Source organism: Acidaminobacter hydrogenoformans DSM 2784 (genome assembly GCF_900103005.1).
GTDB classification, from domain to species: domain Bacteria; phylum Bacillota; class Clostridia; order Peptostreptococcales; family Acidaminobacteraceae; genus Acidaminobacter; species Acidaminobacter hydrogenoformans.
Genome location: NZ_FMWL01000022.1, coordinates 1 through 44,978 on the forward strand (window position 1 = coordinate 1; position 44,978 = coordinate 44,978).

45 protein-coding genes are annotated in these 44,978 nt (G+C 48.5%); 7 read left to right on the plus strand and 38 right to left on the minus strand.

The window, feature by feature from the left end:
• Window positions 1-830: IS66 family transposase (tnpC, locus tag BLP63_RS14565; RefSeq protein ID WP_139159846.1), on the plus strand; the 830-nt coding region annotated here is incomplete at its 5' end.
• Window positions 831-1,136: 306 nt separating this feature from the next.
• On the opposite strand, the gene BLP63_RS14570 is transcribed toward tnpC, so the two are convergent.
• From BLP63_RS14570 to BLP63_RS14690, 25 genes are all read right to left on the minus strand, one after another.
• Window positions 1,137-2,072 (minus strand): PilW family protein, encoded by a 936-nt coding sequence (locus tag BLP63_RS14570; RefSeq protein WP_092592839.1) that lies wholly within the window; start codon window positions 2,070-2,072, stop codon window positions 1,137-1,139.
• Between the two features lie 13 nt (window positions 2,073-2,085).
• On the minus strand, window positions 2,086-2,457 hold the full coding sequence (locus BLP63_RS14575) for a type II secretion system protein (RefSeq protein WP_170829483.1): 372 nt from the start codon (window positions 2,455-2,457) through the stop codon (window positions 2,086-2,088).
• A 79-nt stretch (window positions 2,458-2,536) separates the two neighbouring features.
• Complete coding sequence (locus tag BLP63_RS14580) at window positions 2,537-3,850, minus strand: hypothetical protein (protein WP_092592843.1); 1,314 nt, start codon at window positions 3,848-3,850, stop codon at window positions 2,537-2,539.
• Between the two features lie 422 nt (window positions 3,851-4,272).
• Complete coding sequence (locus BLP63_RS17235) at window positions 4,273-4,695, minus strand: competence type IV pilus major pilin ComGC (protein WP_092592845.1); 423 nt, start codon at window positions 4,693-4,695, stop codon at window positions 4,273-4,275.
• Between the two features lie 834 nt (window positions 4,696-5,529).
• Window positions 5,530-6,297 carry a sigma-70 family RNA polymerase sigma factor gene (locus BLP63_RS14590; protein ID WP_092592847.1) on the minus strand — a complete coding sequence of 256 codons (768 nt, stop codon included), beginning with the start codon at window positions 6,295-6,297 and terminating at the stop codon, window positions 5,530-5,532.
• 16 nt (window positions 6,298-6,313) lie between these two features.
• Complete coding sequence (locus BLP63_RS14595; RefSeq protein WP_092592849.1) at window positions 6,314-7,519, minus strand: type II secretion system F family protein; 1,206 nt, start codon at window positions 7,517-7,519, stop codon at window positions 6,314-6,316.
• Window positions 7,520-7,533: 14 nt separating this feature from the next.
• Entirely contained in the window at window positions 7,534-8,595 is a 1,062-nt protein-coding gene (locus tag BLP63_RS14600) for a type IV pilus twitching motility protein PilT (RefSeq protein ID WP_092592851.1), read from the minus strand.
• Between the two features lie 11 nt (window positions 8,596-8,606).
• A complete protein-coding gene (locus BLP63_RS14605) occupies window positions 8,607-10,289 on the minus strand; it encodes a GspE/PulE family protein (RefSeq protein WP_092592853.1) in 1,683 nt (560 codons plus the stop codon).
• Window positions 10,290-10,354: 65 nt separating this feature from the next.
• The gene (locus BLP63_RS14610) at window positions 10,355-11,542 is read right to left on the minus strand and encodes an S-layer homology domain-containing protein (RefSeq protein ID WP_092592855.1); all 1,188 of its coding nucleotides are present in this window, start codon (window positions 11,540-11,542) and stop codon (window positions 10,355-10,357) included.
• Entirely contained in the window at window positions 11,529-12,101 is a 573-nt protein-coding gene (locus BLP63_RS14615) for a PilN domain-containing protein (protein ID WP_092592857.1), read from the minus strand. Before BLP63_RS14615 ends, BLP63_RS14610 begins: the two co-directional genes overlap by 14 nt.
• A gap of 14 nt (window positions 12,102-12,115) precedes the next feature.
• Window positions 12,116-13,222 (minus strand): type IV pilus assembly protein PilM, encoded by a 1,107-nt coding sequence (pilM, locus tag BLP63_RS14620; protein WP_092592859.1) that lies wholly within the window; start codon window positions 13,220-13,222, stop codon window positions 12,116-12,118.
• Window positions 13,223-13,235: 13 nt separating this feature from the next.
• Window positions 13,236-14,006 carry a prepilin peptidase gene (locus BLP63_RS14625; protein ID WP_242870931.1) on the minus strand — a complete coding sequence of 257 codons (771 nt, stop codon included), beginning with the start codon at window positions 14,004-14,006 and terminating at the stop codon, window positions 13,236-13,238.
• A 572-nt stretch (window positions 14,007-14,578) separates the two neighbouring features.
• Window positions 14,579-15,208: a uridine kinase gene (udk, locus tag BLP63_RS14630; RefSeq protein ID WP_092592863.1), complete on the minus strand. Its 630-nt coding sequence runs from the start codon at window positions 15,206-15,208 to the stop codon at window positions 14,579-14,581.
• A 5-nt stretch (window positions 15,209-15,213) separates the two neighbouring features.
• Window positions 15,214-16,449: a peptidase U32 family protein gene (locus BLP63_RS14635; protein WP_092592865.1), complete on the minus strand. Its 1,236-nt coding sequence runs from the start codon at window positions 16,447-16,449 to the stop codon at window positions 15,214-15,216.
• 15 nt (window positions 16,450-16,464) lie between these two features.
• Complete coding sequence (locus tag BLP63_RS14640; protein ID WP_170829484.1) at window positions 16,465-17,112, minus strand: O-methyltransferase; 648 nt, start codon at window positions 17,110-17,112, stop codon at window positions 16,465-16,467.
• 20 nt (window positions 17,113-17,132) lie between these two features.
• On the minus strand, window positions 17,133-18,203 hold the full coding sequence (gene mltG, locus BLP63_RS14645; RefSeq protein ID WP_092592869.1) for an endolytic transglycosylase MltG: 1,071 nt from the start codon (window positions 18,201-18,203) through the stop codon (window positions 17,133-17,135).
• Window positions 18,204-18,376: 173 nt separating this feature from the next.
• Window positions 18,377-18,715, minus strand: coding sequence for a YlbF family regulator (locus BLP63_RS14650; RefSeq protein WP_092592871.1), 339 nt, complete (start codon window positions 18,713-18,715; stop codon window positions 18,377-18,379).
• Window positions 18,716-18,792: 77 nt separating this feature from the next.
• Complete coding sequence (locus tag BLP63_RS14655; protein ID WP_092592873.1) at window positions 18,793-20,460, minus strand: ribonuclease J; 1,668 nt, start codon at window positions 20,458-20,460, stop codon at window positions 18,793-18,795.
• Window positions 20,461-20,569: 109 nt separating this feature from the next.
• Window positions 20,570-21,010, minus strand: a complete 441-nt coding sequence (locus BLP63_RS14660) for a Fur family transcriptional regulator (RefSeq protein WP_092592875.1) — start codon at window positions 21,008-21,010, stop codon at window positions 20,570-20,572.
• Window positions 21,011-21,030: 20 nt separating this feature from the next.
• Window positions 21,031-21,330: a DUF1292 domain-containing protein gene (locus tag BLP63_RS14665; RefSeq protein ID WP_092592877.1), complete on the minus strand. Its 300-nt coding sequence runs from the start codon at window positions 21,328-21,330 to the stop codon at window positions 21,031-21,033.
• A gap of 6 nt (window positions 21,331-21,336) precedes the next feature.
• Entirely contained in the window at window positions 21,337-21,774 is a 438-nt protein-coding gene (gene ruvX, locus BLP63_RS14670) for a Holliday junction resolvase RuvX (protein WP_092592925.1), read from the minus strand.
• A gap of 28 nt (window positions 21,775-21,802) precedes the next feature.
• Window positions 21,803-22,780: an aldo/keto reductase gene (locus BLP63_RS14675; protein WP_092592879.1), complete on the minus strand. Its 978-nt coding sequence runs from the start codon at window positions 22,778-22,780 to the stop codon at window positions 21,803-21,805.
• Window positions 22,781-22,796: 16 nt separating this feature from the next.
• The gene (locus BLP63_RS14680; protein WP_092592881.1) at window positions 22,797-23,048 is read right to left on the minus strand and encodes an IreB family regulatory phosphoprotein; all 252 of its coding nucleotides are present in this window, start codon (window positions 23,046-23,048) and stop codon (window positions 22,797-22,799) included.
• Between the two features lie 104 nt (window positions 23,049-23,152).
• Window positions 23,153-25,786 carry an alanine--tRNA ligase gene (gene alaS / locus BLP63_RS14685; RefSeq protein WP_092592883.1) on the minus strand — a complete coding sequence of 878 codons (2,634 nt, stop codon included), beginning with the start codon at window positions 25,784-25,786 and terminating at the stop codon, window positions 23,153-23,155.
• Window positions 25,787-26,256: 470 nt separating this feature from the next.
• Window positions 26,257-26,817 carry a GNAT family N-acetyltransferase gene (locus BLP63_RS14690; protein ID WP_092592885.1) on the minus strand — a complete coding sequence of 187 codons (561 nt, stop codon included), beginning with the start codon at window positions 26,815-26,817 and terminating at the stop codon, window positions 26,257-26,259.
• Window positions 26,818-27,143: 326 nt separating this feature from the next.
• Here BLP63_RS14690 and BLP63_RS14695 point away from each other — a divergent pair, with 326 nt between their 5' ends.
• The 6 genes from BLP63_RS14695 to BLP63_RS14720 all read left to right on the plus strand — a co-directional run bounded on the left by BLP63_RS14695 (window position 27,144) and on the right by BLP63_RS14720 (window position 35,012).
• Window positions 27,144-28,292 (plus strand): YgeY family selenium metabolism-linked hydrolase, encoded by a 1,149-nt coding sequence (locus BLP63_RS14695; protein ID WP_092592887.1) that lies wholly within the window; start codon window positions 27,144-27,146, stop codon window positions 28,290-28,292.
• Between the two features lie 171 nt (window positions 28,293-28,463).
• A complete protein-coding gene (locus tag BLP63_RS14700) occupies window positions 28,464-30,452 on the plus strand; it encodes a transporter substrate-binding domain-containing protein (RefSeq protein WP_170829485.1) in 1,989 nt (662 codons plus the stop codon).
• A 3-nt stretch (window positions 30,453-30,455) separates the two neighbouring features.
• Window positions 30,456-31,820 (plus strand): sigma-54-dependent transcriptional regulator, encoded by a 1,365-nt coding sequence (locus BLP63_RS14705; RefSeq protein WP_092592891.1) that lies wholly within the window; start codon window positions 30,456-30,458, stop codon window positions 31,818-31,820.
• 228 nt (window positions 31,821-32,048) lie between these two features.
• Window positions 32,049-33,101: a TRAP transporter substrate-binding protein gene (locus BLP63_RS14710; RefSeq protein WP_092592893.1), complete on the plus strand. Its 1,053-nt coding sequence runs from the start codon at window positions 32,049-32,051 to the stop codon at window positions 33,099-33,101.
• A 142-nt stretch (window positions 33,102-33,243) separates the two neighbouring features.
• A complete protein-coding gene (locus tag BLP63_RS14715) occupies window positions 33,244-33,741 on the plus strand; it encodes a TRAP transporter small permease (RefSeq protein ID WP_170829486.1) in 498 nt (165 codons plus the stop codon).
• Window positions 33,738-35,012, plus strand: coding sequence for a TRAP transporter large permease (locus tag BLP63_RS14720; protein WP_092592897.1), 1,275 nt, complete (start codon window positions 33,738-33,740; stop codon window positions 35,010-35,012). Before BLP63_RS14715 ends, BLP63_RS14720 begins: the two co-directional genes overlap by 4 nt.
• On the opposite strand, the gene BLP63_RS14725 is transcribed toward BLP63_RS14720, so the two are convergent.
• From BLP63_RS14725 to BLP63_RS14785, 13 genes are all read right to left on the minus strand, one after another.
• Complete coding sequence (locus BLP63_RS14725; RefSeq protein ID WP_092592899.1) at window positions 34,997-35,230, minus strand: hypothetical protein; 234 nt, start codon at window positions 35,228-35,230, stop codon at window positions 34,997-34,999. The genes BLP63_RS14720 and BLP63_RS14725 overlap by 16 nt on opposite strands.
• Before the next feature lie 32 nt (window positions 35,231-35,262).
• The gene (locus BLP63_RS14730; RefSeq protein ID WP_092592901.1) at window positions 35,263-35,589 is read right to left on the minus strand and encodes a DUF1904 family protein; all 327 of its coding nucleotides are present in this window, start codon (window positions 35,587-35,589) and stop codon (window positions 35,263-35,265) included.
• Window positions 35,590-35,613: 24 nt separating this feature from the next.
• Entirely contained in the window at window positions 35,614-35,940 is a 327-nt protein-coding gene (locus BLP63_RS14735; protein WP_092592903.1) for a DUF1904 family protein, read from the minus strand.
• 132 nt (window positions 35,941-36,072) lie between these two features.
• Window positions 36,073-37,437, minus strand: coding sequence for a hemolysin family protein (locus BLP63_RS14740; protein WP_092592905.1), 1,365 nt, complete (start codon window positions 37,435-37,437; stop codon window positions 36,073-36,075).
• Window positions 37,438-37,967: 530 nt separating this feature from the next.
• Window positions 37,968-39,053: a tRNA 2-thiouridine(34) synthase MnmA gene (mnmA, locus tag BLP63_RS14745; RefSeq protein WP_092592907.1), complete on the minus strand. Its 1,086-nt coding sequence runs from the start codon at window positions 39,051-39,053 to the stop codon at window positions 37,968-37,970.
• Between the two features lie 197 nt (window positions 39,054-39,250).
• Entirely contained in the window at window positions 39,251-39,703 is a 453-nt protein-coding gene (gene nifU / locus BLP63_RS14750; RefSeq protein WP_334292604.1) for a Fe-S cluster assembly scaffold protein NifU, read from the minus strand.
• Window positions 39,700-40,878 (minus strand): cysteine desulfurase NifS, encoded by a 1,179-nt coding sequence (gene nifS, locus BLP63_RS14755; RefSeq protein WP_092592911.1) that lies wholly within the window; start codon window positions 40,876-40,878, stop codon window positions 39,700-39,702. Before nifS ends, nifU begins: the two co-directional genes overlap by 4 nt.
• A 130-nt stretch (window positions 40,879-41,008) precedes the next feature.
• A complete protein-coding gene (locus BLP63_RS14760; RefSeq protein ID WP_092592913.1) occupies window positions 41,009-41,467 on the minus strand; it encodes an RrF2 family transcriptional regulator in 459 nt (152 codons plus the stop codon).
• 501 nt (window positions 41,468-41,968) lie between these two features.
• On the minus strand, window positions 41,969-42,556 hold the full coding sequence (locus BLP63_RS14765; protein ID WP_092592915.1) for a bifunctional transcriptional activator/DNA repair enzyme AdaA: 588 nt from the start codon (window positions 42,554-42,556) through the stop codon (window positions 41,969-41,971).
• Window positions 42,549-43,004, minus strand: coding sequence for a DNA alkylation repair protein (locus tag BLP63_RS14770; RefSeq protein ID WP_139159849.1), 456 nt, complete (start codon window positions 43,002-43,004; stop codon window positions 42,549-42,551). Before BLP63_RS14770 ends, BLP63_RS14765 begins: the two co-directional genes overlap by 8 nt.
• A gap of 54 nt (window positions 43,005-43,058) precedes the next feature.
• Window positions 43,059-43,568, minus strand: coding sequence for a methylated-DNA--[protein]-cysteine S-methyltransferase (locus BLP63_RS14775; protein ID WP_092592919.1), 510 nt, complete (start codon window positions 43,566-43,568; stop codon window positions 43,059-43,061).
• A gap of 135 nt (window positions 43,569-43,703) precedes the next feature.
• Window positions 43,704-44,153 carry an HNH endonuclease gene (locus tag BLP63_RS14780; protein WP_092592921.1) on the minus strand — a complete coding sequence of 150 codons (450 nt, stop codon included), beginning with the start codon at window positions 44,151-44,153 and terminating at the stop codon, window positions 43,704-43,706.
• Between the two features lie 99 nt (window positions 44,154-44,252).
• Window positions 44,253-44,453, minus strand: coding sequence for a DUF6440 family protein (locus BLP63_RS14785; protein WP_092592923.1), 201 nt, complete (start codon window positions 44,451-44,453; stop codon window positions 44,253-44,255).
• Window positions 44,454-44,978 lie beyond the last annotated feature (525 nt).

Here is a 44,978-nt window from a genome sequence, read left to right on the forward strand (position 1 = left end):
TGCATGCTGACGAGACAACCCTTCAGGTGTTGAAGGAAGCGGGACGCACAGCTCAAAGCAAATCTTACATGTGGGTATTTGCCACTGGAGAGACCAGTCGGGCACCGATACGGATCTTCCGTTATAATGCCGGTCGAAATGGAAAGGTCGCTGCAGACTTTCTTGGAGACTACAAGGGGTACCTACATACAGATGGGTATTCTGGGTATGGCAAAGTGGAGGGAATCTCCCGGTGCGCCTGCTGGAGTCATGTAAGGCGCTATTTTGTGGATGCGCTGCCGAAAGACAGCAAAAATCCGGAATCCACATTGCCTAAGATTGGGATTGCCTATTGCAATAAGCTTTTCGATATAGAGAGCGACCTCAAAGCGCTAAGTCCTGAAGACAGAAAAACTAAACGCCTTGAACTGGAATTGCCGGTTCTGGAGGCCTTTTGGTCGTGGGTTGAAGACACATTGCCGAAAGTACTCTCGAAATCCAAGATTGGCAAGGCACTTCAATATGCCCTCAATCATAAAGACTGGTTAATGACCTACCTGAAAGACGGTAACTGCGCTATTTCAAACAACTTAGCCGAAAATAGCATCCGACCATTTACTGTTGGAAGAAAAAACTGGCTCTTCTCCGCGAGTCCGGCAGGTGCTGATGCCAGCGCTGTTGTATTTAGTATCGTCGAGACGGCCAAGGCAAATGGTCTCAATCCACACAAGTACTTGGAATATCTATTGCGCGAAATCCCATCCATGGAAATTGTGAAGAACAAAGAAGAGCTTGATTCCCTACTCCCCTGGGATCCGACAATCCAAGCAGCTTGTGCAGTTAGGAATTAACGAAGAAATATAGGTGGCCTCCTGGCTGCCTTTTTTTATTGGGCACAGATGATTATTAACCGCTTACATTCCAATTGGCGTAAAAAAAGAGTTGCTGTGAAACTAAATGTTCTAGTTTCGCAACAACTCCCTGCTTTTGATGAATTGTATAACAATTTCACCATCTTCGCTATTTGTACCTGTCACCCAAAACCCGGTATTACGCTGACTAATCCCTACAACCCTTGCAATCACTACATAAATTTATTAACAACTTCCGCAACTTCGCTGGCGGTGACAGGTACGGGCCATCTTGCGATGGACAGCTTACTCGATTGACCATTTACCACCGCTATAACTTAAAGTTGGTGTAACAATATAACCATCTGCATCATACAAATTTAACTTTATCTTATCACCGTTTGCAAAACTAGTAGGTTTATTCCCGACTTTAACAAATATTATTGAAATCTTATATTTGTTAAAACTAATTGTCTCAACATCTATATTAATATTAGATGAAGTAAGTGGTTGTCCATTGTTTCCTGCTGTTACCGAGGCAATGGTGATAGTGCTTTCATCAACGTTTTTGTTAAAGATGAATTCCACTCGTGAACTGTCGGCGATTAAACCTGGATCTTCAAAATCAATTATTGGAGCTTGTAGTTCAGTTCTAATAATTTCAGGGGTTTGATATGCTATAACATAGCCTGATGATCCATCAATTACATTAGGATTATTCATTAGAAATATTTCTGAATTTATTTCAAATGTACGTTGGCCATTTTCATCAGTTCCTCGAACGTAATATTCTAATTTATTTCCATTAACCACTTGAAATTCAATTGGATTACTACCTGATTTATTGTTTGTGAGCGTGAACTTTTGAGTTGCGCCTGCTTCTCGATTAAGTTTTACAATGGAATCATTGTCAGCGTCATATAAAACATATGTCCAACCTAATAATCTATTATCGGAATAGATTCCATTAGTTGAATCAAACACTAATAGATCGTCAATTAGATCTTCAAGATTTTCATCGAAAATCTCAATTGTTTTAGAATATCTTATTTCGTTTGTCATTGATTCAAGTGCAAAACGAACCTCATTCTGAGTATAATGTTGGTTGCTTCCATTTTTAAATGCTTTATTACCAAAAACAAACATATTAAATATACCAATCATTACAATTGAAATAAGCGCAACTACCATAATTAGTTCAACTAAAGTCACACCTTTTTTGTTGATATAAAATTTTCTCATTGTTCCAACCCCTTTATGAAGACGGGACTAAACTAGTCAACTTAACACTTCGGTCTGGTGCATAAAAAACTTCGATTTCAACTTTTTTAAGACCAGTTGGAATGCTTCCACCTGAAGCAACATTAATAGTAACATTATCACCATATCCCAGATCAATTTCGTCGTTACTGACGCTTGAAATAAGTGACGGCGTTTTATAGATTTCATCCATAATTACCATTGCATTATTATTCATAGCTTTTGTTTTATTGCCCATGCCAATTATATTTGCAAATCCACTAGTGAACAAAGCGAGGAAAAATGAAGCTATTAAACCAATTAGTGCGATAGAAATGATCAATTCAACTAATGTAAATCCGTTGGTTTGATTCAAATATTTTTTCATAACAACACCTCTTCTAAGGCGAATCATAATTTCTAAATTATTAAAACTATTTCGCCCCAAAATTACTATGGCTTACTCTTCATTTTTCATCCCAATATGGATCGCTAGTTCCGATAGTTTTTCCTATCCATTGGTCAAGTATTGGTACAATCGGATCTGTATCAGGTATAGGAATTAATAGCGGTTTAGAAGGATTAATGATATTGGTCATAAATCTACTACTGTTATCACTGATGTTATTCTTATTTATACTTACACCATTTTGGAAATAAAAATATCCTTTTTCATAATTCATCCCTATATCATCTGGAATTCTTAGTAAATAAGTTCCATCATCAGCTTTTATACCTTCTCCACCTATACGAACTATTCCATATTTTTTAGTTGCATCAAAATCTGATGAATATCCTGAATACGAAGTAATACTTACACTACTAGGATTAGATGGATTAATAAAAGTACGGTACCTATCAATTGATTCAAATCCTACTGCATAAGGATTAGGATCTTCAGGTGTTTCGGCATTTCCGAAATCCAGTTCTATTGGTGATCTATTGCTGCCGGTTCCATCAGGATTCGGGTAGTTTGGATCATATCCATTCGTTGCATCATTGTATGTTTTCTGTTGTAATACCTTATCTGAAATTGTAAAAATAATTTCATCTGAAGTTTTATTGGTCTCAATACCACCTAAAAAGAATAATAATTCGTTATCAAAAGTCAACGTTATACAATTAGTAACTTGACGAAGACTAATATTGTCATAATCATGGAGTACTATAACTGAAGCTTGAAATGTAGACGGATTTGATGAACCTTTCGGTGATTGAATTGTGTTTTTTGAGTTTGAGGTCTTTACAAAAACTTCATGACCTAAATATGATTCTCCAGAATTGTTCGGATTTATTGCTTTATCAAAATTTATACCAGTAAGCCAAATCCCACTTGCATCCGTTAATGTTCTCGTACCACCTAACATTCGAGTATAAGATACAATTCTAGAAGTAGACATATAACCATATGTCTCACCAGTTGCAGTAATTTTAATTTCACCCGAATACAAACCTTCACTGAATTCAATATCATAATTACCTACGCCTGTTATCGAATATGGATTTGTTACAAGAGTTTGTAATTCATCTACTAATTGTTTAACTGTTCCAATATAAGGAGTGGATAATTTGTTTTCTAAAATTTTCAGGCCGTGATGTACGCCAGACCGGGCAATATAATGGGCTTGAATTCTATTATTTTGCCATGAAGTTTGAGTTGTTTCTGCTCTACTTAAATTAACTAACAACACACCAAGAATAAACAATACCAAAAAAACCATAATTACTATTGGAAGAGCAGCACCTTTATTGTAATTAAAATAACGAAATACACGTCTCATATTATCCATCCTCTCAGAAACATGCTTATGTCTTTTTACTAATGAATGAGACTATTTGAATTCGTTACTTAACATACTGCGTTAAAATCATTAAGCAAACGAAAATCATTCAATTTTAAGAAAATTATGCATTTTGTGAATATGAATCAATTAATAATAAAGTACTTAAATTCAATTCAATAGGCTCACGTATTATAAAATGATTGAATCTATGTTAATTCTATATATTAATTTGACTTGATCAATCGAATTTAAATTGAATACTGAATTGCTAAATTCAAAACAAAATTCGCTCAATTATATACTATCAACTCACGCTATTATTAAAAATTTATTATAATCATACCCCAGTAGATTCAATTGATAATTTACTGGGGTATGAAAAAATTATATGATAAAATACAATTTAAAGTACTTAAAAATTACCAATCAACTTTTCCTGGAACAACTGTAATAGTAAACGTACTTCCTGCATCACCAGCCGCATTTTCAACAACGTCAACAGTATATGCTACACCCGCAGCAGTATCAGCTGCACTATTTGGATCTTGAGCCGCAGTTACAGCAATTGGTGTCTCTGGAACATTGCTAATATAGTCATTTGTTTCAAGGTAAGCCATATCAATGTCAGCAGCAGCATCACCATTTGCCAACGCTAATTGTGCAGCATCTTCGATCATCGCGACATTGGCATTATGTGCCTTTTGTTTAGCGCTTTCAGTAGCACCAAGAAATCTTGGCACAGCAATCAACGCCAAAATTCCCAAAATCGCAATAACAACAATCAGTTCAATCAACGTGAAGCCTTTCCTATTATGAATTCTCTTATTGAAAAATCTTAACATGTAAAACACCATCCTTTTCTTTTTAATTAATGTTTTTTCTTTTGCCCCTCTTTAAATCTTTTTTCTTTACGTACTACTCTTTTGTACTCTTTCCATCCTTGGGCAATTCATACCCATTCTTCAGCCCCATAAAACCCTGTGAAACCTTTAATTTATGGGCATTCCAACCAACTTATCTTACCCTCTGACGTCCACCCCCTTAACCGTTTTTTAGATGATGCTGATTTGAATGCATAGCTGGATGCTTCATACGTGGGTTGATCCAATCTTTTCTTTTTTTAAGCCTTTAGCCTTATGCCTTAATCTTTAAGCCTTCAGCCCTTTACCTTCAGCACACCCCTTGATCAAGCGCACCTCCAGCTGGATCCCCACACTATAGCAAGCCCTACCACGCCTGGTCTCCCCCGCAACATTAACCTGTGCAGCATTTTTTCTTCATCTGTACCTCATCATCCGGCCCCATGAAGCACCCGACTCCGCACCTACAACAAACATCCAGACACTTAATGCTCCAGAACAAACCAGGCGCTGTCCAAACTGCAACCACTACATTGGTGTTGGTTTAATAATGGCTCTTTCTATGCTTCGTCTAAACTGCTTCCCTGCTTCAACCCTTACAACCCTCAACCACCAAGCAACCTACTAACCTTGAACCTGTAGGACCAACCTCTCTCTTATTTTGCCCCGGTGTCAAATCTTTTAACGCTCTTACTCTCTGACACCGAAGCTGCACCCACCCGCCTCTGACATTCTTGACTAAGTTATACCGCTGAGTCAAACTTTCAGACACGCTTTGGGTCTTTTTCTTTAATTTTTTCTTTTCTTTTTTTCTTTTTATCCAGTATGATGCGCCCGAAACTCCTTAAACAACCCAGAGGCCTCCAGATCTTCCCCTTCCTCCTCCAAATCCTCGTTCATCTTCTCCAGGCTCTCATGCTTGATCCGGCTGACCTTTCTCTGAGATAGCCCCGTCCGGTCCGCCACTTCCTGCTGCGTAAGATCCTGGAAGAACAGCATCTGAATCACTTTTCTCTGTAGATCACTTAATCTTCTAAACGCATTTGCCAAAACAATCCTATCCTCAATAGGCAGCCTGAAGGACTCGTACTCGGTACTGTGAATCTTCGAGGTATCAATCTCATCAAAGCTCACAAGACCCGCCTTCATAACTTCCTCAATGGCGCTTTCCCGGACCTTTAGCTGCTCGGCAATATACTGCACGCTTGGCGCCTCGCCATTTTCTTTTACATAATCATCAATGGCTCTATCCACCTTGCCCTGCAGCTCCACGATACAGCCAGGCCGGTAATAGGACGCCTGCTTTCTCACCATATGCCGGATCTCCCCAATGATACAATGGGAGGCATAGGTGGTGAAGGCAGCGTCTTTTTTTGCGTCAAATTGCTTCAAGGCTTTCAACAAGCCTAAATAACCCGTCTGAGTGAGATCATCCCTGTCAAAGCCCTTGCCATAGAGATGGGCATAGTAACGGATCAGCTTCTGCGCTGCTAAGGTCAGTTGCTCTAAGGTCTGTTCGCCTGGATGGGCGAAATAATGCTGCGCTGCTTCGTCGAGGGACATTACCTTTTCCTTCTCACACATACGATCAACCTCATTCTTACTGAACGGTCTTCAGCATGTCAAACATAGGCATCATCATGGAAATGACTATGAAGCCAACTATGACACCCATGACCACAATCATCATTGGTTCCATGAAGGTCAGGAGACGCTGTACCTCGGTCTCGACTTCTTCGTCAAAGAAGTTCGCTGTCTTATCCAAAATGTCGTCCAGCGTACCGGACTCTTCCCCAATCTTGATCATATTATCCACCATCGGAGGAAAATATCCTGTTCTGCGGATTGGGACTGAGAGGGCGACGCCTTTTCGTACGTCTTCCTTGGAATCCACTATACTGTCTGCCACCACGGTATTGCCCACCGCGCCGGCGACGTTTTCCATAGCCTGTAGAAGCGGGATGCCGCTGGCCAGCAGTGTGGAAAGGGTGCGGCAGAATCTGGCGCTGATGACCTTGCGGGTGAGGCCTTTATAGAGGGGCAGACGCAGCTTGTAGCGGTCAATGGTTCGTCTGCCATCTGGCGTGGAGGCAAATCGCTTGAAGAGATACACCGCGGCCAGGATCACAAGAAGGTACACATACCAGAAATTCCTGAAAGAATTGCTGATGGCAAGGAGCAGCCTGGTCGGTGCCGGAAGGGGCACGCCGCTGCCTTCAAACATGCTTAAGAAGGTAGGCATGACAAAGGTCAGGAGGAAGACGACCACCGCTGTGGCGACAACGGATAACACCGCCGGATACACCATGGCGCTCTTGACTTTGTTGTTGACCTTAAACTCCTTCTCATAATGCGTCGCCATACGCTCCATGACGACGTCCAGACTTCCGCTGGCCTCCCCTGCCGCGACCATGTAGGTCATCAGGTTCGGGAAGACGTCGTTGTGCTTTTCCATAGCTTCTGAGAAGGTATAGCCTTTCTGGACATCCTCATAAAGGTCGCTGATGACCTGCTTGAACTTCTTGTGCTCCGTCTGCTGCCTTAAAATGTCCAGGGTGTTGACTATGGTAACGCCGGCATTGAGCATGGTGGAGAACTGCCTTCCGAAGACGGCGATCTGCTTGATGCTGACTTTGTTTAAGAGATTGATATCCTTGATGTCTTTTTGAATGACTTCCTCGACACTGACGGGATAGTACTGCCGCTCCTTCAGGCGAACGATCATTTCGCCGTGGGTATTGGCCGTTTCAGTGCCTTCCAAAGTGGCGCCGTTTGGGGTAAGTACCTTAAATTTGTAAACTGGCATTCGGCATCACTCCTTTAATAGATCGTGCCCAGCTGACCTTTGACATAGTCGAAATCCATGGCGTGGGATTGACAGGAGTCCCTGGAGATCACGCCTTGCTTGTAAAGACTCAGAAGTGAGTTGTCCATGGTCTGCATGCCAAACTTGGAGCCGGTCTGGATATTCGTCTGAATCTGGTGGGTCTTGCCCTCGCGGATCAGGTTGCGGATAGCGTTGGTGGTGGTCATGACCTCAAAGGCCCCTACCCTGCCCTTCATGGCTTTCTTGGAGAGCAGCTGCTGGGAGATAATGCCTTCTATGACCGCCGCCAGCTGAACCTTGATCTGCTCCTGCTGATAAGGCGGGAAGACGTCAATGATACGGTCCATGGTGTTCGCAGCACCTAAGGTATGCAGCGTGGAAAGCACAAGGTGACCGGTCTCAGCGGCGGTGACCGCAATGGAGATGGTCTCAAGGTCACGCATCTCGCCCACCAGGATGACATCCGGGTCTTCACGGAGGGCAGCTCTCAGGCCGTTGGCAAAGCTGCCGGTATCCGCGCCCACTTCCCTCTGGTTGACAATACTTTTGTTGTGCTTGTGAAGGTACTCAATAGGATCCTCCAGCGTCAGGATGTGACAGCTGCGCTCGGAGTTGATCAGATCGATCATGGATGCCAAAGTGGTAGATTTACCGGAGCCCGTCGGTCCCGTGACCAGGATGAGGCCCCGTTTCTTTTTGGCCAGATCAGAAACTACAGGCGGAAGACCCAGCTCCTCAAGGCTTGGGATCCGGCCGTAAACGACGCGGAAGGCGAGGCCATAGCTGCCCCTTTGCCTGTAAGCGTTGACACGGAAGCGGCCCACGTTGGGATAAGAGAAGGAGTAGTCCAGCTCCCCTTTGTCTTCGAGAATTTCAAATTGATGGCTCTTCATGGTCTCTTTGACCATGTTCAGCGTGTCGTCCGGCATGAGCGGCGTGTCCGTGAGCTTGACGAGCTCTCCGTCCAGGCGCATGATGGGCGGCTGTCCAACAGTGATATGAAGATCCGAGGCCTTGCTCTTCACGGCCTGGTCCAAATAGGTTAATATGCTCATCACACTACCTCCTAGTCGAGAGAATACGTCATTCTGAGTAGTTCGTCCACGGTGGTGACCCCTTCAATAACCAGCTGCTTACAGCTTTCCCTGAGGGTTGTCATGCCATGCTCCAGTGCTACGGCTTTGATCTGGTCAATAGGTTTATGGGCGTCAATCATAGATTTGATGCTGTCGTACATAGGCAGGATTTCGTGAATCGCGATCCGGCCTTTGTAGCCCGTATGGTTACAGACGTTACAGCCTGTCCCTTTATGCAGGACATCCCCGTTTTTCATATCCAGGAGCAGTTTATCCTTTTCCGTTGGTTCATAGCTGGTCTTGCAGTTGTAGCAGACCCGCTTGACGAGACGCTGGGCCATGATGCCCACCACGGAGCTTGAGACCATGAAAGGTTCAATGCCCATGTCCATGAGACGGGAAATCGTGGATACCGAGTCGTTGGTATGGATGGTGCTGAGCACCAAGTGACCGGTAATGGCCGCTCTGACCGCGATCTGGGCTGTCTCCTGGTCCCGGATCTCACCAATCATGATGATGTCCGGGTCCTGACGGAGGATGGATCTGAGGCCGCTGGCAAAGGTCAGGCCCGCTTTCACGTTGACCTGGGACTGGTTGACACCGTTCAGCCGGTATTCCACCGGGTCTTCCACGGTGATGATGTTGTGGTTGATCTGATTGAGCTCATTCAGCGTCGCGTACAGCGTCGTGGTTTTACCGGAGCCTGTAGGCCCTGTGACCAGAATGATCCCGTGGGGATGCTGAATGATTTTTTCGTATAGCCTGAGGTTCTTTTCAGTGAAGCCCAGCTCGTTTTTGGTGAGGAGCACACTGCTGCGGTCCAGGAGACGGATAACGACTTTTTCACCGTAGACTGTAGGCATGATGGAAATACGCATATCGACTTCTTTACCGTCAATGACCATTTCGACGCGGCCGTCCTGAGGGACCCGCTTTTCCGCAATGTTCATTTTGCCCATGATCTTGATCCGGGTGACAATGGCCGAGTGGCTGATTTTCTCCGGGCTCATGATCTCTTGAAGCTCCCCGTCCAGACGGAAGCGGATTCTAAGATTCCGCTCCAGAGGCTCAATGTGAATGTCACTGGCTTTCATCTTGATGGCCTGCTTGATGACCGAGTTCAGGAGCTTGACCACCGGCGCGTTTTCCACGTTGGCCAGGATCTCGTCATCCATGAACTCTGAAAAGTCTGAGGCGTAGGTCTCACTGAATTCCTCCAGGGCCTTCTCCGCGCTCTCCTTCTCATAATAGAGCCCTATGGCGTTTATGATCTCGAGCCTTGTGGAAATGACCGGCTCCACATTCAGGCCAGTGGCCAGTTTGATGTCATCAATGGCGAAGATGTTCAGCGGATCCGCCATGGCCACCGTCAGGACATTGTCCTTGTACTTGATGGGAATCAGTACGTGGCGGCGGGCAAGCTTCTCTGAAATCATCCGCGGCACTTCCGGAGGGATGTACGTCTTTTCCAGTTCCACATGAGGGATGCCAAGCTGAAATTCCAGGGCATCCGAGATCTGGCCCTCGTCCACATGCCCAAGCTCTATCAGGACCTCACCAATTTTACGTCCGCTCTTCTTTTGTATTTCGAGTGCACTATCGAGCTGCTCCGGTGTAATGAGTCCAACATCGATCAGCAAATCTCCGAGACGCCTGTTTCTGGATTTTTTCATCTGAATGCCTCCGGGTGTGAGATCTCTCTGTAGGGTTCAGTTAATTGCTTATTGCTGTCCGGGCGTTACTGCTGCAGCGTGTTCAGGAAATAAACCGCTTCAGCCCGGGTCATGAAGGCGTCCTTGTTGTCAAGGCCAGCTGAAACGTGGCCCGTGTCCGCCTGGATTTTTGTCGCTTCCGTCGTCCAACTGAAGTCCGGCTTTTCAAGCACCTTCTGCATGACAAGGTCAAATTCCTCGTAGGAGATTGGATTGTTCGGTCTTAAAGTGCCATCCTCATAACCAATGATGTATTCACTGAGGTAGCCCTTAAAAATCGCTTTAGCCATGACGCTTTCATAGCGGCCAAGCTCCATGTAGTCCGTAAACTCCGTCAGATCCACCGGTTGTGCTGGCGTAGGCCATTCAAAGAGACCGTCCAGAAGGATGATCACTTCGCCCCGTGTCAGCGGCATGTCCGGATAGAACAGGTTGTTGGCGTCGCCATAGATCAAGCGCTGCCTGCCAAAATTGTCAATGGCGCTCTCCGCCCAGTGACCGGTGATATCCGCGAACTTCACATAAACTGGCTGTGCCGCGGTGATGCTGTCGCTCTTCATGATGTAGCGCGTCCCTATAAACGGCTCACCAGGAAGCGGTGTGAACGGATTGCCCTTGACAAAGGTATCTTTATTGAACCAGACCACCAGGTTGTCCGAAGCCTTGGTCATGTCAGACAGGTCGTGGAGCTCCATGGAAATCTGGCCGGACAGCGCCGTGGTCTCGCCTTTAGCCATGTTGAGCCCGGATACCATGATCCGGTTGTCAAACTTCCAGATGGCCTTCAGCAGATTCCACAGGGACGTATACTCCCCTTCATAAGCCACTTGCACCGTCTGCAGCTTCGCCTGTCCCCCCTCGACTTCGAGGTTCTCCGGCTCCGCAAAGTTCAGGGAAACGTCTTTGATCCCCGGCGTCTTCAGCAGCTCATTGTACAGCAGGATAATCTCTTCCTGCTCTTCCACCAGGCTGAAGTACTTTTTGCCGATGGTCTGTATTTCCCCATCCAGCGCCGCCCACTCCGTATTGAGCTGTGCCAGCGTCTGGTCTATAGTCTCCAGCTCTGTCTTTTTGGCCTGCCAGTCATCCCTGACGGCTTCCTTTTCATCCAGCGCTGCCCACTGCGGGGTCACGACATACTTAAAAGTGAAATAGCCTATGACAGCGAAGACAAGGACGAGGAGAAGGAGTTTTTCACGGTTAGTTAGACGCATCTTCACCGACTCCTTTCACGCTCAACGTCATGGTAAAATCATAGAATCCTGTTTCCGTGTTGTTGATGCTTCGTACTAAGAGATTCTCAAAGCGCTGGGTGTTCCTCAGGTTGAACTCCAGCTCCGCAATGGCCGGCTTGTTGGTGGCCGAACCGGAAATCTGAATTTCCTTACCAGGGTTCAGGGCCATATTCTTGATCTCAAGATCTCTTGGCACCGTGCCCATCAGGCTGAACAGGAACGGCTCGTCCAGCCACTCCTGGCCCGTGAGGACCGTATCCATGTTCTTGAGGGTCTCCAGTCTCACCTTGCCGTCAATGATCCCCGCCCGCATCATGTCCGCTTCAGCGAGAAGCGGATATTTTGGATGGTTCAGCACATCTGCCTGAAGGATATCAATTTCAGAATCCAGCATGAAGCTCTGGACGAGGTTGAACACCGGCAGCGCGGCAACTATAATTACCAACAGGGCTATGATTAATGGATAGTTGACATTGCTTGTACTGCTGCTCTTGCGGTTACGATCCACATAGGGTTCAAAAAAGTTATAATCTCTCATGTGCGCCAGCCCCCCTAACGTCGGATCATAGCGCCAAGGGCGTTGACAAATGGCGTCATGGTCTTGGCGGTGGAGTTTTGTATAGTGACGTTGGTGATGCTTTTGATGCGCGTCGTTGGAATGCTGAAAGTATCTTGCAAATACTTGTCCAGTCCTTCCATCTGAGACGCGCCGCCATAGATATAGATCTTGTCAATGGCATTGCCTGCGCCGCGGCTCGTATGGAACTTGAAGATCCGTTCGATCTCATTGATCCAGGAATCCACCACGTTCTTGACAATGTTGCGGATCCGCATGGTTTCTTCATCCAGCATCAAGAGATGGGCTTCCTCCTGATTGTAAACCTCGCTGATATCCACCAGTTCGACTTTTTTCTCTTCCGCTTCCCGCTTAGTGTAGTCCAGGAAGCTGATGAGGCTTGAATCAAGGGCTTCCGAGCCCTGGGCAATCAGACGGTTGAACTTATACTGTCCTTTGTCGAAAATGACGACATTGATGTGACTGTAGCCAAAGTCAATGACGGCGACAGATTTCGAAGTCGCGTCCGCATCCCCATTGATCAGGAATCCCCCTTGAAGGAGCTTGTCAATGGAATTGGACTGAAGGTCCAGAACGTGGGCATTCAGGTCGACGGCGTGAAGCATGTCAAAATAGCTCCTTGCCATTTCCTTAGGCATAGCCGCAGCCAGCAGTCTGGTCTTCTTGACATCATCCTCCTCAAAAGTCTCAATAATTTTGGACTGGACAATATATTCATTCATTTCAATAGGCATATACTGCTGAACCTCAAATTCCAGCATTTTGTTCATCTGATCCTCATTCGTTGAGGGGAGCGTAATCTCACGGGTAATGATTTCACTGTTCTCCACAGAGCAGATGACGTAAGCCGGCTTGATTTTTTCGCTTTTAATAAATTCCTTGAAATGATTCTTCAGCAGCTCGAAATCTATAATTCTCCCCTTCTCCACACTGCCAAACGGTGTCGGGATTTCAAGTGCCCTATCTACATTAATGGTGCTTTTGCTGACCTTCCCCAGAACAAATTTGGTCGTATGCTGACCGAAGTCCAGGGATAAAATTTCTTTGCCCTGCAGTTTGATTTCTTTAGGCTTCTTCATCATGACAGCCCCCCTCTCATACGGATAAATGCAAATACCAAAGGATGAGTTCGTTGCCAAATAGCGAGGTTAAGTATGCGGCGAGTGCTATGAAAGGACCAAAGGGAATCGCTTCCTTTCTGCCTTTTATTTTGAATGCCAGAAGCGCTACTGAGATCAGGGCGCCACTGATAAAAGAGAGCATCATGAGAAGTAAAAGGTGTTTCCAGCCAAACCAGAGTCCCAGGACCGCCATGAGCTTGATGTCCCCGCCCCCCATGCCGCCGTTTGATACCACCGCGATCAGGAGAAACAGACCGCCGCCCAGGAGAAAGCCAATACCTCTTGGAACGAGCGCTGAAAAGCCTTCATTTGGGACAATGACGGCAGCGAGATAGACCAGGCCAAGAAGGCCTAAGATCAATGTCAGTCCGTCTGGGATAATTTGAAGGTCATAATCAATCATGGTCATGACAATCAGGATCAAAGTCATCAGAGCAAAAAACAGAAATGCCAGATTAAGTCCCAGAAAGTGAAACTGAAGGGTGACAAGCAGCGCTGTCATCAGCTCCACCATAGGATAACGTGCGGAGATCTTCGAGCCGCAGGTACGACACTTGCCGCCGAGGAAAAGATAGCTGAACAGCGGCACCAGATCATAGGCTTTCAGCTTTGTACCGCAGTTCGTGCAGTGGGAGCCCGGAAAAACTATGGACATCTCTTTGGGGATCCTGTAAATGCAGACGTTTAAAAAGGACCCAGCCAAAAGACCGTAGGTGAAGACAAGGATGTAAAGCGCGATTTCCACAAAGGACCTCCTAAAGCACATGATGTAAAAACACTCTTATGTTTGCTTATTCCCTTTTTTAGGATTTTTAATAATAGTTTGTGGCATAGATTGTGTTTTTTTTAATAATTTTTTAAGAACATAATTTGTCGAAAAATGACGTTTTGTCACGAACGATGTCAACTTATGGTTTATATTCGCTTTATATGCCCAAATTCCTCTTTAATTAACATAAAATATATATTAAATTTTTTGTGATTTTGAATGGGTTTGTTCGATTTGCGAAGATATAAGGGAAAAAAGGGCAATGCTAAGTCAATATCCAATTTTAATATTTTCATTATCATTATTGCTAAAGGATTAACGATGTTAAAATGGCTGTAACATAGCTGATCAGCAAACTTTAACTAATTATAGAACAATATGAACAAAATACAACCCCTTTAGCCTTAATACTTTGATAATATTATGTAAAATTGTATAAGCAAAAACATCCCAGCTATAGAAAAATTCTATAGCTGGGATTAGATTCTGCTGAACGTACAATTAAATTAAATGGCGCTTACTGTATCCCTCTTCTATTTTTTGAGGGGTTACTGATATTTGTCGGAAATAACCTGGCGTACCTTGGAGACCATGATATCAATGGCCACTTTGTTGTAGCCGCCTTCAGGGATGATCAGATCCGCATACTTTTTCATAGGTTCAATAAATTGGTCATGGGCGGGCTTTACCGTGGTCAGGTATTGCTTTATGACCGCGTCCAGAGTTCTTCCCCGCTCCTCAATATCCCTGACAATGCGGCGGATGATCCGGACATCCGCATCTGTGTCCACAAAGATCTTAATGTCCATGAGCTCTCTGAGTCGTCTGTCTTCCAGAATCATGATGCCCTCCAGAATGATGATGTCTTTAGGCTCAATGGGAATAGTCTCCTTGATGCGGTTGTGGATGGAGAAGTCATACTGGGGCTGCTCAATGGCATGGCCGTCCAGCAGCGCCTTCAGATGGTCGATTAAAAGCTCATTGTCAAAAGCCAGCGGATGGTCATAGTTGGTCTTGACCCGCTCATCAAAGCTGAGGTTTGACTGGTCTTTGTAATAGGCGTCCTGCTGGAGTATAGCAATGTTCTTTTCCGGCAGAGATTCAAAGATGGCTCTCGCTACGGTGCTTTTACCGGACCCTGTCCCGCCTGCAATGCCAATCAGAATTGGTCGACTCATGACCTTCAGTCCCCTTCCCTTTCACGTCTGAGAATATCCAGTGGCTGTACCGGCTGGTCCATTTTCATTTTCAGGATCATCTGCGCGTGAGGCGCGCTCTCAATGGGCTCATCCTTGTCGTTCAGCATGATCTCAATCTTTTGGTGGTAATCGCCTTCCGCCTGACGCATGACCTCAATTTCCTCACCGATCAGCATGCGGTTGCGCTGTTCAATGGTGGCAAGCTTTGTCTCAGGGTCATAGTCCCTGACCACCCCCACAAAGTCATAGCCTCTGACATAACTCGAATTGTGATAAAGCTGGTCATTCTTATCAGGTTTGTCAAAAAAGAAACCTGTAGTGAACTCCCTGTGACTGGCCTTCTGAATTTCCTTCAGGTCTTCCGGATCGAAGGTGTAATACTCCGGATCCGCATAGTAGCGGTCAATGGCTCTGCGGTAAACCCGGATAATATTGGCGACATAATAGATGCTCTTCATTCTGCCTTCAATCTTGAGGCTGACCAGGCCGGACTGGATCAGCTCCGGAATGTAGCCAATCATGCACAGGTCTTTGGAGTTGAAGAAAAAGGTGCCCTGGTCCGTCTCCTCCACAGGATAGAACTCGTTTGGACGCTTCTCCTCCACCAGGCGGTACTTCCAGCGGCAGGCCTGAGCGCAGTCTCCCCGGTTGGCGTCACGGTCTGCCATGTAGTTTGAAAGCAGACATCTTCCTGAGTAGGAAATGCACATGGCACCGTGGATAAAGGACTCAAACTCTAAAGTCTCAGGGGACATTGAAATAGTCTCGGAGATTTCCTTAAACGAAAGCTCCCTGGCCAGAATGACTCTGGACACGCCCTGGGCATGCCAGAACTTGGCGCTCATAAAATTGGTATTGTTGGCCTGAGTGCTCAGGTGAATTTCATAGTTGGGAAGCTTTTCCTTAACCATCATCATAGTGCCCGGGTCAGATAAAATCAGGGCGTCAAACGGAATCTTGCCTATGTCTTCAATATAGGCATCAAGGGCCTCCAGATCCTCATTGTGAGGAATGATGTTGAGGGTCAGGTAGACCTTTTTGCCCCGCTCGTGGGCATAGGCCACACCCACCTGCATATCCTCAAAGGAAAAATTCTTCGCGCTGGCCCTGAGACCAAAGGTCTGACCCCCAATATACACCGCGTCCGCGCCGTAGTGGAGGGCAAATTTCAATTTTTCAAGGTCTCCCGCAGGTGCGAGGAGCTCGACTTTTTTTTGCATGGGGATTTTCCTTCCTTAGGTGCTGTGTGTTTTGTAAAGTGAGACCGCAAATCCATCCCCCACCGGAATCAGTGAGGTGAAGAAGTCTTCATGGGCCATCAGATAAGTTAGGTAGGCCTTCAGGTTTTTGGCTATGGTTTTGTAGCGCTTGTCTGCGGCGGCGTCACTGGCGATCAATCCCCTGAAAAGCACATTGTCTGAGATCACCAGGGCGCCGGGCGCCAGCATAGGCGTGACTAAATCAAAATAAGTCTTGTAGTGACTCTTGGCGGCGTCTATGAAAACAAGGTCATAATGCGCGTCAGGCTCGTGGTTCTTTAAAACCTCCGCTGCGTCCCCGGCCAGCTGCTCAAAGATGACCCTGGTCTGAAGCTTTTCGAAAGTATCCGAAGCTTTCTGAATCATTTCAGGACTCTTTTCAATGGTGGTGATGAGTCCGTCCTCCATGGCCATAGCCATGCGAACGGCGGAATAACCAATAGCGGTACCAATTTCAAGGACGCGCTTTGGCTTTTTTAAAGCCGTCAGCAGCTCAAGAAGCTGGGCGCTTTCCGGCTGAAGGATGGGGACACGGTGCTCGGCGGCGTAGTCTTCAAGATACAAGAGAAAAGGATCCACTGTAGGCGTCAGGGCCTGCAGGGCAGCCACGAGGGCCGGGTTCACAATGTTCTCCCCCGCCCCCATCAGTTAAGCTTACTCCGTTCAATGGCCTGGAGGTGCTCTTCATAGGTCTTTGAGAAGTAATGGGAGCCGTCGCCAAGGTTCGTGGTGACAAAATAGAAGTATTCCGTCTCCTCCGGGTACAGCGCTGCCTTGAGGGAAAGCTCTCCTGGAGAAGCGATAGGCGCTGGTGGCAGTCCAGGGAATTTATACGTGTTGTAGGGACTCTCAATGGCAATGTCCGCGTTTGAAAGGACGGGCTTTCGCTCTCCAAGGATGTACTGGACTGTAGCACAGGACTGGAGGGCCATACGGGTCTCGAGGCGGTTGTAGAAGACGCCGGCGACTACGGGCCGCTCCTCGTGGACCATGGCTTCCCGTTCGACAATGGAGGCTAAAGTGACGATTTCCCGGACAGTCATTCCGAGCTCGTTTGCCCGTTCGTAATACTCAGGTTTAAAGACCTCGTCAAATTTTTGCAGCATGGCGTCTATGATCTCGTGTTCACTGGTGCCGACTTCAAAGGTATAGGTCGCCGGGAACAAAAAGCCTTCCAGATTTGTCTCTCTGTCTTCAGGCGACAAAAAGGCATAGTCGAAGTCACCGGACTTGAGTTCGCTCAGGAAGGTGTCTGGGTCAGCATGACCATCGGCCACCAGCCTTTCTATGATTTGGACGACCTCAAAGCCTTCCGGGATCGTGACCTTGAATTCATCCCGGAAAACCGCGCCGCCCGCGAGGACTTTGACCACTTCCTCTGCGGTCATAGCCTTTGACAGCTGGTATTTTCCCGCCTGAAGGGCGGACGCCGCGTCCAGGGCCTTGACTTTGCTGACAAAAGCCTCAGCGCTGCGGATCAGACCCGCTTCCTCCAGCATGGCGCCAATGGACTTTGCCGTGGCGCCGGAAGGAATCTCCACCAGGGTCATTTCAGCGGAGGCGGGATCCACGGCTGTGAAGTCCTGCTCAGGGACGCAGCCGGTCAGTGAGAATAAGACGATCAGCAGGATCAACAGGCTGACATATTTTTTTGCTGAATGCCTCACCGAACGTGTTGTGGAGAGATTTTTTGAATGCCTCATTGAATAGCTCACTTGAACACCTCACTTGAATACCTCTCTTGAATACCTCACTTGAATACCTCGAAAGGTCAGCTGACGACTTGGGGAGAGCCGCTCACGCAAAGACAAACCCAGCCAGCCTGGGGGCGTGCTAAGTTTGTCTGTGATTGCCTGTGTCGACCTGAATGCCGGTATAAAACTTCTATTTATTGTAATTTCTCTACTTCCATGACATCACTTAAGATCTTGGAGACGTCCTGCATCATCAGGGAGAAGCGCATCTCCGCGGTGAGAAAGTCCCGGGCAAGGGGGTCAACGGAGGCAGTTTCTGCCAGCTTCTGGAGCTGCTTCATTTCAAACTCTGAGGGTGTCTCGCCTGAGAGCTGTTTTTTCTGGAGCTCGAACTGCTTGGCGTGAAAATCATCAATCATCTTTTTGACCGGTTCGTGGGTCTTGATGGCGGTCTCCATGTGTTTATAGTTTTTGTATTCCTCGCTGTTCTTGATGGCATGGGCGAGGGTATTGGCTGCGTCATAGACGTTCATGGGATAGGGTCTCCTCTCGTTTATGCCGATTGTTGCTGCTGGCTATCCGTTATGGGTTAGGGGTTATAGGTTATGGATTATACCTCTATAATGACCGGCAGGATCATAGGACTTCTGCGGGTCTTTTCATAGAGGAAGCTGCGCAGGGCGTCGCGGATGGAGGACTTGAGGCCCGTCCAGTCCCTGACGTTTTGCGCGATGGATTTGTTCAGCGTCGCGGTGATGGTGTCTCTCGCGCCGTTCATCAGCTCTTCTGATTCGCGGACGTAGACAAAGCCTCTGGAAATGATATCTGGTGCGTTGATCATTTCGCCGGTGTCCTTGCGGATGGCGACGACCACGATCATAAGGCCGTCCTCTGCGAGGTGCTTGCGGTCTCTTAAGACCACGTTGCCCACGTCGCCGACGCCAAGGCCGTCAATCATGACGTTGCCGCTTGGCACAGGCTTGCCAAATTTAGCGTGAATCCTTGAGAACTCAAGGGTATCCCCTGTGCGCATGATGAAGATATTCTCGTTTGGAATGCCCATTTCCTCTGCCATTTGCGCATGGCGTCTGAGGTGGTTGTATTCACCGTGGAATGGCACGAAAAATTTAGGCTTGACCAGGGCGTGGATCAGCTTGAGTTCGCCCTCGCAGGCATGGCCTGAGGTATGGACGTCCGCCAGCTCATTGTAGATGACGTTGGCGCCCTTTTCGTACAGAAGGTTGATGATGCGGGTGACGCTCTTTTCGTTGCCTGGGATTGGCGAGGAGGAAAGGACCACCAGGTCGCCCTGACGGATTTCAACCTGACGGTGCTCGTTGGTGGCCATTCTGGAGAGGCCGCTCATAGGCTCGCCCTGGCTGCCCGTTGTGATGATGGTGATCTCGTTGTCCGGGTAGCGGTCAATGTCTTTTAAGTCGATCAGGGTGTCGTCATCCACATTCAGGTAGCCCAGCTCAAGGGAGACCGTGGAGACGTTGATCATGCTGCGGCCGGCAAAGGCAACCTTACGGCCGTTTGCCATGGCGGAGTTGATGATCTGCTGTACCCTGTGGACGTTGGAGGAGAAGGACGCGACAATAATCCGGCCTTCGCTGTGGTGGAAAATTTCCTCGAAGGTCTCACCTACGGTGCGCTCGCTCATGGTAAATCCTGGACGCTCGACGTTGGTGCTGTCCGCGAACAGGGCCAGGACTCCTTCGGAGCCCAGCTGCGCGAAGCGCGGAAGATCTGTCATCAAGCCGTCAATAGGCGTAAAGTCAATTTTAAAGTCGCCGGTCTGGATGACTGTCCCTACCGGTGTTTTAATGGCGAGGCTGAAAGCGTCCGGGATGGAGTGGCTCACGTGGATGAACTCTACCTCGAAGGCGCCCAGCTGGACGACGTCGCCGGCTTTGACGACGTTCTTCTTGTGTTTTCCAAGGCCTTTATGCTCTTTGAGCTTATTTTCAATGAGGCCCATAGTGAGCCTGGAGCCGTAGAGCTGAAGGTCTGACAGCTGCTTGAGGACATAAGGCGTCGCGCCAATGTGGTCCTCGTGGCCGTGGGTATAGACAAGTCCGCGGATCTTGTCCTGATTCTTTTTCAAAAAAGTGATGTCTGGGATGACAATGTCAATGCCAAGCATGTCGTCATCCGGGAAAGCGAGACCTGCGTCTACCACGATAATATCATTTTCGTACTGGTAGGCCGTCATGTTTTTACCGATCTCGTTCATTCCGCCCAAAGGCATGACCTTTAGATGGGGAGTTTTAACCATAATAGTTCACCTGTTCCTTTTTATTTTCAGTTTTAGCTGTTCATGTTGTGCAAATTGTTGATGTTGTTCAAGTTATAAAGAGAAAGTTATAAAAGAGAGACCTTGTACACTACAAGGTCTTTTTGCATGCGCTGCAATAGCCAATAAATTTTAGCCTGTGATCCGTGATCTTGAAATCATATTCCGCTTCGATACGCTTTTCCAGATCGTCGAGCAGATCCTCCACTTCAATGATCAGGCCGCATTTGCGGCAGATCAGATGGTGATGCTGGTGATCCTCTTCACAGCTGCAGAGCTCATAACGGACGCAGCCGTCCTCGAAGTTGATCTTTGAGAGGACCTTCAGATCGCTCAGGAGCATTAAGGTTCTATAAACCGTGGCAAGCCCAATATCCGAACGCCGCTTCCTCACGATGTCATAAACTTCCTCGGTACTTAAATGATGCCCGGGGTTTTCAAGAATCGTTTCGAGGATTGCTTTTCGCTGGGGCGTGAGCTTGTAACCCTTTTCCTTCAGCTGATCCTTCAAGGCATCGATGGAATGTTCCATGTTTCACTTCACCTCGCTCATTAGTGCTTGATTTCCTCGACCTCAATGTCCTCGAACTCGTCATCTTCAAGCTCCATTTCCTCGATCAGGTCTTCGTAAGCTGCTGCGACAGCCTCGAACTCCTCGTCGTCCATAACCGTTTCCATAATTTCATTGCCGTTTTCGTCCACGACGATTTTGAAAATAACAGCTTCTTCTGAGCCGTCCAGCGGAAGCATGACGGCGTATTCGCTGCCCTCGACTTCCATAGTCACGATGACTTCAAATTCAACGTCGTTGCCATCCTCGTCCGTTAATACAATGATACGATCCTCTTCCATGTCAAATCACCTCATATTTTTTTGGCGGTCCATAAAATTCTGTAATATAAAGACGGCAGCGACGGTATCTACGACTTGTCTGCGGTCTTCCCTACGCATATCGACTTCAATTAAAGCCCTCTGCGCGGCTGAAGTGGTCAGGCGTTCGTCCCAGAACACAATTTCGACCTGCTTCCCTTCTATTCTATCAGAATACTTGAGTTTTTTTTCTAATTTTTGTGCAAAAGCCTTAGTTTTTTCGCCCTGGGGGCCTAAAGTGCCGTTCATGTTGAGGGGAAGCCCTATGACGACCTTAATGATGTTATTTTCAAGAATCAGGTCGACCAGTCGGTCTATGTCCTCTTTGATGGATACCCTGCGAATGGTTTCCCTGGGCTGGGCGGTGAGACCAAGACCATCTGAAACAGCAACGCCTATGGTACGGTCGCCCACATCCAGGCCCATAATTTTTTCTGGTTTCAAGTTTAAAATATCAAATCACCTTCAGGCAGAATTCCGGGCATACTGCGCTGCAATAGCCGCACAGGACGCACTTTTGGTGGTCGACCACGGCGCGGGGCTTATTGTCGTGGCCGGGGTCGGCAATAACTTTTATGGCTTGCTGCTGACAACGGCGCTCGCAGTTGCCGCAGCCGGTGCACCAGTCGTGGACCATGAGACGGCGCTTTGTTTGGTTCAGCTTATTTTGGAGCTCTGGGGGGATGGGCTTTGAGTCGAACAGCGCAAGGTTTGCGTCAATCTCCTCAAAGGACTGCATCCCAACAGCTATGGCGTCCAGGTCCGGGTTGTTCAGCAGGAAGTCAAAGGCTTCCTTTGGCGTCTTGATCAGGTGGCCGCCCGCCAGGGGCTTCATGGCGAAGACGCTGCCGCCTTGTGGCCTCGTCTTGAAGGCATGAATGGCCTTCAGCATATCCTCTGCCGTGCCGTCCTGAATCCCCGTGCCTTTCAGGTTGATGATGGGGTGGAGCACGTCGAGCTCCGGCGTTTTGGCTGCCGCTAAGGCAGCGGCGACAAAATGGGTGGAGAGGCCCACAGCCTTGATGATGCCTTTACTTTTTTGCTCAAGGAAATAATCCAGCGCCTCCCGGTGACCCCTAAGGGTATGGGCGCTTTCCTGTTCGTGGAGCATAAACAAGTCGAGGTAGTCTGTCCCCAGCGCCTCGAGGGCGAGGGTCAGACTGGCCTCGGCTGTCTTGGTGTCATATGCGTAAGATTTGGTGGAGATGACGTAGTCCTCCCGCGGAATGGCCTTCAGGGCCTGGCGGATGTGGGGATACGTGCCGTAGAGTTCAGCCGTGTCAACGAAATTGACACCGCGCTCGTAGGCATACACGAGAAGGTCACCGCCCGCCTGAGGTGAGAGGTCGCGCTGGAGGGGTCCCATGGTGAGGGACCCAAAAGCCATGCGGGACACCTGCAGGCCGGTACGGCCGAGGGCAACACGTTTCAATGCACTTTCCCCTGTGCTACTCGACGTTGTGGTCGAGATAGTACTTGAGGAGCTCCTCGAGGATTTCGTCGCGCTCAACCCTGCGGATGACTTTACGGGCGTCATTGTGCGTCGTGATGTACGTTGGGTCGCCTGAAAGCAGATAACCGATCATCTGGTTGATAGGATGGTAACCCTTCTCCTTCAGAGCGCCATAGACGTACTTGAGGATTTCTTTGCGCTCGTCTGATTGCTGCTGATCTACGTTGAATTTCATGGTTTTATCCATAACACAACCCCCTTGACACGGTTATACCCATTTTTGGGTTGAATCTACTCAAAGAAACGAGGAAATGAAAAAATTTGGTGGCTTTTTGTTGTGTGGTTCGGGCGTTATGCTTCGAGAACCTCGATGGCCTTATTGACAGCCTCCTCCACCTTGGAAGGATCCTTGCCGCCGGCTTGTGCCATGTGCGGTGTACCGCCGCCACCGCCGCCTGCGACCTTGGCAACGGCCTTGATGATGTTCCCTGCATGAGCACCAAGCGCTATTGCCCCTGGGGCTGCCATGACCACGAAGAGGGCCTTGTCGCCGCTTGGGGTGCCCAGGACGACGACGGCGTTCTCGAGCTTATCCTTGAGTCGGTCGCCAATGTCCTTGAGCATGTCGCTGTCCGCGCCATCGATTTTAGCGGTGACCACGTTCATGCCTTTGATGTTTTTAGCCTTGGCCATCAGCTCGTCAATAGAGCCTGCTGCCAGTTTGTTTTTAAGCTCCTGAAGCTCCTTCTGGAGGTTTTTGTGTTCCTCCATAAGGTTCTCAGCTTTCTTGATAAGATCGTGCTGAGGGGTTTTCAGGACTTCAGAGGTCTTTTCGACCTGGTTTTCGAGTTTTTTGTAGAGGGCGTAGAAGTTACGGCCTGTGACAGCTTCAATCCTGCGGACGCCGGCTGCGACGCCGCCCTCTGAAGTGATCTTCAGGGCACTGACTTTTGAAGTATTGTCAAGATGTGTGCCGCCGCAGAGCTCTATGCTGTAGTCTCCTGCCTTAACGACACGGACCACTTCGCCGTATTTCTCGCCGAAGAGCGCTGTTGCGCCCATTTCCTTGGCTTCCTTGACGGAGCTGTAGAACGTCTCGACCTGGTGTGGTGCAAAGATCTGAGCGTTGACCTGATCCTCGACAGCTTTGATTTCCTCCGGTGTCATGTGCTGGAAATGGGTAAAGTCAAAACGCAGCTTGTGAGGGTCTACGAGGGAACCCGCCTGATCGACGTGTGCGCCGAGGACAGAGCGCAGCGCTTTATGCAGGAGGTGGGTCGCCGTGTGGTTCCTGGCGGTGTCGAGGCGCAGGTCCTGGTCGACTTTTGCGGTGAGTGCCTGTCCCCGCTTGAGAATGCCTTTTTCGAGCTCGCCTACGTGAACGATCATGCCGCCGGTGCCCTTCTTCGTGTCGTGGACGGTGAAGACGGCGCCGTCTTCGCTTGTGATGATGCCTTTGTCACCGACCTGTCCGCCGCCTTCTGGGTAGAATGGAGTCTCCCGGAGGACGAGGCGGGCTTTGGCTGGTGCGGTGAGTTCTTCATTTAAGGATTGTTCCGTGGAGATGGCAAGCAGCTCAGCGTTCATTTCAAGGGTGTCGTAGCCCTTAAAGGTGCTGGTGATTTCAGCTGGCAGCGCGCTCAGTGGATCGCCTTCCCAGCCCAGTTCGTCGCCTTCGCCTCTTGCGGAACGGGCGCGTTCACGCTGAAGCTCCATCTCGTTCAGGAAGCCGACCTCGTCGACGGTGAGGCCCTTCTCTTCGAGGATCTCTTTGGTGAGGTCCAGCGGGAAGCCATACGTGTCATAGAGGCGGAACGCTTTGTCGCCAGTGAGGATGGTTTCATTTGCTTCTGTCATTGCCGCAATGTCTGACTGGAGGATGCTGAGACCCTGGTCGAGGGTCTGCTGGAAGCGGTCCTCTTCGATTTCAATGATCTTGCGGATATAGTCGCGGCGCTGCTCCATTTCTGGATAGCCTTCTCTTGAAAGGTCTATAACCGTACCTGAGAGCTCAGCAAGGAAGCTGCCTTTGATGCCGAGGAGCTTGCCATGTCGCGCAGCTCTGCGGAGCAGTCGGCGGAGGACGTAGCCACGGCCTTCGTTGTTAGGCAGGATGCCGTCTGAAACCATAAAGGTGACAGACCGGACGTGGTCCGTAATGATGCGGATGGAGACGTCGTTGGCTTTCAGGACGCCGAACTTTTTGCCGGAGATTTCTTCAACGCGCTCGAGGATTGCCCTTATGGTGTCGACATCGAAAATGGAATCGACACCCTGCAGGATGCAGGCAATGCGCTCAAGGCCCATGCCGGTGTCAATGTTTTTCTTGTCGAGGAGATGGTACTCGCCGTTTTCATCCCGGTTGAACTGGGTGAAGACGTGGTTCCAGAACTCGAGGTAGCGGTCGCAGTCGCAGCCGGGTTTGCAGTCTGGCGCACCGCAGCCGTAAGCCGGGCCGCGGTCGAAGTAGATTTCAGAGCATGGGCCGCATGGGCCGGTGCCTATTTCCCAGAAGTTGTCCTTCTTGCCCAGGCGGACGAGGCGCTCTTCAGGGAGCTTGATGACGTCCTTCCAGATGTCATAAGCTTCGTCATCCTCTTCATACACTGTACCCCAGAGGAGGTTGGGATCCATTTCAAGCCACTCAGTGACGAACTCCCAGCCCCACTTTAAGGATTCTTCTTTAAAGTACTCGCCAAAAGAGAAGTTGCCGAGCATTTCGAAGAAAGTAGCGTGGCGGGCAGTGTGGCCTATGTTTTCAATGTCGCCGGTGCGGATGCACTTTTGGCAAGTGGCCATGCGCACGTTGGGCGGCGTTTCTGCGCCGGTGAAGTAATTTTTTAGCGGGGCCATGCCGGCGTTGATGAGCAGGAGGCTTTTATCCTGCTGCGGCACCAGGGAATAGCTGGATTCGACGGTGTGGCCTTTGCTTTCGAAGAAGTCGAGGAAGAGCTGTCTGATTTCGTTGAGACCGAGGTTTTTCATAGTGTTTCAGTCCTTTCGATGGGGTTGTGGGTGCAGGTGGTGGAAAAACTGGATGAAGGATAGATGGATTTCTGGTGTTCAATGCTTGATCTACTTTGTATTGATTGAATTAAAACATCAAAAAAGACGTCAGATTGGATCAGGGACGAGCGCCTTTGGCCCGCGGTACCACCCTGATTATTCCCTTTTCTCAACTTTGACGCCTTGGTGGTGCAGCGCCTTATGGTGAAAAAGAAATCTCTCTGAAGTCTACATAACTTTCGCGGATAACGCCCGCGCGGCGCCGGCTTTTGGCCGGTGCTCCGGAGTAGCTTATACGTCAGGTGCAGCGCTTTCAGCGTGTGGCTGCTCTCTGTTTTTGGGTGACGTTTTTTCTCCATCATTGCGGTTTCATTATTATTAGTTGAATATAAATGCACTGTAATCAAGTTTAGCATAAATGAGAATGGTTTGCAAGAAGTTTGTTTTGTTTAAAGTTTTATTCCATAATAAAGATGTGAAATTTGCTGGTTTTGGAGCTGGGCGACCATCGGCAAACTGCCCCAGGCTTCGAAGCCAAAGCGCTGGAGTAGGGCTATGCTTGGGGCGTTGCTTTCGAGGAGGATGGCGACGATGTTTTTGAAGCCGAGGTGGGTGGCGGCGTGGAGGGTGTGGCGGACGAGGTGGGAGCCTATGCCGCGGCGGTGGGCGGCGAAGTCGACGTAGTAGCTGATTTCGGCGACGGTTTTGACGGCGTCGCGGCCGGAGCGGTAGGGCGACAGGTAGGCGTAGCCGAGGACTTGGCCGGCGGATTCGTAGACGAAGAGTGGGAAGCGGCCGTTTTGGTGGGCGTCGAACCAGGCTTGGCGGTCTTCGGGTGTGAAAGGTGTGGTGTCGCAGGTGCACTGGTAGGTGGCGATGGCCTGGTTGTAGATGTCGGTGAGGCGCGGCAGGTCGCCGGGGACGGCAAGGCGGATCAGGTCGTGGGGTTTTTCAGGGGATTGGGTGCTGGTAGTTGAGGGGGCGATTGTATGGGTCGTATCGTTTGTCATGGTGGGATACCTCGCTTTTTGTGGGGTTTTTGGTTGGGGACAGGGACATATGGTTGGGGACAGGGACTGACCATATGTCCCTGTCCCCTCCTGTTTACTTAAGTTTTTCTTTTCTGTGGTTAAGGGCGGGAGGCCGCTTTTCGTTTTGAAGTTTATCGGGGTCTGACCCCTTTTGTTCGTCACAGACAGTTTCAGATTAGGTCATAATATTTCCAGTAAATTTTGTAACTCATCTTATCAAATCGGAATTGATGTGGGAAGATAGTTTATGAGGAATTATGATGGATGTACTATTATTATTTCAAAGTCGAGGAGGAATATGTAGAATGCATGATTATAGAAATTTGATATCATTCACACAACGTGCAGTTCAAACAAGAAGTTTTTCAAATGAGGAAGGTGCATTCGCCCAACTGATTCTTAACGAAATGCAGGCCCTGGACTTCGATGAGGCTTTTATTGACTCTACCGGAAACGTCGTTGGCCGTATTGGCGACGGGCCTATGGTCATCCAGTTCGATTCACATACGGATACTGTCCAGGTCCATGATCCTGAGGACTGGACTTATGGGCCGTTTTCCGGCGAAATTGCAGAGGGTTATTTATGGGGACGCGGCAGCGTGGACATGAAGTCTGCCCTGTGCGCCAGCGTTTACGCAGCTGCTCTTGCCAGAGACCGTGGGGACCTTGAGGGCAAGACGGTATATGTGACGGGCACGGTTTGTGAGGAATATTGTGATGGTGAAAATCTGAAGCATCTTTATGAGGAGCTGTCGTTGCGGCCGGATGTTTGTGTGATCTGTGAGCCGAGCGATAATAAGATTGTGCTGGGACATAAAGGCAAGGCGCAGGTGCGGATTAAGACGCATGGTGTTTCTGCCCACGGGTCGGCGCCTGAGAAAGGGATTAACGCCGTCTATGAGATGGCGGAGATCATTTCGCGGGTGGAGGCTTTGAATCATGCTTTGTTTAAGGCGGGTGAGCCACATGGCACGGTAGTGCTGTCGGAGATCACTTCGGTCAGCGCGTCACTGAACGCGGTGCCTAGTGAGTGTGGGATTTATCTGGATCGCAGACTCGCGGTGGGTGAGACGCTGGAGCAGGTGGCGGCGGAGATGGATGCGTTAATTGTTGGCAAGCTGGCTTCTTGGGAGGTTGGGACGCTGTATCATACGACGTGGACCGGAAAGTCTTTGGTGTATGAACCTATGCATGATCCTTGGGAGATTGAGGTGTCGCATCCGCTTTGTCAGGCATTGATCAGATCGGTTGAAGCGGTTTCGGGGGCAGCACCGGAAGACTTCGACTTCTGGGACTTTGGGACGAATGCCATCACGCCGGTGGCTATGGGGATTCCTTGCATTGGCTTTGGCCCGGGGGAATACAAGCTGGCGCACATGGTGAATGAGCGGTGCGCGGTGTCGCAGATTGAGGAGGCCTGCGAGGTTTATGCGGGGCTGATTCGGGCGTTGTAGGGATTTTTAAAAAGAAAAGAGCAGGTCTGATCCCCGTGGTTTGAATGGGGTCAGACCTACATTTTTTCTTTTGTTTTGGTGTAGGTCTGTCCCCTGTTAAACAATTCAAGGCGATTGACATTGTATAATGTAGCAGCGTTATCTATAATGAGGTACATGGGGGGTGGCACAATGCGTTTCAGGATCCTTTGTATAGCTTTATCGATAATGATAGGGGTTTTATTCGCGATGCCCATTACATATGCGAATGAGATTGACAATCCAAACCGTCGTCTTACGATTGCTGGAGATAAAAGCTTTCCACCTTACGAGTACGTTGATGATGAGGGTGAATACCGGGGATTCAATGTGGATCTTATGCGCGCACTTTCCATTGAAATGGGGATTGAATTCAGACTGCTTCCAATGGATTGGGTAGAGGCATACCAAGCTCTGGAAAATGGGTCCATCGACGCAATCCAAGGCATTAGTTTTGAAGGAAGCCGTGAAGGTGTTTTTGAATTCTCAACACCTTACTTAAAAAATTCTATAACGACGTTTGTGAGGTCGGACAACACCTACGCAGTTCATTTGACAGATCTTAAAGGGAAACGCGTCGGCGTTCAGAGGAGCGACCGGGCAGCTTATATTCTTGCTGAAATAGGCGAAATTGAGTTGGTGTTTTTTTCAGATCTGAATCAAGCTATGGTCAAGCTAATCAAGAATGATATTGATGCGGTTGTTGGTGACCGACTTTCAGGAATGTACACAATTCAAAAGTATAGATTGCAGGACAGAATTAAAATAATTGGTGATGAATACGAAGCTTCGGATTATGGTATGGCTGTCAGGAAAGGGAATCAGGAGTTGATTACTCTGCTGAATACCGGTCTTGAAAGCTTGAAGGCTTCAGGTACTTATGACAAAATCTACGAAAAATGGTTTGGTAAAGAAGTTGTTGCTATTAGTGACTCCTTTAAATATGCATTCTATATTTTGGTGGGGATTGCGGGGGTTTTTTCCACTGTTTTGATTTTTATTTACAGCTGGAATCAGCGATTGAAATCAGAGGTTGAGCAGCGTACCAGTGAGTTGAAGTCTGCTCAGAGGGTTCTACGGGAAAGTGATCAATTTAAACGCCAAGTCATGGAGCATATGGGTAATGGGCTTATGACCTTTGATCAAGATTTGGTTTTGACAAGTTTCAATCAAGATGCTGCAGCTCTGCTTTGTAAGGATGGAATGTGTGGGGGCGGCGAGATGACCATCGGCGTAGCTCTTGAAGATTTATTTTTGGAGAAGTATTTTGATTTGAATAAAATTAAGCAGTCTGCTCAAGCTGGTATTTCATATTCCCTTCTTGAAAGTACTTTCAACAGCAAGGGTCGTGATGTAGTGCTGTCTTACACACTGTCCCCTTTATTAAGTGAAGAGTCCGGGCATTTAGGATGCGTATTGACCTTTAGAAATATTACCGAAATTACAACTTTGAGAGCAAAAGTGGCACAGCAGGACAAATTCGAGGCGCTTGGCAGAATGCTTTCCGGCGTAGCTCACGAAATCCGGAATCCACTTATGGCAATAAAAACCTATTTGGATCTTCTGCCAACAAAATATGACAGTCCGGCTTTCAGAGAAAAAATTGTGGACCAGGTGCCTTCTGAAATATCAAGGCTAAATCAACTTCTGACAGAGCTCCTTGATTATTCTAAAAGTAAAAATGTACAGCCCCAGCGCTTTCGTATTTCTGAACTGATTTCTCATATTGTTTCCATAGTTTCCCCCGAATTTGAAAAACGCCAGATTCAGCTTGACTTGAGGTTAAGAGAAAATGATTGTATCTATGCAGATCGCTCACACCTGAAACAGATTATGTTCAATTTGCTGTTAAATGGTATGGAGGCAATTGATACGCACGGCGTCATCACGATTGAGTCTTCAAGTGAAAATAGTCTCGTGAAGGTCGTTGTTAGCGATACGGGACCAGGTATACCAGAATCAATACAAAACAGCATTTTTGAACCGTTCTTTTCTACAAAGGAAAAAGGGACTGGATTAGGACTTGCCTTAGTTTATCAATATGTGCGAGAGAACGATGGTCAGATCGATGTAAATAGTCAACCAGGACAAGGTACTGCTTTTATTATGACATTCCCAGCTTGCAGAAATGAGGGTTTATAGACTATGAAGCATTCCGTTTTAATTATAGATGACGAAAAAACTATTAGAGATGCATTGTTCTTTGCTCTCGAAGATCGCTATAACGTTTTTAGCGCAGGGACTCCCGATGAGGCAGAACTCGTATTGTCCGAGAATACGGTAGACGTAATTTTGCTCGACATGAAGCTTGGCTTGCATGACGGCTTAAGCGTGTTGAGGCATCTTAAAACAGTTCACACCGAAATTGAGGTAATTGTCATAACTGCTTATGGATCTATCAAGTCCTCTGTTCAAGCTATACGTGAGGGTGCGCTCAATTATCTGACAAAACCTGTTGATATTGAAGAGTTAGTCGTATTCATTGAAAAAGCAATTCAGCATAAGACTATGAGTGGTTCACTACTGCATCTTCAGAAAATTTTGGATGAAACTTATAGTATTTCAGGTATTGTTGGGCATTCAGAGATCATGGCGGCAACTATGAACAAAGTCAGAAAAATTAAAGATATTGATTCAACAGTTTTAATTACTGGAGAAAGTGGCACTGGGAAAGATCTCATCGCTAAAGCGATTCACTTTGATGGTCACCGAAAGAACGGTAAGCTTGTAATTGTCAACTGCGCAGCAATTCCCGCAAATTTAATTGAGAGTGAGCTGTTTGGTTATGAGAAAGGCGCCTTTACAGGTGCAGAGAAGAAACATATTGGGAAAATTCAACTAGCAGATGGGGGAACCTTGTTTCTCGATGAGATAGGTGAGCTCGAGTTGTCTCTACAGTCCAAGCTACTGAGAGTTGTCGAGGAAATGAAAGTAACCCCGCTCGGTGGAAACAATTGCATTGATGTTAATTTCAGACTTATAGCGGCAACTAATAAGGATCTTGAGGAAGAAGTCAAAGCGGGACGATTCAGGGAGGATTTATTTTATAGGTTAAATGTCATTACGCTGAGCCTGCCGCCTTTAAGGGCAAGAAAAGGTGATGTGCCACTGCTGATCAAGTATTTTGCAGATAAATACAACCAGAAGCTCGGAAAGAGCGTAGATCGAATTGATAGAAAGGTCATAAACGCTTTAGAAAAATATCCTTTTCCGGGCAACATTAGAGAATTAGAGAATCTGTTAGAACGATTAGTCGCCCTTTCCGAAGACGGAAAAATTCAAATCGAAGATTTACCGGAAAAATATCTAATATCGCCTCCAGTTGTAGATGCGTCGGAGTGCATAGTTTTTCCCATAGGCGCAAAAATGCGCGACATCGAACGGGCCGCGATCCAGAAAACACTTGAGTATTTTAATGGAAATCGAAAGAAGACTGCCGATTGTCTTGGAATTAGTGAGCGAAATCTTCATTACAAGCTTAGAGCCTATGAGAATGACATTGAACGTTGACTTAATCGACAATAAACTTGTAAATTATATGTTTTCATAAGTCAAAAGGACTGCAAATTTTGCGCATACGCAAATTTTGCAGTCCTAAATTATTTTTCGCTTAACTGGCACCATTGGAATCAGGGCCTTGTAGATTTTTATACATTGGCATAATTATTGCTTATATAAACAGTGATCACAATTAAAAGCAGTTGATCAAGTTTTAAATATTCTAAAGGGGGTTTATTAATGTTAAAGAAGTACATCAGTTTGTTATTTGTCGCATTGCTTTCACTCGGACTTATGATGGGATGTTCCAGCCCAGCAGAAACAGAGCCTGCAGGTAATGAGGCGCAAACAGAATCACCTGCACCTTCTGGCGAAGTTATTGAAATCAGCTACGGTCATGGTTTCATGCCTGAAACGCCGCATCACAAAGCCGCAATGAAATTCAAAGAAGAAGTCGAAGCGAAAACGAATGGACAAGTCATTGTTAACATCTTCCCTTCCGGACAACTCGGGAGCGCCCGTGAAATGTTCGAAGGTGTACAGATGGGCACCCAAGAAATTGCATTGCTGCCTACTGCAAGAATCAGTGGTTTTGCCCCTGAACTGCAATTATTTGATTTACCTTTCCTCTTCCCGGACCGAGAAACTGCTTATGAGATCATGGATGGTGAAATTGGAACGGAACTGCTCGGCACACTGTCTTCCCAAGGCGTGAAAGGCGTCGCGTTCTACGAAGATGGTTTCAAGCACTTCACTTCGAATAACGAAATTGCATCACTTGACGATTTTAATGGTCAGAAATTCAGAACTATGGAAAGTCCTATTATCATGAGTCAATTTAAGGCATTAGGTTCAAATCCTGTACCAATTGATTTTGCGGAGTTATACAATTCACTTCAATTGGGCGTTGTCGATGGTCAGGAAAATCCATTGGTAACTATTGATAACATGAAGTTTTACGAAGTTCAAAAAAATCTTCTCATCAGTGAACATGCCTACTTGGGACACGTTTTGATTTATGGCGATGAATGGTTTAACAGTTTACCGGAAGACATCCAAAAGATCTTGTTTGATACAGGTCGAGAAATCGCTGTCTGGCAGCGTGCAGAGGTTCAGAATGAAGAATCAAAATATCTTGAGAATATAAAAGCTTTTGGTACTAATGTTATTGAACTTTCCGAAGAGGAACGAGAAAAAATGAAAGCAGCAACTAAAGACGTTCATCAAGAGTACGTGAAAATGTTTGGTGATACTCTCCTCAATAAAGTTTATGAAGCTACTGGTCAGCAGTAAAAACCATATCTGGTAGGATCACACATGCAAAAGTATGGGGAGGCTACAGCCTCCCCTTTCTTTGAAATTTATCATTTTCTATCTGTGCTCACCGCAGAATTTTATTCTTGATTATTACATCATCCAAAAGGGGGGCTTAGAATTGACAAATTTTAATGCCTTATTGACCAGAATTGAAAAATTCGTTGTCAATACATTGCTATTATTGGTTACTTTTATACTGTTTACTAACGTCATATTGAGACTTATGGGGAATTCTTTGCAATGGGCTGAGGAGTTCGCGCGATATGGTATTGTTTGGGTCACCTTTATAGGTTCCAGCATCTGTGTTTATAAAGGGGCACATATTGGTGTAGACGCTATCACTATGATCTTAAACAAAAAAGCCAAACAAGTTTTAGCCCTAATGACCATAGTTATTTCAATTGTGTTTATTGTCATCTTCATAAGACAGTCATATCTGATTACGCTCCGCGCATTTGAAACCGGTCAAATAAGTTCCACGCTAAAAGTCTCAATGATCTATATTTACGGTGCTATGCCAGTTGGTGGCGTCTTAACTTTGTTTCGTTTAATTCAGGAATTCGTTAAACAGTTGAAAGATATGAATTCCAAAACTGAGGAGGTGAAACATCAATGACCTTAGCACTATTTATCCTCATGATGGTACTTCTCCTTGGCAGTGTTCCTGTCTATGTTTCACTTGGTCTATCAGCCACTGTGGTTTTGGCCTTATTCACATCACTGCCATTAGAAGTCTTGGCACAAAGAATGTTTTCTGGAATAGATAAATTCTCTTTGATGGCAGTTCCTTTCTTTATTTTGGCCGCAAATGTCATGAAAGGCGGCGGACTTTCAATCAGAATTTTAAAGCTCGCACAAGCACTGGTAGGTCATTATAAAGGCGGACTTGCAATGACTGTCGTTTTGGCATGTATGTTTTTTGGAGCTGTCTCAGGTTCCAGCCCAGCGACTGTTATAGCAATTGGTGGACTTATGCTGCCCGCACTGAGAAACGCCAATTATGGCGAGGCATTTTCGTTGGGCTTAATCACATCAAGCTCTGCAGTCGCAGTCATTATTCCACCAAGCATAGGCATGATTGTTTATGGCTCTGTTACTGGCACTTCAGTAGGTGACCTATTTATGGCCGGCCTTGGACCTGGTATTCTTTTTGGCGGTGTTTTCATGCTTTATAGTGTTTATCATGCACGAAAACATAAAATAGAAGCCCTTCCACGTTCAAGTTTACGAGAAGTATGGGGTGCATTTAAAGATGCAGGTTGGGCACTCGGTATACCTGTGTTGATATTAGGTGGTATTTATGGCGGTTTCTTTACACCAACTGAAGCTGCTGCTGTTGCCTCAGTCTATGCAATTTTTGTTTCTCTTTTCATTTACAAAGATCTTAATTTAAAAGGTTTGTGGGATGAAACTTATGAGTCTGCTATTGGTACTGCTCAAGTTATGATTCTATTGGCTGCAGCTTCTGTTTTCAGTTGGTTATTGACTCGTCAGCAAGTTCCTCAAGCTATGACTGAAGTTCTCATGTCAATCAGCAACTCAAAGTTCGCAATTCTAATGATGATAAATGTTCTGCTATTAATTACAGGCATGTTTATTGACCCTGCGTCCTCTACAACTATTTTAGCACCACTTCTCTTGCCTTTGGCGCTTAGCTATGGCATCGATCCAGTTCACCTTGGCATCATCATGGTTGTGAATGGCGCAATTGGTATGTACACGCCGCCTTTCGGTCTTAACCTGTTCGTCGCAACAGGGATCTCAACCGTTTCGATAAGCAGGATTATCAGAGGTGTCATACCATTTATCATACTAAGTTTAATCACTATGGCTTTGGTAACTTATATACCAATGATTTCACTTTGGTTGCCTCAAATGATGAAGTAATAGAAAACGGTGTCAAGACCAATGAATTTTACCATGGTTCTAACATTATGAGAAATTGTAGGTCTGACCCCCATGGTTTGAATGGGGTCAGACCTGTTTGTTTCTTTTGCTTGTTGGTTGGGGACTGTCCCCAACCAAACTACTGGGGAATTGTCATCTTCCAAATATAAAAAAATGGCCAACAAAGCGCGCGTCTTTTCAGCGCCTTTGTTAGCCATTTTTGTCCTTTTGCTCTTTAAATGTTCTTTATTCAGTACACCTTCGCATTGATATAATAATCCCCTTTTTTAAGCTCTGAGAAGACAATCTCAACGTGGTCGTAGCCGTTGGATCTTACGGCCTGGTCAATGGCGGTTGCCATTTGATCCCGGACGACTTGTCCCCTTTCGATCCACTGGACCTGGATGACGGGGGCTGGGGTGACGATTTCACCATCGTAGATAAAAGGGTTTTCGACGCATTCGAGGGTGAAGACGTGTCTTGGGGCATTGGCAATGCCGGCGAGGGTATCGACGAGCTGAGTGCTGAGAGCTTTGACTTCTTCAATCTTAACACCTTTAAAGACGAGTTTTGGCATGGGATCTTCCCCTTTCAGGTTGTTTTAGTAATGCTCTGCGTTTTCGAAATAGCTTTCTTTTTCCAGTGGTTCAAAAATGATTTCGATTCTGTCATAGCCTTTGCGGCGAAAAGCCTGGTCAATGGCAGAAGCCATTTCATCCTTGACATGCTGGCCCCTGTCAAACCACGAGACTTCAATTACGGGATTGATATTGACAATTTCGCCGTCAAAGATAAAAGAGTTTTCTTTGACTTCGTAGGTGAAATAATCACGGGGGGCATCTGCGATCTCGGCGAGAGTGTCTGTTAAAACGGTGCTGATTTCTTTAATTTCTTCTGGCTTAACGCCTGCGAAGGTTAAATGAGGCATAGCGTTTCTCCTTTGTATTTGAGTCTTAATCAAAGATTTGAGTTGAGTGTTGTGCGCTGTAGAGAAAGAGAAAGAAGGCAATTTTGCCTTCTCCCCGTTTTCTTTTTTGAAATCTTGAAATGGTCTGAAAGCTTATTCTTCCTCTTCCATGACGTCTTCAACTTCCAGCGTTGGCACGACTCTGATCTTGGTGACGCGCTTGTCGTCCACTTCAAGGACCAGGAAGGTCAGGCCTTCGTAGTCGAAGGTTGGGTGCTCCCCTTCTTCCGGGATGTTGCCGAGCTCGCCTATGATGAAGCCTGTGACGGTTTTGAATTCTTCGGTTGGAAGGTTGACTTTGAAATAGGATTCGAGGTCTTCGAGGCTGGCGAGGCCTTCGACCAGGAAGGAGCCGTCTTCCAGCGGGGTGATGTCCTGGAGGAGGTCGTCTTCGTCGTCTTCGTCTGAGATGTCGCCTACGATTTCTTCGAGGAGGTCTTCCAGGGTGACGATGCCGGCGGTGCCGCCGTATTCGTCTATGATGACAGCCATGTGGACCTTGTTGACTTTGAAGTCGCGAAGGAGGTCGTCAGTGTGCTTTGAGGTTGGGACGAAGTAGGGCTTGCGGAGGAGGGGTTGGAGGGTGAAACCATCGGCAGAAAGCTCTGTGCTGTAGGTGCCGGCCAGATACTGGATGATATCTTTGGAGAAGAGGATGCCGACTATGTTGTCAATGGTGTCTTCATAGACAGGGATCCGGGAATATTTTTCCTCGTTGATGAGGGCGACGGTCTCGTCGAGGTTGGCCTCGATGGGCAGGCTCACAATGTCCATGCGGTGGGTCATGATGTCGTCGACGGTCTTGTCGTTGAATTCGAAGATATTGTTGATCATTTCCTTTTCGTCGATTTCGATGGTGCCCTTCTCCTCGCCCACGTCGACCATCATGCGGATTTCTTCTTCGGTGACGTTTTCGTTTTCCTGGTGGGGATCAATGCCGAAGAGGCGCACGAAGAAGTTGCTGGAGAGGGTCAGGAAGCGGACGAAGGGATAGGTCGCTTTTGAAAGCAGCGTGACGGGGCCTATAACGGCCATAGCAAAGCTTTCCGCATTGTGGCTGGCGAGGCGTTTTGGGACGAGCTCGCCCAGCACAAGGCTGAAATAGGACAGGATCAGGGTGATGAGGATCACGGCGAGGTTCCTGATAAAGTCGTCAGAGAGGCTGAAGCTGCCGAGGGCGCCGCCCAGGGTGGTTTTCAGCGTGGCTGTGAGGCGCTCTGTGTAATACAGGGCGGCGAAAGCGCTTGCCAGAAAGCCGGCGGTGGTGATGCCGACTTGGATGGTGGCCAGAAAGCGGCTGGGCGAGCCCAAGATTTTTCTGAGTTTTATGGCTTTCAGGTGGCCGTCCTCTGCCATGGCTTGGATCTTCTTGTCGTTCAGGGAGATCAGGGCGATCTCGGAGGCTGAGAAGAAGCCGTTGAGCAGGATCAGGGCGGCCAGTGGTACGAGTGGTGTCATCAGGTGTCATCCTTCCGGAAGCTATGATGGCGTAGAGTTATGTAAGTGGTGCGCTCTATGCTTTGGTGAGGGTATGTTTTTGATAATGGTTTATTTGTTAATTGGTTGACTGGTTGATTGGTTGATTGGTTGATTTGTTTATTAGTTTATTCGATTAAAGCACTCTATTGCTATTATAGCACCAAATGGGGGTGCTAAAACAAAAGATTGTGTAAATTGGTGGATTTGAGGGAGAATGTGGTTGGGTGTGGTTGGGGACAGGGACAGACCGAGAGGTGTGATTTTGGTAATTGATGTTTGGTCTGTCCCTGTCCCCGACCGGAATTCTTTCAAGAAAAAGCCCTGGAACGCTTTGATTCCAGGGCTTACAATAGCTTATCCTTAGTATATCCTTAGTCCTGCTTCATGACATACAGCCCAAGGCTGAGACCAATGCCTGTTACGGTTATGGTTGATTTGAGAAAGGAAAATGGGTGATGGGGTTGGCGGGTGACCATCGGCAGGGCCTCCTTTTTGTTTTTGAAGGGTTCTTACAAGATCGTGGCGCCGCCTATTAACATGTCGCCCACGTAAAAGGCTACGGCCTGGCCCGGGGTAATGGCGCGCTGGGGCTTGTCAAAGACGACCTTGACGTGGTCTTCCCCTGCCGGGCTGATGGTGGCCTCGGCGGGCGGCGCGGCGTAGCGGATCTTGGCCATGACGCGCATGGGCTCGGTGAGGGTCTCAAAGGGCATGAAGTTGAGGTCGTTTGCGTAGAGGGTGTCCGAGAAGACGTCCTCTGCCCCGCCCACAACGACGCGGTTGGTGTCGGTTTCGATTTTGGTGACGTAGCCGGGTCTTCCCAGAGAGAGGCCGAGGCCTTTGCGCTGGCCTATGGTATAGTGGACAATGCCTTTGTGCCGGCCCAGCTTCTCCCCTTTTGGGTCGACGAAGTCGCCGGGGGTGATCTGGTCGCCAATATGCTCGGTCAGGAAGCGGGAGTGGTCGTCGTCCGGGATGAAGCAGATCTCCTGGGAGTCGGACTTGCCGCCGACGTGGGGGTCAAAGCGGGCCGCGATCTCACGGACTTTTTCTTTGGAGTCGAAGTCGCCCAGGGGCATCAGGATGTGCTGGAGCTGGTCCTGGGTGAGGTTGCACAGGACATAGGTCTGGTCCTTGCGCTTCTCTTCGGAGAGGCGGATGACGTAGCGGCCGGTGTCCGGGAGCTGCTCGATTTTGGCGTAGTGGCCCGTGGCGACGTAGTAGGCGTCGAGCTCGTGGGCTTTTTTGATGAGGGCGTCAAACTTGACGAATTTGTTGCAGGCAATGCACGGGTTGGGTGTGCGGCCGTGCTGGTATTCGTCTATGAAGTAGTCAATGACTTTCTCCCTGAAGATGTCTTTGAAGTTGATGACATAGAAAGGTATGCCAATCTTGTCGCAGACCCGGCGGGCGTCGTTTATGGAGGAGAGACTGCAGCAGCCCCCTTCTTTTTCGACGTAATCCGGGTCGTCGTCTTCCCAGAGCTTCATGGTGACGCCTATGACGTCGTAGCCGGCTTCCTTGAGAAGCCAGGCGGTGGCGGTACTGTCGACGCCGCCGCTCATGCCGACGACGACGCGGTTTTTGTTTGGCATAGCTGTGTGCCTCCGTTCGGGGGTTGTGTTTGGTGCGGGACTGGGCCCGGTGGTGCGGGACCGTCCCTTTTGATTTTCGGTGCGGGACTGGGCCCACTGGTGCGGGACCGTCCCTCTTGATTCTTCTACTAAAACAAAGATGCAGGTGGTTTCGCCTGCATCTTGGGGGTCTTGGGGGTCTTGTTCAAGGAATGGGTTTAGTGCTCGTGCTCGTCCTCATCGTGGCCGTGGTCGTGGCCGTCGTCATCCGGGTTGAAGTCTGCGAGTTCGTCGAAGGTGAGGCCGTTTTTGTTGGCGTAGTCGAGGAGCGCGGCCTTGATGGCTTGCTCAGCCAGGACGGAACAGTGGATTTTGACTGTTGGCAGGCCGCCCAGGGCAGCGATGACTTCCTGGTTGGTGAGGGTGAGGGCTTCCTTGATGGTGCGGCCCTTGATGAGCTCTGTGGCAACACTGGACGACGCGATGGCGGAGCCGCAGCCAAAGGTCTTGAACTTCACGTCGACAATGCGGTTATCTTCGATCTTGAGGTACATACGCATGATGTCGCCGCATTTTGCGTTGCCGACTTCGCCCATACCATCGGCATTAGGGATTTCGCCGACGTTTCTCGGGTTAGTGAAGTGTTCCATGACTTTTTCGTTATACATTATCGCGTTCCTCCAGTGGCTTTTTCGTATAGTGGGGAGTAGCTGCGCAGGCGCTCAACGATAGGCTTCAGCTGCTCAATGACGTAGTCGACGTCCTCGTCCGTGGTGAACTCGCCGAGGGAAAGCCGGAGGCTGCCGTGGGCAATTTCGTGGGTGAGGCCTATGGCCATGAGGACGTGGGATGGGTCCAGGGAGCCCGAGGTGCAGGCGGAGCCGCTGGAGGCCGCTATGCCAACGAGGTCGAGGCTCAGCAGGAGCGACTCGCCTTCAATGAATTCAAAGCAGAAATTGACGTTGCCCGGGTGGCGCTTGGTGCGGTGGCCGTTGAGGCGGATGTATGGGATCGTGGCTTCAATGCCGGCGATCATCTTGTCCCTGAGGCGGATGAGGCGGGCGTTGTTTTCTTCGAAGCCTTCCGCTGCCAGCTCGACGGCTTTGCCGAAGCCTATGATGCCCGGGACGTTTTCCGTGCCCGGTCTTCGCTTCTTCTCCTGTGCCCCGCCATCCATGAGGTTCTTGATGCGGGTGCCCTTACGGACGTAGAGGGCGCCTATGCCCTTTGGCCCGTAGAGCTTGTGGGCGGAGAAGCTCATGAGGTCGATGTTCTGTTTGTTGACGTCCAGCTCGATCTTGCCGAGGGCCTGGACGGCGTCAGTGTGGAAGAGGACGCCGTGCTTTTTGGCGATTTGGCCAATTTCTTCTATAGGCTGTATGGTACCGATCTCGTTGTTGACGGCCATGATGGAAATCAGGATGGTGCTTGGCTGGATGGCGGCTTCGAGGTCTTTGAGGGAAATGAGACCATCGGCATCTGTTTTGAGATAGGTCACTTCAAAGCCTTCCTTTTCCAGCATCTCGCAGACGTGGAGGACGGCGTGGTGTTCAATGGTGGTGGTGATGATGTGGTTGCCCTTTTGCTTGTTGGCGTGGGCGACGCCGCGGATGGCCCAGTTGTCGGACTCGGTGCCGCCGGCGGTGAAAAAGAGCTCGTCGACGCTGGCGCCAATGTATTCAGCGATCGTGTTGCGGGCGCTCATGACGCCTTTACGGGCTTCGCGGCCGAAGGCGTGGACGCTGGAGGCGTTGCCGTAGATTTCCGTGAAGTAAGGGAGCATGGCCTCGACGACTTCTGGTTTGACGGGTGTGGTGGCGGAATGGTCCATGTAGACGCTTCTCATTGGGCAGGACTCCTTCTGGATAATAGTCTTATCGATTTTTGGTGCTTGAGGTGCTTGAGGTGCTTGTGGTGCGCTTCAAAGATTATTTTTTGCCGATGGTCAGCTGCCAGCGCAATGACCCATCCGTTCATTACTTGTTGCAAAAAAATTGAGTATCAATGGGGCCGGCGTGCATGCGTTTGTGGTCAAGCACCATATCTTTTAGGGTAATGGTCGTGACGACCTGAAGCAGGCTGTCGCGCATTTTTTCATAGATCATGTGGGTGACGCAGTAGTCTGCTTGCTCGCAGGCGTCGTCGCCCAGGAGCCGGACGCATTCCGTGGGGCCGAGGGGGCCTTCGAGGACGATCAGGATATCTGCGACGGTGATCTGGTCAGCGGGTTTGTTGAGGAGATAGCCGCCCTGGGCGCCGCGGACGCTCTTGACGAGGTCGGCTTTTTTCAGGGGGGCGATGAGCTGTTCCAGGTAGTTGACGCTGATCCCCTGCCGCTCCGCGATGGAGGTCAGGGAGATGGGCGCGTCGCCGTCATTGAGGGCCAGGTCGAACATGGCTTTGAGGCCGTAGCGGCCCCGGGTGGAGAGTTTCATTTTTTGTCACCTCGTTTGGACGAGTGGGGTTGGTGGTGTGCGATGTATTATGGGTTACGGTGATATTATGGCGTTAAATTATTGTTGATGTGTTGCTGATAGGTTGCTGAAAGGTTGTAACGAATTCAATCCCGACTTATAGGGTGGGAATTCAAATCAAGTATAATACGCGGTTAATTGTGTGTCAAGGCTCATAAGGTGGAAATATGCCAGTATTCTTGCACTTTTTCACGTACAAAGCCGAGTGAAATGGTTGGGAATGGTTTTTTGGTTGGGGACTGGGCCCACCTGAGGGTTTGGTTGGGGACTGGGCCGGAATGGAGATTTGGTGTGGGACTGGGCCCGCTTGTGGGTTTGGTGCGGGACTGGGCCGGAATACAATCGGCGCGGGTCTGACCCCGTGTGCCCTACCCCAGTGTGTGCCCTACTCCATAGGTGCCCTTTGAATTATACTGACTACTTGAGCAAAAAAAAAGCAAGGCATTCAGCCTCGCTGTTTTTCTAAATGAGTTGGTGGTTTGCCCTGAATTTTCCGGGAGACATGTGATAGGCCCGTTTAAAGGCGGCGTAGAAAGCGGATTGGCTTGAGAAGCCGCTGGAGAGGGCGATTTGGAGGATGGGGGCGCTTGAGGTTATGAGAGAACGTGCGGCTATTTCAAGGCGTTTTTGTAGGATCATCTCCATGGGGAGACAGCCGTAGTGTGCGTTGAAAGCGGCTTTAACGGAGGCTTGATGTCCGCCAAGGGCTTTAAGGAGGGGTGCCAGGACTTCGGGGTCAAGGAGGTGGACTTCAATGGCCTCACGCAAGGCTTCGGTGGAATGCTCGTATGGCGCGTAGTCAGACAGATCCGGCCTGCAGCGCTTACAAGGCCTGTAACCTGCAGCCAGAGCTGCGTCCCGGGTATCAAAAAAGTCAAGATTTTCCGGCTTAGGCGCTCTCGACCTGCAGGAGGGACGGCAGAAGATGCCCGTGGATTTGACAGCATAGAAAAATTTGCCGTCATAAGCAGCGTCCGAGTTCAGGACTGCAGCGAGTTTAACCGGGTCGACTGAGTGCGGCGCCTTGTCCGTCATTTTCTGATCAGCCACTGGACGCCCCTCCTTTCACGCTTTTCAGAGATTTTATGATGGCTTTGTGCTCAGGGCTCACTTTTCTGGACTCGAGGATTTTCTGGAGGGCTTTTTGATGGACAAAAGGGTCCAATTTGTGCTTATTGGCCTCGAGCTGGCTGAGTGTTGTGCTTGGATCGAAAGCGAAAGCTTGGGACAGTCCCCAGGCTATGGCCATTTTCGCGTAATACTTTTCATGCCGATGGTCAAGGTACGCTCCCAGCACATCCTCCAGCCAAGCTTCGGTTAAGTAATGATTCAGAAGCATCACTGCGCCAAAACGAAATTCAAATTCCCGTTCGGATAGCAAGTAGCGCGTCGTGAAGTCCCAGGTCTCCGCCCTCTTTTCCTTGACGAATTTAAGACCTGCACAAAAGCTGTCGCAAACGGACCAATTATGGATCCTGGGCACGAAGGCCCTGATCAAAGGTCAGCATTTCTGGGCTTGTTGTGAACATGGGACCTCCGCAGTGTAATATTTTCAGCTGCCCTTATTTTCATTGTGTTGGTTGGCCTGTTCCAGCTGCAGTAAGGCAGCTTTGACGTCGAGGCCGGCGGCAAAGCCTGTGAGTTTGCCATTTGTGCCAATGACCCTGTGGCAGGGTGTGAGGATCAGGACAGGATTGCGGCCGCAGGCGGTGCCCACTGCCCTTGAGGCGCTTGGGCTGCCTATGGCGCGGGCTATGTCCGTATAGGTTTGCGTGGTGCCATATGGGATTTCTCGAAGGGCGTTCCAGACCTTTTGCTGGAAGTCGGTCCCGGCTGGTGCGAGTGGGAGGTCAAAGCTTTGGCGGGTGCCCTTCAGGTAGGCTTCCAGCTGCCGGTGGGCTTCCAGAATCAAGGGTGTTTCGCCTTTTATTCTATTGGCGTCAGAAGCGACTATTCCAGTGGATGGGTCGCCTATGATCAGATGGGTAATCGCTGATCCGTTGTCTGCTATGGTGATAGAGCCAAGTATGGTCGTATAAGTATAAAAATGAGTTTGATGCATGGGGGTCGCCTCCGGTGGTGGAAATTAATTTCTTGCGTGAAGACTAAGTTCTAAATTGATTTTAATACTTTTTGAGCGCCGTGACTTCCTGAATTCGAGAAAGTAATTTTTGTATGTCGTTTTGTGAGACACAAATTAAAACAATTCCGGGTCTGCCAAATGAAAAGCAATAACTTTTTCAATTTGATTCAGTCTTACATAAAACCGATGGCCCGGAGCTTCGAAGACGGTGAAATCGCCACTGGGGTAGACGCGGTGGATGCTGTGGATCCACTGCCTGAGTGTTTCCTTTGGGATCGTGATGGAGGACTTGGTGAGGATGTGGTGGTCGTCATAGGCCTGGATAAACCACTGAATATGGCGTTCGGCGACGTCTTCCGGGACGGTGTCGAGCTTATCAGCGTTACAGGCCTTGCAAGAAGCGACGAGGTTGAAGACGTCGTTCGTGCCGCCGGCGCTTTTTGGGAGATAGTGATCCACGCTGAGACTTCCCATTTTGAGGGGCTTACCGCAGAAAAAGCAGTTGCCGTGCTGGCGATTATAAATGTAGTGGCGGTCTATGGTGACATATTTTCGCGGGGTCATGGCGCACCTGCCCTTTTTGGGATATGCGAAAGGCCGCAGCGAGCTACGGCCTTTGAGGTTATATGCAGGGTGAGGAGGATGAGTCTGTGCGTAGCTTGGTTAGAGGGTGGTGTTGTCCTCAACTCGAGAGATGATGGGGTTGCCCTCTCTGTCGACGAGGAGGGTTAGTCCGGCTGAGGAACCATCGGAAACAAAAAGGTAGTTGACACCGGTTTCACGGTCGACGAGAATTCGAGTCACGCTGATTTTTCCTTGGGAATAGGTGGTTTCAAAGCGGTTGTCACTTTTTTTCCCAAACATAGTCTGCCCCCTGTTCCGATTGGTGGTTTAACGCGTGCTGCATTTAAGAACAGTATAGCAAATTTGGGCGTGCCCTGTCGAGGAGAATGATGGTTGGAACAAGAGGGAACAAGAGGGACAGTCCCTTTTGGAACAAGAGGGACAGTCCCTTTTGATGTGCGCCCGGCATGGGCGATAACTTGGTGGTGCAAGTCCACTACGCGCTCGGTAGCAGGAAGCGTTAGTTGAAGGCAAGGGCGTCCATCGCGAGATGGAGTCTGAAGGAAGCCGGAGGCAAAATCCCGGGCTGACGAACAGAAACCGCATACTGAGGCCGGTACAGGGCGGATGAGTTTGCATTACAAAACAAAGTCCAATGCTACCCGAACCCTTGCTGGTAAATGCGGCGGCTATATGGGATGAAGGTTATCGCTCTTACCCGGGGAGGTCTCACGGACGTGAAGTAGGGATCATCCGAACACGGAGTAAAGCTTGCCGTGAGAAGTCAGCAGAGGCCATAGTACCAGAATTTTTTTTCTGGGAAGG

Excerpts from the sequence above, each read along its gene's own strand:
- alaS (WP_092592883.1), bottom strand. The coding sequence starts at position 25,786 with ATGAAAAACCTCGGTCTCAACGAAATCAGACAGCTCTTCCTCGACTTC.
- BLP63_RS14785 (WP_092592923.1), bottom strand. The coding sequence starts at position 44,453 with ATGTTTGGGAAAAAAAGTGACAACCGCTTTGAAACCACCTATTCCCAA.
- BLP63_RS14680 (WP_092592881.1), bottom strand. The coding sequence starts at position 23,048 with ATGGATAAAACCATGAAATTCAACGTAGATCAGCAGCAATCAGACGAG.
- BLP63_RS14725 (WP_092592899.1), bottom strand. The coding sequence starts at position 35,230 with ATGGCTAACAAAGGCGCTGAAAAGACGCGCGCTTTGTTGGCCATTTTT.
- BLP63_RS14695 (WP_092592887.1), top strand. The coding sequence starts at position 27,144 with ATGCATGATTATAGAAATTTGATATCATTCACACAACGTGCAGTTCAA.
- BLP63_RS14650 (WP_092592871.1), bottom strand. The coding sequence starts at position 18,715 with ATGAACGTCTATGACGCAGCCAATACCCTCGCCCATGCCATCAAGAAC.
- BLP63_RS14590 (WP_092592847.1), bottom strand. The coding sequence starts at position 6,297 with ATGTGTGAGAAGGAAAAGGTAATGTCCCTCGACGAAGCAGCGCAGCAT.
- mnmA (WP_092592907.1), bottom strand. The coding sequence starts at position 39,053 with ATGCCAAACAAAAACCGCGTCGTCGTCGGCATGAGCGGCGGCGTCGAC.
- BLP63_RS14690 (WP_092592885.1), bottom strand. The coding sequence starts at position 26,817 with ATGACAAACGATACGACCCATACAATCGCCCCCTCAACTACCAGCACC.
- BLP63_RS14595 (WP_092592849.1), bottom strand. The coding sequence starts at position 7,519 with ATGCCAGTTTACAAATTTAAGGTACTTACCCCAAACGGCGCCACTTTG.
- BLP63_RS14760 (WP_092592913.1), bottom strand. The coding sequence starts at position 41,467 with ATGAAACTCTCCACCCGGGGCCGCTACGGCCTCAAAGCCATGTTCGAC.
- BLP63_RS14570 (WP_092592839.1), bottom strand. The coding sequence starts at position 2,072 with ATGAGAAAATTTTATATCAACAAAAAAGGTGTGACTTTAGTTGAACTA.
- BLP63_RS14720 (WP_092592897.1), top strand. The coding sequence starts at position 33,738 with ATGACCTTAGCACTATTTATCCTCATGATGGTACTTCTCCTTGGCAGT.
- udk (WP_092592863.1), bottom strand. The coding sequence starts at position 15,208 with ATGAGTCGACCAATTCTGATTGGCATTGCAGGCGGGACAGGGTCCGGT.
- BLP63_RS14705 (WP_092592891.1), top strand. The coding sequence starts at position 30,456 with ATGAAGCATTCCGTTTTAATTATAGATGACGAAAAAACTATTAGAGAT.
- BLP63_RS14605 (WP_092592853.1), bottom strand. The coding sequence starts at position 10,289 with ATGAAAAAATCCAGAAACAGGCGTCTCGGAGATTTGCTGATCGATGTT.
- BLP63_RS14635 (WP_092592865.1), bottom strand. The coding sequence starts at position 16,449 with ATGCAAAAAAAAGTCGAGCTCCTCGCACCTGCGGGAGACCTTGAAAAA.
- BLP63_RS14775 (WP_092592919.1), bottom strand. The coding sequence starts at position 43,568 with ATGCATCAAACTCATTTTTATACTTATACGACCATACTTGGCTCTATC.
- BLP63_RS14665 (WP_092592877.1), bottom strand. The coding sequence starts at position 21,330 with ATGGAAGAGGATCGTATCATTGTATTAACGGACGAGGATGGCAACGAC.
- pilM (WP_092592859.1), bottom strand. The coding sequence starts at position 13,222 with ATGATGAAGAAGCCTAAAGAAATCAAACTGCAGGGCAAAGAAATTTTA.
- BLP63_RS14615 (WP_092592857.1), bottom strand. The coding sequence starts at position 12,101 with ATGAGAGATTATAACTTTTTTGAACCCTATGTGGATCGTAACCGCAAG.
- BLP63_RS14740 (WP_092592905.1), bottom strand. The coding sequence starts at position 37,437 with ATGACACCACTCGTACCACTGGCCGCCCTGATCCTGCTCAACGGCTTC.
- BLP63_RS17235 (WP_092592845.1), bottom strand. The coding sequence starts at position 4,695 with ATGTTAAGATTTTTCAATAAGAGAATTCATAATAGGAAAGGCTTCACG.
- ruvX (WP_092592925.1), bottom strand. The coding sequence starts at position 21,774 with ATGGGCCTGGATGTGGGCGACCGTACCATAGGCGTTGCTGTTTCAGAT.
- BLP63_RS14600 (WP_092592851.1), bottom strand. The coding sequence starts at position 8,595 with ATGAGCATATTAACCTATTTGGACCAGGCCGTGAAGAGCAAGGCCTCG.
- BLP63_RS14575 (WP_170829483.1), bottom strand. The coding sequence starts at position 2,457 with ATGAAAAAATATTTGAATCAAACCAACGGATTTACATTAGTTGAATTG.
- BLP63_RS14610 (WP_092592855.1), bottom strand. The coding sequence starts at position 11,542 with ATGCGTCTAACTAACCGTGAAAAACTCCTTCTCCTCGTCCTTGTCTTC.
- BLP63_RS14710 (WP_092592893.1), top strand. The coding sequence starts at position 32,049 with ATGTTAAAGAAGTACATCAGTTTGTTATTTGTCGCATTGCTTTCACTC.
- BLP63_RS14655 (WP_092592873.1), bottom strand. The coding sequence starts at position 20,460 with ATGGTTAAAACTCCCCATCTAAAGGTCATGCCTTTGGGCGGAATGAAC.
- BLP63_RS14660 (WP_092592875.1), bottom strand. The coding sequence starts at position 21,010 with ATGGAACATTCCATCGATGCCTTGAAGGATCAGCTGAAGGAAAAGGGT.
- BLP63_RS14700 (WP_170829485.1), top strand. The coding sequence starts at position 28,464 with ATGCGTTTCAGGATCCTTTGTATAGCTTTATCGATAATGATAGGGGTT.
- BLP63_RS14780 (WP_092592921.1), bottom strand. The coding sequence starts at position 44,153 with ATGACCCCGCGAAAATATGTCACCATAGACCGCCACTACATTTATAAT.
- BLP63_RS14730 (WP_092592901.1), bottom strand. The coding sequence starts at position 35,589 with ATGCCAAAACTCGTCTTTAAAGGTGTTAAGATTGAAGAAGTCAAAGCT.
- BLP63_RS14735 (WP_092592903.1), bottom strand. The coding sequence starts at position 35,940 with ATGCCTCATTTAACCTTCGCAGGCGTTAAGCCAGAAGAAATTAAAGAA.
- BLP63_RS14580 (WP_092592843.1), bottom strand. The coding sequence starts at position 3,850 with ATGAGACGTGTATTTCGTTATTTTAATTACAATAAAGGTGCTGCTCTT.
- nifS (WP_092592911.1), bottom strand. The coding sequence starts at position 40,878 with ATGAGAAGCGTCTACATGGACCATTCCGCCACCACACCCGTCAAACCA.